Source organism: Microvirga sp. BSC39, from assembly GCF_000739015.1.
GTDB lineage: Bacteria > Pseudomonadota > Alphaproteobacteria > Rhizobiales > Beijerinckiaceae > Microvirga.
Genome location: NZ_JPUG01000078.1, coordinates 395,328 through 451,066 on the forward strand (window position 1 = coordinate 395,328; position 55,739 = coordinate 451,066).

The window sequence follows — 55,739 nt, forward strand, 5'->3', positions numbered from 1 at the left end:
CGTAGGCCACATGCACCTTCATGCCGGGACGCGCGCCGCTCGCCCGAATCGAGCGGGCCATCACGTCGGCCCATGTGTCGATGTCGCGCTTCGTGTAGCCGACCACGGTGGGCTTGCCGGTGGTGCCCGACGAGCCGTGCACGCGGGCGATCTGATTTTGAGGCACGGCGAACATGCCGAAGGGATAGTTGTCACGCAGGTCCGCCTTGGTGGTGAACGGAAACTTCGCGAGGTCACTCATATCCTTGAAGTCGTCCGGATGAACGCCGGCTGCGTCGAACTTCGCCCGGTAGTGCGGCACGTTCTCGTAGGCGTGGCGCAGGGACCAGGCGAGACGCTCGCGCTGCCATACGGTCAGCTCGTCACGGGATGCGAGTTCGAGGCGGTCGAGAGCTGCGGCCTCGGGTTTCAGTTCGGACAGCTTGCGCAGCGGGATCTGATTCAAGGAAGCCTCCCATTCATTTTGTTGTTGGTTCCGTCTCGTCTGCGCTCGATGCGAGCAGCGTGCCGGCGATGGTGCGAGAATGCCCGCGGAACTCGGCAACCACCTCGTCCTGGCCGTTGCGAACCGTCACGTCGTAGATGCCGGAGCGGCCGGAGCGATTGCGCTCCACTGCATGAGCCGTGAGCGTGTCGCCACGGCGGCCGGGCTGCAGGAACGTGACAGTGCATTGCTGCGCGACGGTGCGCTGGTTGTAGGTGTTGCAGGCGAACGCGAACGCCGAGTCGGCGAGGGTGAAGATAAAGCCGCCGTGGCAGATGCCGTGGCCGTTCGTCATGTCGGGGCGGACAGGCATGGACAGAACCGCCTCGCCCGGCGCGACCCGCTCCACGGTCATGCCGAGGCCCTGGCTCGCCTGATCCTCGGCCCACATGGCCTGCGCGCAGGCCTGTGCGATGTCGTGGGCGGCGATTGCGGAAGAGGGTGCATCCATCAGGCTTTTCCCGTGAACTTGGGCTGCCGCTTCTCGAAGAAGGCCATGACGCCTTCCATGTAGTCCGGCGTGCGGCCGGCCCGGCCCTGCAGGTCGCGCTCCAGGTCGAGCTGCCGGTCGAGATCGTTCGTCTGCGAAGCGTCAAGAGCCTGCTTGATCAGCCCGAGCCCGACGGTGGGCTGCGTCGCGAAGTGCACGGCCAGTCGGTGTGCCTCGTCCATGAGGCCCGCATCGTCGACGGCTTTCCAGATCATGCCCCAGGCCTCCGCCTGTTCGGCCGGCACCGGCTCGGCGAGCAGGGCGAGAGCGCGTGCACGCGCCGGGCCGACGAGGCGCGGCAGGAACCAGGTGCCGCCTGAATCGGGCACGAGGCCGAGTTTCGCGAAGGCCTGGATGAATTTGGCGGAGCGCGCCGCCAGAACGATGTCGCAGGCCAGCGCGATGTTGGCGCCGGCGCCGGCCGCCACGCCGTTGACGGCGCAGATGACGGGCATCTGCAATGCGCGCAGCTTGCGCACGAGCGGGTTGTAGAGTCGTTCCAGCGTCGAGGAGAGATCGGGCGACTGTCCGGGGCTGAAGATCCGGTCGGACAGATCCTGGCCTGCGCAGAAACCACGCCCGGCGCCCGTGAGGATCAGCGCCCGGCAACTGCCATCCGCTTCTGCATCAAGAAGCGCCGCCATCAGGGCCGCATGCATCGCCTCGTTGAAGGAGTTGAGACGATCGGGCCGGTTGAAGGTGATGACGCGATAGCCTTCGCGCCTGTCCGTGAGGATGAGATCAGTCTCCACCATGGCCCTCCCGAATTCTTCGCTGATGGCAAGCGGATGGTCTTGCGACTTGTTTACTATTGACCAACCGTTCGGTCAATTATATTGATGTCAAGGACAGGGTCAATGAGAGCATTCACAGCTCGCAGGGAGCCGCATGAGATGGGATTTGTCGAAGACCATCGGGGTACGTTCACTCAAGCCTCCCAGGCTGTGCGCCCACACGACCGCCACAGCATCGACGCCTGCTTCACCGATGCTGCTTTCCCATTCCAGTGCTTCCAAACCACAATGACCTGAAGGGCCGCTGCGGCCCGATCCAGCGTTCAAAAACAAAAAAACAAACGACAACCAACCAGGAGGAAACGGATGACATCGAAGACGACGCTCAAGTTCATGCTGGCTGCAGGCGCACTCAGTGTTGGCATGTCTCATGGTGCCCTTGCGCAGGACACCGTCAAGATCGGCTCGGTTCTCTCAGCCACTGGGCCGGCCTCGTTCCTCGGCGAGCCGGAGGACAAGACGCTCAGGATGTATGTCGACAAGATCAATGCGGCCGGCGGCGTCGCGGGCAAGAAGATCGAGCTGGTGATCTATGACGATGGCGGCGATGCCAACAAGGCGCGCACCTTCGCCACACGCCTCGTCGAGGATGACAAGGTGGTCGCCATGGTCGGCGGATCGACGACCGGCACCACCATGGCGATGATCCCGGTGTTCGAGGATGCCAAGATTCCCTTCATTTCGCTCGCGGGCGCCATCGAGGTGATCGACCCCGTGCGCAAGTTCGTCTTCAAGACGCCGCACACCGACAAGATGGCCTGCGAGAAGATCTTCGAGGACCTGAAGAAGCGCAATCTCACCAAGATCGGCCTGATCTCTGGGACCGACGGCTTCGGGGCGTCCATGCGTGCGCAGTGCGTGAAGGTCGCGCCCAACTACGGCATGGAGATCGTGGCCGACGAGAACTACGGCCCGCGCGACAGCGACATGACCGCCCAGCTCACCAAGATCAAGAACACGGCCGGCCTGCAGGCGGTCGTGAACCCGGGCTTCGGCCAGGGCCCTGCCATCGTGACCCGCAACTATGCACAGCTCGGCATGAGCAACGTCCCGTTCTACCAGAGCCACGGCGTTGCCTCGAAGAGCTTCATCGATCTCGCGGGGGCTGCGGCGGAGGGCGTCCGCCTGCCGGCTGCAGCGCTGCTCGTGGGCGACAAGCTGCCGGAGAGCGATCCGCAGAAAAAGGTCGTGACGGAATACAAGCAGGCCTACGAGAGCGCCACGAAGCAGCCGGTCTCCACCTTCGGCGGGCATGCCTATGACGGCCTCTTCATCCTGGTCGAGGCCATGAAGCGCGCCAACTCCACGGATTCTGCGAAAATCCGTGACGAGATCGAGAAGACCAAGGGCTTCGTCGGCACCGGCGGCATCGTGAACATGTCGGCCACGGACCATCTCGGCCTCGATCTCTCCGCGTTCCGCATGCTCGAGATCAAGGGCGGCGACTGGAACCTGGTGGCATCGGGCAGCTGATCCTCGCCGATATGGACCAACGGGAGGCGGATCACCGCCTCCCGTTCGCCGATCTGAAGTCGCGGGACATCATATGGCCGAGTTCCTCCAGTTTCTCATCTCCGGGCTGACGGTTGGCGCCGTCTATGCGCTCGTCGCGCTGGGCTTCACGCTGATCTACAACGCATCCGGCGTGGTGAACTTCGCCCAGGGCGAATTCGTCATGCTCGGCGGCATGGTGACCGTGTTCGCATCGGCCGCCGGCGTGCCGCTGCCCCTGGCTGCCGTTGTTGCGGTGGTGGCCGCTGTGGCGGTGGGGCTTCTTCTCCATCGCTTTGCCATCGAGCCCGCCCGCGGCGCATCGGCCGTGACCCTCATCATCATCACGATCGGCGCATCGATCCTGCTCCGCGGCCTTGCCGCAATCATCTTCGACAAGCAGTTTCACAAGCTTCCCGGCTTCACGGGCGAGGCGCCCATCGATGTTCTCGGCGCGGCCGTTCAGCCGCAGAGCTTCTGGGTTCTCGGCGGAACAGCCGTGGTCGTGGTGGCGCTTTACGTCTTCCTCGAGCACACGCTCCTCGGCAAGGCTGTTCTGGCCACAGCCGCGAACCGGCTGGCAGCGCGGCTGGTGGGCATCAACACGACCACGATCATGGCTCTGGCCTTCGGAGGCTCCGCCGCCATCGGAGCCATCGCGGGCATTCTCGTCACGCCGATCACCCTGACGAATTACGATGTCGGCACATTGCTGGCCCTGAAGGGTTTTGCCGCCGCCATGCTGGGGGGAATGGGCAATCCGCTGGGGGCTGTCGTGGGCGGACTTCTGCTGGGTCTGTTGGAAGCCTTCGGGGCAGGCTACCTGAGCTCCACCTACAAGGACGCCTTCGCGTTCCTGGTCATCCTCATCGTCCTGTTCGCAGCCCCGCAGGGTCTGTTCGGACGTCGAGCCGTTGAGAGGGTGTGAGGATGGGTGCTCTCCTGAACCAGCGCTTTATGACACTGGCCGTGCTGGCGGTCGTGATCGCCGTGCTCCCGCTCGTCTTTCCCTCAAGCTATTACTTCCGCGTCGCGTCGCTCGTGTGGGTGTCGGCGCTGGCGGCCATCGGCCTCAACATCCTCATGGGGCAGGCGGGGCAGGTCAGCCTCGGCCACGCGGCGTTCTTCGGAATCGGAGCCTATGCCGTCGCCATCGGGCCGACGCATCTTGGGATCCCGCCCTGGGCGGCGATTCTCGTTGGTGCCGTGCTCTCTGCGGTGCTGGCCTATCTGGTTGGACGCCCGATCCTGCGGCTGAAGGGCCATTACCTCGCGATTGCGACCCTCGGCCTCGGCGTGCTCATCGCGCTCGTGATTTCCACCGAAAGCGGCTGGACGGGCGGGCCGGACGGCATGCCGGTCGAGCGGCTGACCCTGTTCGGCTGGCGCGTCAGCGGGTCGAATACCTGGTATTGGGTGACCGGCGCCCTCCTGCTCATTGGAACCTGGATTGCCCTCAACCTCGATGAGACGCCGACAGGACGGGCGTTTCGCGCGCTGCACGACAGCGAGGTGGCGGCCCAGGTGGTGGGCGTCGATGTCGCCCGATTCAAGCTGCAGGCCTTCGTGATCGCGGCCGTCTATGCGTCGATTGCCGGCTCGGCGCTGGCCTTCATGAACGGTTTCATCAACCCGGATCAGGCGGGCTTCCTGCACTCGGTGGAACTCGTCACCATCGTGGTTCTCGGGGGCCTCGGGTCCATTGTCGGCAGCATCGTCGGGGCGGCCGTTCTGGTGACGCTGCCGCAGGCGCTGACGATCTTCCACGAATACGAGCATCTGCTTCTCGGCCTCATCATCATCGTGTCGATGATCTTCATGCGCAACGGCATCGTGCCGAGCCTCTCGGGCCTGTTCCTGAGGAGGGCACGGTCATGACGATCCTGACGGCGACGGATATCGGCATCTCCTTCGGCGGCGTGAAGGCCGTCGACGGGGTCGGCTTTTCGGTGAGCCCCGGCCAGATCCTCTCGATCATCGGTCCCAACGGAGCCGGCAAGACGACGCTCTTCAACATCGTGTCCGGCATCTATGCCGCAAGTCGTGGCACGATCCATTTGGCCGATGAGGACGTGACCGGTCTCTCACCCCACGATCTGGCTGCTCGCGGGCTCTCCCGCACGTTCCAGAACCTGCAGATCTTCCAGCGCATGACCGCTTGCGAGAACGTGATGGTCGGACGCCACCTCCGGGAGAAATGCAGCCTCCTGCCGGCGCTGTTCAGAACTCCGTCCGTGACGCGCCAGAACCGGGAGACGCGGGCCGCGGCACTCGATCTTCTCGCCTCCGTGGGCCTGAAGGACGCCGCGGACGTGCCGGCCGGGTCGCTTCCCTATGGCGCCTGCAAGCGTCTTGAGATCGCCCGCGCCCTCGCGGCCGAGCCGCGCGTGCTGCTCCTCGACGAGCCGGCTGCCGGCTGCAACGCAGTCGAGACCGAAGAGATCGATCACCTGATCCGGCAGGTTGCCGACAGGGGCGTCGCCGTCGTGCTCGTGGAGCACGACATGAAGCTCGTCATGAAGATCTCTGACAGGATCCTGGTTCTTGAGCGGGGCAGGCCGCTGGCCGAGGGAACGCCGCGAGAGGTGCGCGATGATCCAAAGGTCGTTGAGGCTTATCTGGGACAGCACGGCGCCCGGGAGGCTGCCCGTGCTTGAGGTCGAGAGCCTGCGCAGCGCCTATGGCCGGATCGAAGTTCTCAAAGGCGTCAGCCTCGAGGTTCGCACGGGCGAAGTCGTGGCGCTTGTCGGCGCAAACGGCGCCGGAAAGACCACGCTGCTGCGCGCGCTTTCAGGCGTGCAGCCGATCACCGGCGGTGAGATCCGCTTCAAGGGACAGCGCATCGACCGCCTGCACCCTCATCAGCGGGTGGAACTCGGCATCACTCAGTCGCCCGAAGGCCGACAGGTGTTCGGGCCTCTCACCGTCGAGGACAACCTGCGGCTCGGAGCCTACAGGCGGCGCGACAAGGAGATCGAGCAGGATCGCGACCGCGTCTTCGCGATGTTCCCGATCCTGGCCGAGAAGCGTCATCTCCTGGCCGGCGGCTTGTCTGGCGGTCAGCAGCAGATGCTGGCCATCGGCCGGGCCCTGATGGGGCGTCCTAAGCTTCTGCTGCTCGATGAACCATCCCTTGGCTTGTCGCCGCTCTTAGTCGACCAGATTCTCGATGCCATCGTGTCCCTCAGGAAGGACGGCATCACGGTGCTTCTCGTGGAGCAGAACGCCAGCGCGGCTTTAGCCATCGCCGATCGCGGCTATGTGCTCGAGACCGGCAAGGTTGCCTATAGCGGCACGGGCTCTTCGCTGCTCGCCGACCCCCAGGTGAAGGCGGCCTATCTCGGAATCGAGTAGTCCGCCTGGCAGGTCATTCCGATGCGTCCTTCGGTTCCATGCTCTGCTTTGCGAGAGCAATGGCTTCCTGGAGCACCGCATGCTCGCCGATGTGGTTGGCCAGGATCAGCACGAGGCGGCTGTTGAGCGCCGCACTGTCCTCGTCCGGCAACCCTCGATGCGCCTCGATCAGCGCACGATAGGTCTGATCCGGATCGGCCAGACGACTCTCGGTGACGAGCACGCTCATGCACGATCTCCCTCAAATCCTTTCAGGCGGCGCGAAGCGTTTTCGATCAGCGACGGAGGCGCATGACGCCAACGTGCTGCAAGATGCTGGTCGGGGCGCACGAGATAGGTGCTGCCGGGACTTGCATCGAAGCGCTGGGCGAAGAAGCCGTGCTCGTCGATGAGATCGTCACCGATGATGAGAACGCGGGAGCCCGTGGGGGGCTGAGCTCCATTCGGGATGTGCAGAATCGTCTCCTCACCGCCAATGGCTTCCAGCAGCCATATCGGCTGCCCGCTGCGGTCGCGCATCGGGGCGTCGGGAAGGGGGGCGCCGAGCCGGGCAGAGCCGGACCAGGGGTCCGCATCCGGCGTCGACAGGGGCGTGTCGTAAGTGGATGGCATCGACAGCCTGCCTGAGTTCACCATCCGCTTGGCAAAGGGAGCATGGCGCGCGAGCGACAGGGTCGCATCGCGGAACCGAAGCTCCTGCGCCGAGCGTGGTGCGATGAAGTCGGTCGAGCGGGTCGAGTGGCCGATATTCTCATCGGCCGCGGCGGAGCGTTCGATGTCGTAGGACTCGATCAGGCGCTCCGGCGCCTCGCCGTTGATGATGAAGGCGAGCTTCCACGCCAGATTGTCCGCATCCTGAATGCCGGAATTCGCGCCTCGCGCGCCGAAGGGCGAGACCTGGTGGGCTGCGTCCCCGACGAAGACCACGCGGCCATGCACGAAGCGCTCCAGGCGGCGGCACTGGAAGGTGTAGACCGAGACCCACTCAAGCGAGAAGTCGTCGTGGCCCAGCATCTGCCTGAGGCGCGGCATCACACGCTCGGGCGTCTGCTCGGCCTTCACGTCCGCATCCGGTCCTAACTGCAGGTCGATGCGCCAGACGTCGTCAGGCTGCTTGTGCAGGAGGGCGGAGTGGCCGTCATGGAAGGGCGGGTCGAACCAGAACCAGCGCTCGGAAGGAAAGCTGCCCTTCATCCTCACGTCTGCGATGAGAAAGCGGTCTTCGAACACTTCTCCCTTGAACTCCAGCCCAAGCATCGTGCGCAAGGCGGAGCGCGCGCCATCGGCCGCCACGACCCACTCGGCGTCGAGATCGTAGGGGCCCTCAGGCGTCTCGACCGTGAGCGTCGCGCCATCGTTGCGGCGCTTCAGGTCGACGACCTTGTTGCGCCAGCGGATCTCAAGATACGGGAGCGCAGCAGCACGCTCGACGAGGGCATGTTCCAGATAATATTGCTGCAGGTTGATGAAGGCCGGCATCTTGTGGCCGTCCTCGGGCAGAAGGTCGAAGGCATAGAGCAGATCGTTGTTCTGGAAGACCTTGCCGATCTTCCAGGTCACCCCTTTCTCAAGGCAGGGATGCGCCGCGCCGAGTCGGTCCAGGATTTCGAGGGTGCGCTTGGCATAGCAGATGCCGCGCGAGCCCTCGCCGATCCGGTCCGCATCGTCGAGAAGCACCACGGGAATGCCCCGCTGCGCGAGGTCGATGGCCGTGCAGAGCCCCACAGGACCGGCACCCACGACCACCACGGGGTGCTGGGCCGGGGAGGGGCGATCCTGATCAGGGCAGCGGCGGTAGCCGAACTGATAGAGGACCTTGCGGGTGTTCATGGCGCCTCTCTTCCCTCTGTCCCGTTCCCGGCGTCAGCTCTGAAGCGCCGCCCACATCTCGCGGTCTCGCTCGGCCGTCCAGATGACGGGATGATCGATGCCGGAGGCTTCGTCGAAGGCGCGGGAGACGTTGAAGGGAAGGCAGTGCTCATAGATGGCGAAGTCTCCGAACTTCGGGTCCATGACCTCGCGGGTGGCCGCAAAGGTTTCCTTCAGCGAGCGCCCGCGCGCCGCCGACAGTTCAGCCGCCCCGTAGAGGGTCGTGACGAAGTCGCGGGTCATGGCCGCTGCCTCGCGGACCTGCTGGCTGCCGCGCAGGGCATCGCCACGCCCGGGCGCAATGGCCTGCGGCTGGAAGTCCAGAATGGCATCGAGGGTCAGCGGCCATTCGCGCAGGTAGGCATCGCCGCAATAGCAGGCCGAGTGATACTCGACGAGATCGCCGGTGAACATTACTTCCGCATCCGGCACCCAGGCCACGATGTCGCCCGCCGTGTGGCCGGCGCCGAGATGGAACAGCTTCACCTCGCGCTTGCCCAGAAACACCGACATGCCGCTCTCGAAGGTGAGGGTGGGCCAGGTGAGGCCGTGTGGGATGCTGTTCTCGCCCCTGAACAGGCGCGGAAAGCGCCCGATCTCGGACGCCTTGTCCTGCTCGCCGCGCTCGACGATGAGATCGTAGGTAGCGTTCGAAGCAATGATGCCTTGCGCGTTGTAGGCCGAGGCGCCGAGAACGCGGACTGCATGGTAGTGCGAGAGCACCACGTACTTGATCGGCTTGTCGGTCACGGAGCGCACGCGGGCGATCACATCCTCGGCCATCATGGGAGTGGCCTGTGCGTCGATCACCATGCAGCCGTCATCGCCGACGATGATCCCGGAATTGGGATCTCCTTGAGCGGTATAGGCGTAAAGATCCGGTCCGATCTCCGTGAAGGACACCGTCTTGTCGGCCATATCTCCCGTCGAGGCGAAAGCCTTTTCACTCATGTGCTTCTCCCGCTGGCCGCGGTCCTTCTTCCGTCGCTGAGTGAGACGGTCAAACGACCAAAGGCGCTGTTTGCGAGCAGGTTAAACCCGATCCTGCGACCGTCAAGTTCACAAGCCTCAGGACGGGAGGGATCATCAGCGCAGATTGAAACGCAGCGGTACCGAGATGGTGAATTGCTGCTGGGGGAGAGCCGCTGGTGCGGGAGGAAGGGATGAGCCCGGACTCGCTGCCGCGCGCGCTGCCTGGTCGAGAGCCGGATGTCCGGCGCTTTGCACCAAGGTGGAACTGACGATGCGCCCGGATCGATCCATGGTGAAGCGCAGGGTCGCAACGCCGCCGACTCCCTGGCTACGGGCGACATCCGGGTAGCGCAGGCGATTCCGCAAGGCTGCGGCGAGACTTGCCACATACCGGTTGAGCACGGTCGGATCGGCCGAGGCCGCAGCGCCGCCCGTGTTCTCGCGCGAAGAGGAGGCCTGGCCCTGGTGCGCTTCGGACGGCGGCTGCGCGACAGTCCGCCGTGGAGGAGGTTTCCGCTCCACGGGCTTAAGTTGCTGCTTCTTCTCGGGTCTCGGTTGAGGCTTCGGCGAAGGTGGCTGCTCAACGGGCTTTGCGACAATCATCTCGGGTGGGGGAAGAGCCACGACAGACTCAGGCTCCATCGCCATCTCTGCATCGACCGCAGGCACTTCCGTCGTGTCTTGAGGTTCAAGGAGTTCAGCCGCTTCCTCAGGCTGCTCGGCCGTCACTTCTTCGGGCGGCAGAGTCGCGATGGATTCCGGCTCCAGCGGTACCGGTTCTGATTCCCCAGGGGGCGCTGCAACTGCGGACATCTCCGCAGGCGCGACGGACACTGCCTCCTCCATGGCGGGAGCGAGATCGATGGTGATCTCCTGCTCGCCAGGGGTGGTGTCCATCTTGCTGGATGGCCAGAGCGTCATCGCTCCCAGAACGGCTCCGTGCAGGGCAAGCGCCGTGAGGAAGGCAGTTCCGAGCCGGCTTTGCTCCTGCGTCGAACGGATGCTTCGTGCGGACATCGCGCTTGTTTCAGGTTCTACCGGGCCGGTGTCCCGCTCGGCGCCTGGGCGATGAGCGAGACCTTGCTGAAGCCCGCTGCACTCACTTGCCCCATGATCTCGACAATGCGTCCATAGGGAACAGCCCTGTCTCCGCGCACCAGCACAACCTGAGCTGGATCGGCGCTCGCAAGCGCCTTGAGCTTCGGCATCATCCCATCCGGCGTGAGCGGCTCCTTGTCGAGAAACGGCTGGCCCTGCGCGTCGATGCTGATCACGACCGGTTGCTTCGGCTGCGACACCTTCGCGGCTGCCGTTTTCGGCAGGTTCACCGGCACGCCGACCGTCATGAGAGGGGCTGCCACCATGAAGATGATGAGCAGCACGAGCATCACGTCGACAAGCGGCGTGACATTGATCTCGGACAGAGGGGCAATGCCGAACTCGTCATTCGGTTCGCTGGTGCGGAGCGGTCCCACGCCCATTATTCGGCGGCCTCTGCGCGCAGATGGGGCTTGCGGTCGCGTGCGAGCCGATCGCCGAGCGCTGTGATGCCCGCAGTGAAGGATTGCTGCAGGCGCCCGAGATCGGTGGTGAGCTTGTTGTAGGCGATCACGGCCGGAATGGCGGCGACGAGACCGATGGCTGTTGCAAACAGGGCCTCGGCGATGCCGGGAGCGACCACCGCAAGGCTGGTGTCCTGGCTTGCCGCGATGGCGGAGAACGCGTTCATGATGCCCCAGACAGTGCCGAACAGACCGATGAAGGGCGCCGCCGACCCGATGGTGGCCAGAAACGGCAATCCCACCTGAAGCTGACGCATGTCGGCGGACAGCGCAGCGCGCATGGCCCGCTCGATCCGCTCCCGCCGCTCCGCACGGCTCTCCGACGGGTCCTGATCGCGCCATGCGTCCTGGCCGGCGGCAACGATGCGCCCTGTGGTTCCGGCAGGTTGCGGGTGAAGCCTCTCGGTCGAACGGGCAACTGTTTCGAAGCTGCGCGCCTGATGGCGGGCGTTCCTGAAGCGCAGAAGCTTTTCGACCATGATCGTCCAGCATCCGAGCGACGCCAGGACGAGCAGGATCATGACCCCTTTGACGATCGGGTCGGCCTGCAGGAACAGGCCGAGGAATGAAAGATCGTGCAGCGTGGCGGGTACGATGTCGTTCATCACAGCAATCTCATTTCGTGAATGAAACGGTGTCGATCTTGGAGGAGGTCTCCACAGCGGACAGGCACTCCTCCCGTGAACTCGCAGCGCGCTCGCATGTCATGACGTCATTGAGGAGAACGCGCCCGAACCGGGAGCAGCTCAAGCCTGGAAAATCGAACAGCTTGATGAGGGTCTTGCGGCCGGGCACCGGACCGACTTCGACCGCCAGCCTCCTGGCCGCGACACCGTCCGTATCGAGGGCAAACAGATCGAGCTTCAGCGAGCGCCAGCTCTCGCCCTTCTGATTGTCGATCAGGAAATAGGTTCGGCAGTTCTCGCCCGCAGTCTCGATCTTGTTCAGCTCGATCCGCAGAGGCGATGCACGATCCTGAGCCAGAGCCGCTCCGCTGAAGGGGAGGAGCAGGGCGAGGCATGCCCATATGCCCGCTGTCGAATAGCCAGGGTCATTCCACGTGCTTGCCCTCATGAACCCTTCCTCCTCGTTCGTATGGACGAGCGCGCAGATGCGCAGCCTCACTGATGCGAGAGAAAACACCGGCGTCCCTGTGGCTCGCCGCTGTGGGCTCATGCCTGAGACCAGCGAAACGTCTCACGGGACAGTCAGATGAGATATCTGGAAGAAGTTATTCAAATCAAGGGCTTATGCAAAAATCAGAGGCGTTCTAAAACAACCGCTACCCTGTTGAGAACGGGAGCAATTTCGCTTCTTTAAAAACCGTTCAAAGTAAATTTTTTCCATTTTCGGTGGCGTCAGCTCTGCTGGAGACCTCTCATCCACGCTCCGACACGCATCATCCGTGTTTCACAAAAATACCATGTTGGACATGAACAAGGGATTGAACCGGCACATTGTATCAAGGAGTTGCAGCGTGGGTTTAAAAGGTCACGACAAGCCCTTTCCCGCTTGGTATCCATACGCTTTCGTCGGCGGGATCGCTGCTCTCGCAACGGCGCTTTATGTGCTGGGCTGATGCCGCTTCGCGGCAGTCCGAACGGTGCAAGACAGGCGCTTCGCCCGCATCCGTTGAACATCTCTGCTTTTGGTGATGAGTTTCGTGGGCTCGTTAGGCTCCTGACACTGCATCCCAAAGCGAAGCGAGGCAGTACATCCGTGCCCCGTTCACTTTTGGGAGAGTGTTGATCCTTCTGGTGGATCAGCCCGGCCATACTGGCCGGGATATGGTTAACACATCGTTAAAAGATGCTTCCCTAAGGGAAGAAACATCAATTAACGACCGGGATGCCGCACTCCCGATGCCTGCCAGGCAAGAAGTGGGGCATTCGCCTGCGGGAGCATTCTTCCCCGCTCACATCACAGCGCCCACCTGCCAGGGAACGAACTCAAGGTCGCCGTAGCCGAGTTCCTCGGACTTCGTGGGCACTCCGGAGGCGACCTTCAGCAGAATATCGAAGATCTCCTGGCCCTTCTCTTCCAGGGAGACGCCATCGAGGATGTCGCCGCAATTGATGTCCATGTCGTCGATCATGCGGCGGTAGATGTCGGAGTTGGTGGCGAGCTTGAGGGATGGCGCAGGCTTGCACCCGAAAGCGGATCCTCGCCCCGTGGTGAAGGCGATCAGGTTGGCCCCGCCGGCTACCTGGCCGGTTGCGGCGACAGGATCGTAGCCGGGCGTGTCCATGTAAACGAAGCCGTGATCCTTCACCTGCTCGGCATATTCGTACACGGCCTGAAGCGTGGAGCGTCCGCCTTTGGCGGTTGCTCCCAGGGACTTCTCGAGGATCGTCGTCAGGCCGCCTGCCTTGTTGCCCGGTGACGGGTTGTTGTTCATCTCGCCGCCGTTGCGTTCCGTGTAGGCCTCCCACCATCTGATCCGTGCGACGAGCTTTTCACCGACCTCCCGGGTTGCGGCGCGGCGGGTGAGCAGATGCTCCGCGCCGTAGATCTCCGGCGTCTCTGACAGGATGGATGTTCCGCCGTGCCGCACGAGCAGATCGGAGGCGACGCCCAGGGCCGGATTGGCCGTGAGGGCGGAATAGCCGTCCGAGCCGCCACATTGAAGAGCCAAGACCAGTTCCGAGGCAGGCCGTGTCTCCCGCTGCGCCTTCGCGACAACCGGGAGCATGGCCTTCACGGCATCGGCGATGGCCTGCACGGTCTTTCGCGTGCCGCCTGTCTCCTGGATCGTCAAGGTGCGGAACGTGTCCGTCTCCGAGAGACCGTATTCCTGTTTCATCCGTCCGATCTGGAACACCTCGCAACCCAGGCCGACCATGATCACGCCGGCGAAATTGGGATGGCTGGCATAGCCCCATTGCGTGCGGCGCAGGATCTCGAATCCCTCGCCATAGGCCGCATGGCCGCAGCCCGTGCCGTGAACGATGGCAACGATGCCGTCGATCCCGGGATAGTCGCGCAGGATGCCGGAGCGCTCCACCTCAGCGGCGGCGAAGCGGGCCACGGAGGCCGAGCAGTTCACGGATGTGAGAATGCCGATGTAGTTGCGGGTTCCGGTCTTGCCCGAGGCGCGCCGGTATCCCTGGAAGGTCGCCTGCAGTTCCGGCGGAAGCAGGTCGTCGTCTCTTGCATCGGCGCAGAAGGCATAATCCCGCTCGAAATCATGCAGTCCCACATTGTGCTCATGCACCCACTCGCCCGGTGCGATGTGGGTTTTGGCGAAGCCGATGATCTGGCCGAACTTTCGGATCGGCTCTCCTTCCCGGATCGGCTCCACGGCCATCTTGTGGCCGCGCAGGATACGCTCGCGGGCCGTCAGGCCGGCAGCGTCGGCACCCTGGTTCACGAGATCGATGGCGATGACTACGTTGTCATCGGGGGAAAGGCGAATGGTGCGTGGGGTGTTCATGGCAATCACTTTTCACAATCAAAGGTAGCCGAGTTCCTTCAGGAACTGCGGCAGCCAAAGGACGGTTTCAGGGACGAATGTGATGAGGAGAAGAACGATGACCAAGGGTACCAGCCACGGCGCGCAGGCCTTCATGCACTCCTCGAAGGAAATCTTTGCGACTCTCGTCAGCACGTAGAGAACCATGCCGACGGGCGGCGTCAGAAGTCCGATCATCAGGTTCAGAACCATGACGATGCCGAAGTGCACCGGATCGATTCCGAGCTTGATGGCCACCGGGAGCAGCACCGGCGTGAGGATCGTGATGGCCGCGATGGTTTCCATGAAGCAGCCGACGACCACCAGGAACACGTTGACGAGGATCAGGAAGGTGATCGGATCGGCCGCATAGGTGATGATCCACTCACCGAGGGCGTCGGTGGTGCGTGTGGTGGTCAGCACCCAGCCGAAGATCGACGCTCCTGCCACGATGAAGAGCACGACGGCGGTCGTCTCGATCGTGTCCATCGTCACGCGGATGAACTGGCGCAGGCTCAGGACAGAATAGCGGGGCCGCTGCCCACGGGCGCTCAGCATCAGGTTGAAGCTGCGATGGATCACGGTGGAGAGGAGCAGAGCATAGGCGCACGCGAAGACCGCCGCCTCCGTGGGCGTGAACAGGCCGAAGCTCATGCCGCCGATGATGATGGCCGGCGTCAGGAGCGGCAGGAAGGCATTCAGGAACGACCTGCCGAGACGCCCGAGCTCGAACCGCGCATCCCGCCCGATGCCGTAGTGGTGCGCATAGAGGGCCACCGTGGCCGACATGAAGAACGCCATGATCAGGCCGGGCAGGATGCCGGCCACGAAGAGCGCGTTGATCGAGGCATTGGCGACGACGCCATAGATCACGAGAGGCAGGGACGGCGGGATGATCGGCCCGATGGTCGATGAGGCGGCGGTGAGGCCCACGGCGAACTTCGTGTCGTAGCCGTGGTCGCGCATGGCCTTGATCTCGATGGTCCCGATGCCGCCCGCATCGGCCACAGCGGTTCCCGACATTCCGGCGAAGATGACGGAGCCCGCCACGTTCACGTGGCCCAGGCCGCCCCTCAGCCAGCCCACGGCGGCAACGGCGAAATCGTAGATCTGCTTGGTGATGCCGGCGGAGTTCATCAGGTTGCCGGCCATGATGAAGAACGGCACCGCCAGCAGCGGAAAGGAGTCGACGCCGTTCACCATGCGGTGGATCACGGTGATCACCGGGGTGGTGACTTCGCCTGTCAGGTTGCCGACGAAGAGGAACAGGAGCGAGGATCCGGCCAGCGCCACGGCAATCGGCACGCCGATGACGATCATGACGAGGAGCGCGACGAGCATCAGGGTGATGAGCATAGGGGTCTCCGCCGTCAGTCGATTGTCAGGACATGAGGAGCATCTGCCTCACGTCGGCGGAGGCGCCGCAGGAACCGCAGGGTCGCATGGATGGTCACCCCGATCAGGGCTGCGGAAACCGCCCAGTAGATGTAGCTCTTCGGAATGTCGATAGACACCATGTAGCCCGGAGCAAGCGCGCCGAGCTGATAGGCGTACCAGGCCATGGCGCCGCAGAAGAGAGCCACGAGCCCGTCCACGGCAACGAGGGTCCAGTGCCTGGCCGCGCGGGGAAGATAGAGCAGAAGGGCTTCGACAGCGATGTGCGTGCCCTTGCGCATGGCCGTCACCGATCCCACGAAGGTGATCAGGATCAGGAAATACCGGGCGATCTCCTCCGTCCATCCCAGCGAGTTGTTCAGCACATACCGCGTGAAGAACTGCAGGAAGACGATTCCGAACAGGATCCAGAAGATCGCGAAGACCAGCGCATCCGACCATCGCAGGTCGGAGAGGTCCACGTGCGCCTCCTCCTCCTGCCATTGCTCGAACAGCTCATCCATATCCCGGTGAACGTCCTCCGGCGGAGCGGCATTGCTCCTCGTTTCAGTCACGGCGGGAGCCTGGGTGTTCTGGATTGCGGGCATGCGGTCCGGCTTTTCTCAATGAGAAGCGTGAGGCTCTCTCCACGGGGAAGAGAGCCTCGGCTGTCGCGCTAGTTGGTGGTCGCCTTGATGGCCTGCAGACGGTCGTAGACCGCTTTGTCCCAGGTGGCGTCCGGCCCCATGTGCATCTTGACCACGGCTTCACGGAATGGCGCGCGATCCACCGCCACCACGTTCTTGCCCTGGCCCTTGAACCACTCGACCAGCTCCTTCTCCATCTTGGCGATGTCGTCGGTGCACTTGTCGGCCGCCTCCTGCAGGATCTCGGTCAGCGCCTTCTGCTCGTCCGCCGACATGCGCTTCATCGTTCCGCCGGACACGATGGTGAGAAGGGCATCCGTGATGTGCCCGGTCAGCACGATGTTCTTCTGAACCTCGTGGAACTTCTTGGCCTGGATGGTGACCAGCGGGTTCTCCTGCGCGTCGACCACGCCTTGCGAGAGCGCCAGATATACCTCGGCGAAGGCGATCGGCGTCGGGTTGGCCCCGACGGCTCTCGGGAACATGGTGTAGAGCGGCGCATCGGGCACGCGGATCTTCACGCCCTTCATGTCCTCGGGCTTGGCGATGTCCTTGTTCGCCGTCACGTGCCGCTCGCCGTAATAGGTGAGGCTCACGACCTGGTGGCCGGTCTTCTTCTCGTATCCCTGGCCGAGCTCCTTGAAGAGATCGGATTTCCGGAAGGCGTTCCAGTGGCCGAAGTCGCGGAACATGTACGGAGCGCCGCCGATGGCGACCGGCCCATGGGCACGTCCGGCGAAGAGCTGGCCGGTATAGATGATGTCGACCGTGCCGAGGGACAGGCCCTCGTTGATGTCGCTCTCCTTGCCGAGGGACGAGGCCGGGAAGACCTCGATCGTGTACTTGCCGTTGGTCCGCTTCTTGAGCTCCTCACCGGCCCAGAGGGCCCATTTGTGATAGGGCTCGGAGGTCTCGTAGACGTGGGCCCACTTGAGTTTGGTTTGGGCGCTTGCCGGCAGGGCGGGAAGCGTGACGGCTGCGGCGGCGATGAGGCCGAAGGCTAGGCGGCGAGTCAAAGATGGCATAGGCGTTCCTCCGAAATAGCCCGGCTCTCCGGCCGGCTCATGATGATCGACGAGCGATGCGCTCGCCGGAGGCACCCGACAAGCTTGTGGCTTTCGCCCATCGGTTGGGCTAACATGTTAGGCATATGGACGCGTTCGACAAGAGAAAATACTACCAATTCCTAACTCCCTTGGAGCGAGGGCCGCGGGGGAATACGACCGAGCAGGTCGAGCGCTCGCTTCGGTCGGCCATCGTCGGTCTCGATTTCGAGCCAGGCGAGTTCATCGACAAGGGAGCTGTTTGCGCTGCCCTCGGGGTCTCCCGGTTTCCCGTCTCGGAGGCCCTCGCGCGCCTCGCGACAGAGGGGCTCGTCGAGATCCTGCCCCAGCGTGGCAGCCGCGCTGCACGCATTCGCCTTTCGGAAATCAAGGAATCGATGCTGATCCGTCAGGCCCTTGAATGCATGGTGGCGGAAAAGGCAGCCGAGCACCTGTCGGCGGCCGATCTGGAAGCGTTGCGTGAAAACCTGCACGCCCAGCAGGAGGCCGTCGGGCGAGGGGATCGCCCCGGCTTCTATGCCCTGGACCTCACGTTCCATACGATTCTGGTCGAAGGACTGAACCTGCCCCGCGTGGCGGCCGTGATCGATGCGTCCCGGGCCAATATCGACCGGGTGCGCCGGCTGCTCTCGTCGCCTCGCCGCCATGCAGTGACCCTGGCCGAACATCGCGAGCTCTTCCACGCGCTCGAGACCCGCGACCCGCGAGCGGCCCAAAAGGCCATGGCGGCCCATCTCGAAGCCGTCATGGAGGAGCTGGGGCGCTTCTCGGCCGAACATGCGGATGTGTTCGTGCATACCTGACGGTCGACAGCCTGGGTAATGGGAGGCTCTTTCCCCAGGCCTTATTTCCACCTCGTTGCACCTATGGCCGGATGGTGTTTCTTTCCTAGTTCTCTCCGGAGGAGAACGACAAATCATGACGACTGACGCACCTCTGTCCCTTCACGTGCCGGAACCGGCCGTTCGTCCGGGGGGAGCCCCGGATTTCTCGAATGTCAAAATTCCCAAGGCAGGAGCCGTCCCTAGGCCGAACATCGATGTCGATCCGGAGACCGTCCGGGATCTCGCGTTCTCGATCATTCGCGTTCTGAACCGCAATGGCGAGGCTGTCGGCCCGTGGGCAGGCCTGCTCAGCGACGAGGAGTTGATCGAGGGCATGCGCCACATGATGACGCTGCGCACCTTCGACGCCAGGATGCTGATTGCCCAGCGCCAGGGCAAGACGTCCTTTTACATGCAGCACCTCGGCGAGGAGGCGATCAGCTGCGCCTTCCGCAAGGCGCTCTCCCGCGGCGACATGAATTTTCCGACCTATCGCCAGGCCGGCCTCCTGATCGCGGACGGCTATCCCATGGTCGACATGATGTGTCAGGTTTATTCCAACGCGCGCGATCCATTGAAGGGGCGCCAGCTGCCCGTCATGTACAGCTCCAAGGAGCATGGGTTCTTCACGATCTCCGGCAACCTCGCGACGCAGTACATCCAGGCCGTCGGCTGGGCGATGGCATCGGCGATCCGCAACGACAATAAGATCGCCGCAGCATGGATCGGCGACGGATCAACGGCCGAGTCCGATTTCCATGCCGCGCTCGTCTTCGCCTCCACCTACAAGGCGCCCGTCGTTCTCAACATCGTCAACAACCAGTGGGCGATCTCGACCTTCCAGGGCATTGCGCGCGGGGGCTCGGGCACCTTTGCGGCCAGAGGCCTGGGCTTCGGCATTCCATCGCTCAGAGTCGACGGCAACGATTATCTTGCCGTCTATGCCGTGGCGAAATGGGCCGTCGAGCGGGCCCGCCGCAATCTCGGGCCAACGCTTGTCGAATACGTCACCTACCGGGCCGGGGCACATTCCACGTCCGACGATCCGTCGGCCTATCGACCGAAGACCGAGTCCGACGCCTGGCCCCTCGGCGATCCGATCATCCGCCTGAAGAACCATCTGATCGTGCGGGGCGTCTGGTCCGAGGAGCGTCACAAGCAGGCCGAGGCCGAGATTCTCGATACTGTGATCGCCGCCCAGAAGGAGGCGGAGAGCTACGGCACGCTGCATGCGGGCGGAAAGCCCTCCGCGCGCGACATGTTCGACGGCGTCTATGCCGAGATGCCGCCTCATCTGCGGCGGCAGCGTCAGCAGGCGGGGGTCTGATCCATGGCACGCATGACGATGATCGAAGCCATCCGCGACGCGATGGACGTGATGATGGCGCGCGACGAGCGCGTCGTGGTGTTCGGCGAGGATGTGGGCTATTTCGGCGGCGTGTTCCGCTGCACGGCTGGCCTCCAGCAGAAATACGGAAAGACCCGCTGCTTCGATGCCCCGATCAACGAAGCCGGCATCGTGGGCGCGGCAATCGGCATGGCATCCTACGGGCTTCATCCCTGCATCGAGATCCAGTTCGCCGATTACATGTACCCGGCCTATGACCAGATCGTGTCCGAGGCGGCCCGCCTGCGGTATCGATCGAACGGCGAGTTCACCTGTCCGCTTGTCGTGCGCATGCCGACCGGCGGCGGAATCTTCGGCGGGCAGACCCACAGCCAGAGCCCGGAAGCCCTGTTCACCCATGTGTCGGGATTGAAAACCGTCGTGCCGTCGAATCCTCACGATGCCAAGGGCCTGCTGATCGCCGCCATCGAGGATCCCGATCCCGTGATCTTCCTGGAGCCGAAGCGGCTCTACAACGGACCGTTCGACGGTCACCACGACCGCCCGATCACGCCCTGGTCGAAACACGACCTCGGGGAGGTTCCGAACGGTCATTACACGCTGCCGCTGGGCAAGGCCTCCGTCGTGCGTGAGGGAGCCGCCGTCACCGTGCTGGCTTATGGCACGATGGTGTATGTCGCGCAGGCCGCTGCTGCGGAAACGGGCGTCGATGCGGAGATCATCGATCTGCGCACCCTGCTTCCCCTCGACATGGAGACCATCGTGGCATCCGTGAAGAAGACGGGCCGCTGCGTCGTCGTCCATGAGGCGACGCTCACCTCCGGCTTCGGGGCAGAGCTGGCATCCCTCGTGCAGGAGGCCTGCTTCTTCCAGCTCGAGGCGCCGATTGCCCGCGTGACGGGATGGGACACGCCTTACCCGCACGCGCAAGAATGGGACTACTTCCCGGGACCGGCCCGGGTCGGACGCGCGCTTCTTGAGACGGTGGAGGCCTGACATGAGTGAGCACCTGATCAAGATGCCCGATGTGGGCGAAGGGATTGCCGAGGCCGAACTCGTCGAGTGGCACGTCAAGGTCGGCGATCTCGTGCGCGAGGATGCCCTGCTCGCAGCCGTGATGACCGACAAGGCGACGGTGGAGATTCCTTCCCCCGTCGACGGCGAGGTTCTGTGGCTCGGTGCGGACATCGGCGATGTGGTGGCGATCGGATCGCCCCTCATCCGCCTGAAGACGGGAGACGAGGCAGGTGCTGCCTCCGGCGGCGATGAGGCCGACAAGGCGCCTGAACAGCCGGCACGGCCCAAGGATATCGAAGCTCAGGCCGATGGTGCGGTCAAAACCTCGGAGGCCGTCGTCGAGAAGCAGGCGCGGGAGGCTCCCCGGCCGCAGGCTGTCGCCGTTCCGCAGAGCCCGCCCGTGAGGGCGCACCGCCCATCCGTCCCGCGCGCCGAGGGTGACAAGCCGATCGCCTCTCCGGCCGTCCGGCTGCGGGCCCGCGAGGCCGGGATCGACCTGAGGCAGGTTGCGGGCACCGGCCCCGCCGGCCGGATCACCCATGAGGATCTGGACGCGTTCCTCACCCATGGCCCGCAAGCTGCAAGGGCACCGGGTCTGGCTCAGGACACATCGGTCCAGCACGTCAAGGTGATTGGACTACGCCGCAAGATTGCGGAGAAGATGTCGATCGCGAAATCGCGCATCCCGCACATCACCTATGTCGAAGAGGTGGATGTCACTGCCCTTGAGGACCTACGGACGACTCTCAACGCGAACAAGCGATCCGACAGGCCGAAGCTGACCCTGCTGCCCTTCCTGATGCGCGCGATGGTCAAGGCCATCGCCGAGCAGCCGCATCTGAACGCCATCTATGACGACGAGGCGGGAATCGTTCATCAGCACGGCGGCGTTCATATCGGCATCGCCGCGCAGACCGGTGCGGGCCTGATGGTGCCGGTCGTCCGGCATGCGGAAGCGCGGGACATCTGGAGCTGCGCCACGGAGCTGACCCGTCTGACCGAGGCTGCCAAGGCCGGCCTCGCCACCCGCGAGGAGCTGAGCGGCTCGACGATCACCATCACGTCGCTCGGCGCGATGGGCGGCATCGTCACGACCCCGGTGATCAATCATCCGGAGGTTGCCATCATCGGCGTCAACAAGATGGTGGTGCGACCCGTCTGGGACGGCTCCACGTTCATTCCCCGCAAGATGATGAACCTGTCCTCCAGTTTCGATCACCGGATCATCGACGGCTGGGACGCGGCGGTCTTCGTGCAGCGCATCAAGACGCTGCTGGAGACCCCTGCAATGATCTTCGTGGAGGCTTGACGTTATGAAGGATATCTCCTGCAAGCTCCTCGTCATCGGAGCCGGGCCGGGCGGCTATGTGTGCGCCATTCGCGCCGGACAGCTCGGCATCGACACGGTCATCGTGGAGGAAAGAAAGCCGGGCGGAACCTGTCTCAATGTGGGCTGCATCCCATCCAAGGCGCTCATCCATGCGGCTGAGGAATACGACCGGGTCGTTCATCTCGCATCGGGCGCGAACCCGCTCGGGATCAGAACGACGAAGCCCGAGCTCGATCTGTCGCAAACCATCGCCTGGAAAGACACCGTTGTCAGCCGGCTGAACAGCGGCGTGTCCGGCCTCCTCAAGAAGTCCAAGGTCAAGATGGTCCAGGGCCGGGCGCGGTTTCGCGACGGCAGGACGGTCGAGGTGGAAACGGAGACCGGCCGGCAGATCATCCGTGCCGAGAATGTGGTGATCGCCACCGGATCGGCGCCCGTCGAACTCTCCAGCCTTCCCTTCGGCGGACCCGTGATCTCCTCAACTGAGGCGCTCTCGCTCACGTCTGTGCCGGAGCAGCTGGTGGTGGTCGGCGGCGGCTATATCGGTCTCGAGCTTGGGACAGCCTTTGCCAAGATGGGCACGAAGGTGACCGTCGTCGAGGCGCAGGCACGCATCCTGCCGCAATACGATGCGGAGCTCACCCGGCCGGTCTCCAAGAGGCTGCAGGCTCTCGGCATCGAGGTCATGACGCGCGCAAAAGCCAAGGGCCTGGCGAAAGGCGGCAGCGCCCTGCTGGTGGAAAGCGAGAGCGGATCCGAGGTGACGCTTGCGGCCGACAGGATCCTCGTCACGGTGGGCCGGCGGCCGGTCACGCAGGGGTGGGGCAGGGAGGAGCTCGTTCTCGACATGGACGGCCCCTTCATCCGGATCGACGAGAAATGCCAGACCTCGATGCGGGGCATCTATGCCATCGGTGACGTCACGGGTGAGCCGATGCTGGCCCACCGTGCCATGGCGCAGGGCGAGATGGTGGCCGAGATCGTCGCGGGTCACAGGCGGCTCTGGGACAAGCGGGCCATCCCGGCGGTGTGCTTCACCGATCCTGAGATCGTGGCCGTCGGCATGACCCCAGACGAAGCGCAGAAGATCGGCAGCGAGGTGCGCATCGGCCAGTTTCCCTTCGCGGCCAACGGGCGCGCCATGACGAAGCTCGGCGAGGAGGGCTTCGTGCGCGTGGTGGCCCGCGCGGACAATCACCTGGTCCTCGGCATCCAGGCCGTTGGGCAGGGCGTGTCCGAGCTCTCCGCCGCCTTCGGCCTTGCGGTCGAGATGGGGGCACGTCTTGAGGACATCGCCGGCACGATCCACGCACACCCCACTCAGGGCGAAGCGTTCCAGGAGAGTGCGCTGAAGTCGCTCGGGCGTGAGCTCCATATCTGAGAGCGGCGGGCGGTTCCTGACCGCCCCTCTCATCTACCCTGGAGGTGCAATCCTGTAGGCCTCGATAGCGCCCTTGCCCTTGATGAGAACAGGTCCCAAGGGAGCGGCATCGACACGCGTCCGGATACGTTCCCAGGCGATGGCGCTCAGATTGATGCCGCTGTGTCTGCCGTGTCCGGCGAGCCGCGCGGCGACATTCACTGTGTCCCCCCAGATATCGAAGCTGAATTTCTGCCGCCCGACGACGCCGGCAACGACGGGCCCAATGTGGATGCCGACGCGAACATCCCAAGGCAGAGGCAGGTCACGGGCGGATGCGATGGTCGACATCGCACATTTGACGCTTGCCATCACCGGATCCGGATTGTGCAGGAGCAGGCCGGCCGTGGCGAGAAACCCGTCGCCGACGGTTTTGATCTTCTCGAGGCCGTGCTGCGAGGCGATGTCCTCGAAGGTCGAGGCGTAGACGTGAAGGTTCGCGACGATCTCCTCCGGCGCGAGGAGATCGCAATAGGCCGTGAACCCCACGATGTCGGCGAAGAACACCACCACGTCCTCATGCCGGCGCGGCGTCACGGCCTGGAACTGCTCGAGCTCGTCCACAGCCTGCGAGGGCAGGATGGCATGGAGGAGGGCCTCGGCCCGGCGCCGCTGGCGGTCGATCTCGGCCAGATAGTTGAGCTCTTGGTCATGCAGCCTCTTCTTGTCGAGGCACGCTCCCACGCGCGCTCGCAGCAGCGCCGGGTTGAAGGGCTTGGGCAGGTAGTCCTCGGCTCCGAGCTCGATGCAGCGCACCACGCTCTCGAACTCCGACAGGGCGGAGATCATCAGGACCGGAATGTCCCGCGTGGACGGATTCGTCTTGAGGTGCCTCAGGACCTCGTAGCCGTTGATCTCGGGCATCATGATGTCGAGAAGAACGAGGTCGAAGCGCTCCCGGGCAATGCGGTCGAGCGCCTCGCGCCCGTTCTCGGCCGTCGTCAGGTCGGTCCAGCCCTCCCGCTGCAGCCTGCGCGTCAGCGTGTACCGGTTGTCCTCGTTGTCATCCACCACGAGGATGCGCACCCCGGCATCGGTCATGGCAGGCCCCGCTTCCGGACGAGGGCATCGATCTTCCCGAGCAGCCTTTCGAAAACAACCGGCTTGGTATCGTAATCGTCGCAGCCGGCATCCAGCGCCTTGTCCCGGTCTCCCGGCATCGTGTGTGCGGACAGTGCGAGAATGGGGATATCCTTCGTGTCTGGCAAGTGCTTCAACTGGCGCGTTGCCGCCCAGCCATCGAGAGCGGGAAGGCCGAGATCCATCAGGATGAGATCCGGTCTCTCGCGGATGGCCATATCGATACCCTGCGCGCCATCCGAGGCAATGCTGACTTCGAAGCCGTGCCGCGTGAGACGCTGTGTCAGCATGTAGATATTGTCCTCATTGTCCTCGATGTAGAGAATTCTGGTCACATTCGCTCCTGGTGCTCCAGTCGGCCGAGCCGCAGACAATCCGCGATGACGTCCCGCAAAGTGGCGAGAACCTCATCCCGGTCGCCCAGCTTTTTGCGCAGGATTCTTCGAATGCCCCCACTCAGGCGCCGCTGGGCCTCCTCGTCCACGTCGGCAGCCGTCAGCACGATGAGAGGAATATGCCGCGCCTCCTCGTTGCGGTGGATCTCGTCGACGAATTCGAATCCGTCCATCTCCGGCATGATCAGGTCGAGGAGGATGATATCGGGCTTGACGAGCGGAAGTCGCTCCAGGGCAACCCGCCCGTTCTCGGCCTCGGCCACTTCCCATCCGCCCTCGCGCAAGATCCGGGCAAGCCAACCCCGCGTGTGTGCGTCATCCTCCACGATCAGAACCCGAGAATTCGCTTGATCCGTTCGGCAGGTAGCGAGCGCCTTCAGGAGGAACTCGCGATTGACCGGCTTCGTCAGATAGGCGGCGGCCCCAAGGGCATATGCCTGGTTCTCCTCGTCGACGATGGTGACCATGATGACTGGAACATCCTGAAGTTCCGGATCGCGCTTCAACTGCTGGAGGGTGCTCCAGCCGTCGAGGCCCGGCATCAGGACATCCAGGGTAATCACCGAAGGCTGCATCTCTCGGGCGATCTCGACGCCTTGCTGGCCGCTCTCCGCCGTCGCCACTTCGAAGCCCTCACGCATCAGGATCTGGCGCAGGATCTCCCGCGATGTGGCCTCGTCATCGATGATCAGGGCGCGTTTCCCTCGTCCGAGAGGTTGCGAGATCACCGCGGTGCTTCCTGTGCCGGGGCGTACTCTGGGAGGGCCTAACACCCCGCCCGCCGGCAGGGAAACCGTAAAGGTGCTGCCGACACCCACAACGCTTTGCACGGTGATGTCTCCGCCCATGACACGGCAAAGCCGCCGACTGATGGCAAGGCCGAGCCCGGTTCCTCCGAACTTGCGTGTCGTCGTGCTGTCCGCTTGGCTGAACTCCTGGAACAGCTTGTCGCGCTGCTCCCCTGTCATGCCGATGCCTGTGTCGTGAACCGCGATGGTGATCATGTCTCCCCCTCGGTTCATGGTTCGGGAGGCCTTTATCGTGACGGTTCCCTCTCTCGTGAACTTGCAGGCATTGCTCAGCAGATTGAGCAAAACCTGTCGCAGGCGCACAGGATCAGTCTGCATCCTGCCGATATCCGGCGCGATCTCGACCTTGAGTTGGTTGCTGTTCCTTCTCGAAAGCGCCTCAGCCGTCATGGCCGATTCCGTGATCAGGGCATGAAGATCGATCTCTTCCGGGTGGAGCTCCAGCTTGCCCGCCTCGATCTTGGCAAGGTCGAGGATCTCATTGATCAGCGCCAGGAGATGCGTGCCCGCATGGCGAATCCTGTCCAGCGGCTCCACCAGCGGCTCATCTCCTGTCTCCTCGGCCTCGTCCTTGAGCATCTCCGTGATGCCGATGATGGCGTTCAGCGGCGTCCTCAACTCATGACTCATGTTCGTGAGAAACTGACTCTTCGCCCGCGTCGCTGCCATGGCCTCGTCGCGGGCAAGCTCAAGCTGCGCAGCATGGTGCTTGATTTCAGTGATGTCGGTGTAGACCGCGACGGTCCCGCCTCCTGCGATCCTGCGCTCGCAGACCTGGATCCATCGATTGCCATCGCGGTGCTGGATCTCGGCTGCGACCGGGTTTCTGTGCCGCGCCAGCCTCTCGGCGACCCAGGTATCGACCCGTCCCTTCGCTTCCAGGATAAGGCCTCGCTCCGCCGCGCGTCGGATCACCGTCTCAAAAGGCGTTCCGGGCTCCATGGGAACGTCGGATCCAGGATAAAGAAGCTCCTCGTAGCGGCTGTTGCACAGGATGAGGCGATCCTCGGCATCGTAGAGAGCAAAGCCCTCGTTGATGCTCTCGATGGCATCGATCAGCCGCTGCCGGGCGTCGGCGACCTCGCGCAGGTTCTTCTCTTCGACTTCGATTGCCGTGTCGCGGAAGACAGCGAGAGCCTGTGCCATCTGGCCGATCTCATCTCTTCCGTCCCTTGGCAAAGGTGCGCGAAGATTGCCTCCGGCGATTGCCAGCATGCTGTTGCTCAGGTTCTGCAACCGCGCAATGAGATTGCGATCCACATAGAGCCAGACGATGAGCAGCGAACTCAGAAGGCTGAGGGACACGACGCTCAACAGAATGTTCCTGCCGATGCGCTGAGCCGTCAAAGCCTCGTCGCTTGCGGCGCGAATGTCGCCGCGAGCCGTGGCCACAAGGCCATCGACTGCTTTCGTCAGTTCTGCGGAAAGACCGGCATTCTCTGCAAGAAGCCGTTCGGCATCCTCGACAAGGATGAGCTCGGTCCTGCGCGCGGACAGGATGCTATCCTGCCCGTCAGTCAAACGGGCGAAGTCTGAGATACGCTGATCGAAACGGGACCGCAGGCGGGGATCCGCCAGCTCGGAAGCAATCTGGCGCAAGGCCGACAGAGAGCGATTGAGAGGGAAATTCATGACCGGGATGTCGGCGGGCTTCTCGGCGAGGGAGGCCTTGAGCAAGCCGTCGCTGATCGAGGCGAACTCGAGTTGTGCCTTCTGCATCAGAAGATTTTCGGCAATCTCCTGTACAATCACCGAAGGAGGTTGCGGAAAGCCGGCGGTCGTCTGCTCGCCACGGTCGATGCGACGGGAGGCCGCGAACTTGGCATCCAAGACCACAAGGGCAGGGGCGACCAGGCGCTGCGCCGCGACCGTTGCATTCGACAGATGCTGGACCAGCGCATCCTTCTGCGCCGCTACGGCAAGGCGTCCTGCCACAAGACCAGCAAGCGCTGTCAGGTTGCGTCGCAATCCCGCGACAGCGGGCTCCATGGCGGCGACCGTGGCGGAGTCGACCTCGCTCCGGATCTGGGCGAGCAGAGCTTCGAGAAGCTCGACTTCCGCCGTAATGGCGGCAGATATCTCCCGGTACTGTGCCTGCGAGCGGGCTGTAAGAAGCGTTGGCGCTGCAGCAACGGTGCGTTCGGCTTGCCGCGAAAGATCGAGGGCCGCCAGAGCGGAGGGCACGCGCTGCTCCGTGATCTGCTCGATCACATGGGCCATTTGGCGGAAAGCATAGGTTCCGGTGGCCGCAGCCAGCACCGCAAAGGCGCTTATGCCGAGAAAAGCAAGAAGCAAGCGCCAGCGGACACTCAGGTGGAAGGGCATGCTGACAGGGGCAGAGCCCCTTCCTCATTCCAGGGGCACATAGTGACCGCTCCGCCAGATGAACCATTCGAAGCCGGGTTGCCGCACGTCGCCCTTGGCATCGAAGCTGATCCGCCCGAGAATGGTTTCGAACTCGTTCGAACGAAGGGCGCTTATCACGGCTTGGGACTCGATAGAGCCCGCCTTCGCGACTGCCTGAGCCCAGGCCTGAACGGCGCCGTAGCTATAGAGGGTGTAGCCTTCGGGCTCGAAACCCTTTTGCCGAAAGCGCTCGACGAGGGAGGCCGCACCGGGAGTTCGGCGCGGGTCGCGGAACGAGGTGAAGACCGTCCCTTCGCCGGCCTCACCTGTCACCTGGATGAAGGCCTCGCTCGCGATGCTGTCGCCGGACACCAGTTGAAGATTGTACCCCTGCTCGCGTGCATTGCGGATCAGGATGGCTGCTTCCCGGTAATATCCGGCGAAATAGGCAACGTGAATTCCGGCAGCCTGCAACTTCGCAACGAGGGACGAGAAGTCGCTCAGGCCGGGATCAAGTTCGTCATAGAGCGTCTCGACGCCGCCATTGTTGCGGAGGTGACGTTGAGTTTCCTCGGTCAGCCCTTTGCCATAGATCGAGCCATCGCTCAGAATGGCGATCCTGATGTCCTGCCCTTGCGCTGCGAGATAGGCTCCCGCTATCGCGCCCTGCTGGTCGTCCCTCCCGCAAATGCGAAAGACGTTGGAGCGGCCCTCTTCCGTCAGTCGTGGGCTGGTTGAGGCCGGCGTCATCTGGATAATCCCGGCTCTTTCATAGATGCCGGCTGCCGGGATGGAAGCGCCCGAACATTGGTGCCCGACGACGAAGGATACCTTTTCGGCTACAAGCTTGTGAGCCGCCGCAGTCGCCTGGCCGCTGTCGCAGGCGTCGTCGACGGAGATGAGCCTCAGCTTCTGGCCGAGCACGCCGCCGGCGGCGTTGATGTCTCCGATGGCCAGCTCCACGCCCTGTTGCTGCTGCTCGCCCTGGTACGCATTGGGACCGGTAAGGGCTCCTGCCATGCCGATCAGGATCTCAGCACCAGCCGAACTGGCCTTCACCATCGCAAAGGCGATGGCCGCAGCGAGACTCAACAGTTTTCGTTCCATGGCGAGCCTCCCGCCACTGAGCTGCATCAACGTCTTCGGAGCGCCTGCCCGCCGCAGAACATCGATCTCGCTATAACGGACCAGATTTGCCTTGGCTGAACGTTCGCAGCAGATCAGGCCCTGCTGCAAGACAAAACAAGTCTTCCGCTGCGAGTGATCGCTGGCGCTCCAGCCTGCATCTTAATCGATACGGTAGCTGGGGTCGATTCATGAATAATCGCGATGCTGCCCTCAGGGGGGCTATAAGGGAATACGCCACAAGAGGTGCAGCAGGGTCCATCAGAGCCGACCATCTGTTGACATTGTTACAGTCGACGTTGATGGATGGAGGAAAGTCACCCATGAAGTTACATCTCTGCCGAGACCAGCAAAAGCCAACATCATGAGTCGGATCCTGAACCTGAACCATCTCGCGAGCTTAGAGCCTGCCATAGCTCGGCCGAATTACCGTCGTGCAGAGCTCCGGGCCGGAATCCTCCACATCGGCATCGGAAACTTCCACCGCGCCCATCAGGCGGTGTATTTGGATGACCTGTTCAATGCAGGCAAGGATCGTGACTGGGCGCTGATCGGCGCAGGCATCCGCTCAAGTGATAAGGCGATGCGACAAGCGCTCGAGTCTCAGGATTGGCTCACCACCGTGGTGGAACTCGAGCCCGGAGCCAATCATGCTCGGGTCACTGGTGCGATGGTCGATTTCGTCCCCATTGGAGAGGATGGTCGCGCGATCATCCAAGCCCTCGACGATCCGGCATTGCGCATCGTCTCGCTCACCATCACGGAGGGAGGATACTGCATCGATCCGGGCACAGGAGCTTTCAATCCCGAGCACCCGGATATCGTGCATGATGCTGCCCACCTGCAGACGCCTAAGAGCGTCTTCGGAGTGATCTTGGAAGCCCTGAAGCGCCGCCGGGATGAAGGTCTCGCGCCCTTCACGATCATGTCGTGCGACAACATTCCTCACAACGGGAATGTCGCGAGGGAGGCCGTTGCTGGCCTTGCGGACCTGATCGACCCGTCTCTCGCAGCTTATGTGCGCGAGCAGGTGGCCTTTCCCAGCAGCATGGTCGACCGGATCACGCCGGCAACCACGGACAGGGAGCGCACCGCACTGGTCGAGCGCTTCGGCGTGCAGGACAACTGGCCCGTTTTCTGCGAGCCGTTTCGTCAGTGGGTGCTGGAGGATCACTTCCCCTCCGGTCGTCCGGCACTGGAGGAAGTCGGCGTTACCTTCACGCCCCATGTAGCGGCCTTCGAATTGATGAAGCTGCGCCTTCTCAATGGCGGACATGCGGCCATCGCCTATCCGGCCGCTCTTCTGGGCATTCACTTCGTCCATGAGGCCATGGAGGATCCGCTGGTGCGCGGCTTCCTCGACAAGCTTGAGACGGAGGAGATCATTCCCTGCGTGCCGCCTGTCCCTGGGGTCGATCTCCAGGACTACTACCGGCTGATCGCCCGCCGCTTCAGCAATCCCGATGTCGGGGACACGATTCCGCGTCTTGCTCAGGACGGCTCCAACCGGCAGCCTAAGTTCATCCTGCCCTCGACCCGTGACCGGCTGAAGGCCGGCGGCGATGTCGCCGGGCTGGCCCTCGTGTCGGCCCTGTGGTGCCGCTACTGCGCGGGCCATGACGATCAGGGCCGGCCCTTTGCCCTCGACGACACGAATGCTGGCCGCCTGCAACCGGCCGCCTTGGCTGCACGGGAGGACGCCTCCTCGTTCCTGAACCTGACGGACATTTTCGGCGACCTCTCCAGGAACCCGGTCTTCCGCTCCCGGTTCGAGGTGGCGCTGAGCAGGCTCTGGCGCGAGGGCACCCGCGCAACCCTGCAGGCCTATCTCGGCGGGGGGCTCTGATACATCGGGAGCAACCTGCTTCCAATGGATCAGGAAACTCCTACCAGACGTCTTTCAGTCCGCGCGCCTCAAGGCATGCTGGGGCGCACGTTGACCCGCGATTGTGCGACAGGTGTTTCGTCGGCCTGAGGTGCGCACAGGTTTGCGGCCTGCAAAAGTCCGCTTCCATAGGTCTTGTCGCGGCCCGGCTTGCCTAAATCCATTGCGTTGCTTTCGAGAGCAGCCTCAAGGTCGGCCGGGTTCAAGGTTGTGTTGGACGCGTGCAGGACTGCGGCAGCGGCGGAGATGAATGGCACGGCATAGGATGTACCGCTTTTTGTCGTTCCGCCTCCGCCCGGCGCGGCAACCCACAGGTCCACTCCGGGCGCAGCAAGGTCGATGTAGTCGCCCTGGGTCGCGCGGCGATAGACATCGCGCTTGTTGTCGACGGCCGTGACGGCGATCACTCCCGGATAGGCGGCCGGATAGGACGGCTCCGCGCCCGCCCCGTTGTTCCCTGCGGCCGCGATGATGGTCATGCCCTTCGCTTGCGCGGATGCAATGGCTCTCCTGAGCACCTCGTTGGGTGGGCCGGACAGGCTCATGTTGACGACGCGTACGTTTCTCTCCGCCAAGGCCTCCAGAGCCATGACGAGTGCCGTCACATCCGTTCGATCCGCCGTTCCCCCATCGCGATAGAAGGCATCCACCGCCAGAATGCGTGCTTCGGGCAGAAGGCCTGGAGCGCCGCTTCCGCTTCGTCCAACGAGAAGAGCCGCCACAGCCGTGCCGTGGTCGCGCTGAGAGGGATTGCCGCGAAGTTGTAGTCCGGAAACGATCTCGATCGACTGGCCCTGCAGTGCCTCATGTTCGCGGTCGATGCCCGTATCGATGAGGCCGATTGTTGGCACCGGACCACATTGTTTGGTGGCCGGCAGGTTCCAGCCTACGAGGGAAACGGCCTCGCAGCCAGCGCCGGTGCAGCCTTCAGCCCCATCCGTATAGTAGAAATGATCGAAATCGGCGGTAGCCCCTGCATCGGCGACGCGCACGACACGCTGAGCCTGAGCAAGCGACATGCCCCTTGGCGGAATAAGCCGCACCACGCTCGCGAGGGTGCCCTTGGTCTGCCTCTCGGCCTGAAAGCCCTGCGTCCTCAGGCGGTTCAGGCTCTCCGATGTAAGGCCGACAGCCACGATCGAGCGCGATGCCTGTCTGGGCTTGGGAAGGGTTTGATCTGCTGCCGAGTTCGCCGTCTGGGCTCTGGCCTGGGGCGGTATGGTGCCAGGAGGGCTGGGGGGCTTCGCGGCGGCTGACGCGGCCTTGCTGGGAGCGGGCGCTGTCTTGCCTGTCCGGGTCGCCTTCTGCGATGAGGCCGGCTTGGATTTCGCGGATCGAGCAGGTGTGCTTTTCGGGGTGCTCTTTGGGGCCAGAACCCTCTCGATGGCTCTGACAGGAGCCGTTGCGACGGGGCGAAGGCTGTTCGTGATCGCTCCTAAGACGCCCGGCAGCCCTCCAGGGGTTGCGGGACGTGATGCGCGGCTGTTCTCCGATGCATTTCCTTGGGCGGATGAGTTGCCTCTGCCTGAGGCTCCGCCGGCGTTCGAGGATTCGCTTTGGCCTGAGGATCTGCCTTGACTGGCGCCCTCATTGCCGCCACCCCTGCCGTTGCCGTTGCCGTTGCCGTTGCCGTTGCCGTTGCCGTTGCCGTTGCCGTTGCCGTTGCCTCCCGAAGAGTTTCCGGCCCCCCCGGCATTGCCGTTTGCATTGCCGTTGTTGCCTGGACCTCCCTGGCCGCCTGCATTGCCGCCGCCACGATCGCCAGCATTGCCGCTGTTTCCGCGATCCCCGGAATTGCCGCTATTGCCTCGGTCTCCTGCATTCCCGCTGTTGCCGGAGTTCCCTGGAGACCCGCCGTCTCCCCGTCCGGCTCCATTCCCGCCCCCGTTCCCCCCATTGCCATTGCCGCCGCCGTTCCCATTGCCGCCATCGTTGCCGGGCTTGGCCATGACTGGAACGTCGGTGAGAGCCAATCCGATACCTTCTCCAAGGCCAAATTGGATCTTGGTTGGACAGGCAATGGCAACACAGGATGCCAGCACCAGCAGGGAGCGTCGTTTCGATGTCATCATCCCGGCTCGCCAATGCGCCGCAACAGGGCCCTTGTTCCCTCAGTGGCTCTTTAGGTCCACTGAACATGAGATAACGGTCAAGACGCCAGCTTGTTTCAGAAGCGCTCAAAGTTCATGAGGCTTCTGGAGTGTCCAGTAAGTTGCGGCTGTTCAGGATCGATTCGGCGCTTTCATAAGCTTAGAGATGTCGCGGGCGCCACTATGATAATGATGAGAGTCGTTTGCCGCGAGCGCATTGTTCGTGATTGTCGATGAATATTAGAGAGCGGTCCTGTTCATCCTGCGTTCATCAATCTTAATAGGCAATCAGCTCCGTGATATGAGATGATTGCTTGGAAACTACTTGGAGTATAGCGCGTTGTCGGTTGCCGGGTGGTAATCCCGAAGCAATATTCAGGAGTCAGATCATGTCGAAGAAGATCCTTCTCACCAGCGTCGTTCTCGCTGCTCTCGCCCCTGCCGCGGCCTTTGCGCAGTCCGGCGGTGCCGCTGCAGGTGCTGCCTCGGGTGCGGTCGGCGGCGCGATCGTCGGCGGCCCTGTCGGCGCGGCCGTGGGTGGCGTTACCGGTGCCATCGTGGGCGGCATTGCCGACCAGCAGCAGCCGGAGTTCCGTCAGTACGTGACGACTCAGAGCGTGCCGTCCTATACCTACAAGGAAGAGGTGCGTGTCGGCGCGACCCTGCCGGAGTCCGGTGTGACGCTCCATGAGGTTCCGGCCCAGTACAAAGTGAAGGGCTATCGCTATACCGTCGTGAACAACACCCCGGTTCTTGTCGAGCCGGGCACCCGCAAGATCGTGCAGGTCATCCGCTAAGTATCATCGGCTCTGGTGTTGAGTTTAGGGCGGCCTTCGGGCCGCCCTTTCATTTTGATTTGCCAAGGAGGCGTCCTGCTCATCACCTCGATCAAAGCCGCCTCCTCTTGAGGTTGGAATAAAACGACTAGCTTTCCCGTTATGGTTCTATCAGGTCACGCGGAGCAGGAATGGCAACAGCCATAGGACAGGAACTCGTGGCGCTTCTACCGAGGCTCCGACGCTTTGCGCTGGTGCTCTGCCGCTCGCAGCCCCTTGCGGACGATCTTGTTCAAGGGGCCTGTGAACGCGCCCTTGCCAAGGCGGACAGCTGGACGCCGGGCACCCGGTTCGATGCATGGATGTTCCGAATCCTCCGCAATCATTGGATTGATCATCTGAGAAGAATGAGAGCCGAAGGCATGATGGAAGACGTGGAGACGCAGACGCAGTTGGTTGGTGATCCTGGCGAGGAGCCTATCATGAGCAGGCTGGCCTTGGCCGAAGTTCAGCGGGCCATCGATGGCCTGCCGCAGGAGCAGCGGGAGGTGCTTGCTTTGGTGTGCGGAGAGGATCTCACCTACCGGGAAGCTGCGGAGGTGCTGAACGTCCCCGTCGGGACGATCATGAGCCGTCTGGCCCGGGCCAGGAAGCGACTGGTCGAAGTAACGGCGGCTGCCTGAGGGCACATAAGATGAGAGTGGAGTAGAAAGATGTCGGAGCTGCACCTCACCGATGAAATCCTGATGGCTTTTGCGGACGGAGAACTCGACGAGCCCGTTGCAGCTGCCGTCGCCAGAGTCATGGCGCAGGATCCTGCGGTGGCAAGGAAAATCGTGGAGTTTCAGCAGAGCCGCCGTCTGACACGTTCAGTCTTTGCCAGCAATCTCGTTCCCGATGTGCCAAACGAGCTCCGCGCGGTCATCTCTGCGCAGATCGAGGCCTATGAGATGGCAAGCGCAGCTGGCAAGAGGCCAGAGCGGACAGAGACAAAACGCATGTGGCCGAGCGGGCTGTCCCCCATGAAGTTGGCCATGGCGGCCTCTCTAGCGGGTGTCGCGGTGGCCTCGGGCTATTTCATGGGGAGGCAATCACAGCCGGACGCAGGTCGCCTCGCGCACCTGGAAGATCCCCTTGTTCTCAAGGAGCTCAGCCGTCTCGAGTCCGGCCGTGAGGTGGAACTTCCGGTTGGGCGGCTAAGGGTGGTTTCGACATACAAGCTTCCGAACGAGGCTCTGTGCCGCGAGTTCAGGCTTCAGTCTGCCTCCATGGCAGCCGGGGCGGTCGCCTGCCGAACCGATGAATGGAAGGTAACCTTCGCTTTGGCAGAACCTGCTAGAGGCGCTGAGTATGTGCCAAGCTCAGGCGGTGACCTCGTGGATGCCTATCTCGGCAATCTTGGTGCCGGGAGCCCGCTGGAAGGTGAAGCGGAAGCCAAAGCACTGACTGAGCCCGGACGCTAACCCACAGCCTACCTCGGAAGAGGTATGCCCTTTTTTGTAGCGGACCGGAATAAGCGTCAAGGCTGATCCGTTCTCTGTCCTAGCACGCTAGTGATAGAGGTAATCATGCGAGCCGCGTATCATCTGGCTATCGCCGTGTTCTTCGTTGGCACCGTCGCGACGCCCACTATGGGACCGAGCGCAACCCATCAGGCTGGACCGCTCGTGTCGGCGAACCAGCAGCATGCTTCGTTCGATACAACGGGTAACAATGCTGCCGAAGCCCCCATCAGAGAAGCTTCACAGCAGGATACGATTTTGGCCTCTCACTTCAGCCGGGGCGCCCTGATTGGGGAGACCCTGCCGGAGGAGATCGACCTCCACCCGATCCCGCGCCATGAAACCTATCGCTACGCGGTCATGAACGACCATCGGGTCATCGTGGACGCGGCTTCGCGCAGGATTGTCTACGTCGTTCGTTAGAGGCCGGCTCCTGATTGAGAGGAGCATACCTCTGCTCATGAGAACAGCGAGTTATTTCATGTCATTGCACAGCCTGGTAGAAGATCGCCGAATCCTTCACCTCGAGGAAAAACCTAGAACAACGGTGTTCCCAATCTGCAGCAATCCACTGCTGCGGATTGGTCTTGAAACCGTTCTTTCCGGCGGAGGATTCAACGTCTGGCACGATGCCATAGAGGATGTGTCAAGCTTACCGGAGGTCCAGGATGAGAGGCATGCCCTCTTCCTCATCGATGGTGAGAGCCACAGCGATGCAGCCGTCGGCACGATTCATCGAATAAGGACGCGCTTTCCCGATGCAAGGATCGTGATTCTGGCGGAGATGTTCGAAGCCGACGCGATTTCGGCGGCCTGGAAGGCCGGAGCTCACGGCTTCTGCCTCACTAACAGTCAACGTGAAATTCTTGTCGGATCTCTCGAACTTGTCATGCTTGGCGAAACGGTTCTGCCTTCGGCCGTCGTGCTGTCAATGACTAGGCCTCATGTGGATCATGCCGCGCCTTCTCCAGCAGAGAGCGCTGGAAGATGCGAAACCTATCGATTGTCAGGCCGAAAGCTCTCGGTGCGAGAGGCGCAGATCCTGGAGTACTTGAGGGAGGGTGCGCCAAACAAAGTCATTGCTCGCCAGCTCAACCTGTCTGAGTCGACCGTGAAAGTTCACGTCAAAGCAATCTTGAAGAAAGTTGGAGCCTGCAACCGAACCCAGGCTGCGCTTTGGGCGACACGCCATGTCTCAACGGATGCAGAGGTCTAGGCGCATATCTTCAACGCGGACGACTTTTCATACAGGAGGAGGGGATCTGAAGGTCTCCTCATCCAATTTACTCGGCTCGTGGCGGCATCTTAGGCTCGGCGAAACTTTCGTGTCTTTTGGCGATAGCCGCGGCCAATGATCCATCGAGCCCCAGTTCATCAATCATGCGGCTCGCTTCGCGCATCTCGGCGGCGCGCCGAATGCCGTGCTGCTTCACCCGAGACGACATCACTTCGGCGATATTCTCCCAATCCATGCCGGGATAGGATGCTTTCAAGCTCGCCAGAACGGCCGGCATGACGCCTGCCTTTTCGGAGGCCAACGTGAAATCAACCATGAGGGCTTCCATGCCTTTGATGACGATGCTGCGGCACAGCTTCGTGGCAGAGGCTGTTCCGATCTCAGGGCTGACAGGCGTGATCTTCATACCGAGCTCGTTGAGACGGGCTGAAATCGGCGCGGCCATCCCACCGCCGCTCAGAATGGGAACCTCGATCCCGACGCCGCCCACGGGAGCCATGACGGCGAACTCGATGAAGGCTGCGCCCCTCTGCTGAACCTGATCGGCCACATTTCGCTTCGTGGCGGGCGAGACGGAATTCAGATCGATATAGATCTGCTCGGAGTTAAGATGAGGCGCAGCCTGTCGGGCTGCCGTGACGGCAGAATCTGCCGTGACAGCCGAGATGACGATCTCCGCCGATGCACAGGCCTCGGCTGTGCTGCCTGCCGCATGAACCTTATCGACTGACGCGCGCCGCTTCAGCTCGGGGCCACGGCTTGGTTCATCGAAAAGGATATCATAGACGGTCACGCGAACACCCGGCTTGGGCGCAAGCTGACGCGAGAAGAGTTGCCCGACTTCCCCATAGCCGATGAAGGCGATCTCAAGGCTCATGTGTCTCCACCATCTCTCAGCAGAAGAAGGGCAGGGCCCTTACTCCTCATCCTTGTATTTGACATAAACGAGGCCCGCCTTCTCCAGCGGCTCGCGCATCTTGTAGAGGTCGAGGCCGAGAACGCCGGAGGCGAGCTGCTCGCGCTTTGAGCCTTCGTTGGCGATGCGGGCTTCACCGGCCAGTGCCACAGCTTCCGCTTCCCGCCGCGGCACCACCAGAACGCCGTCATCATCGGCGACAACCACATCGCCGGGCTTCACCAGAGCGCCTGCGCAAACCACGGGAACGTTGACGGAGCCGAGGGTCGCCTTCACCGTTCCCTTGGCCGAGATGGCCCGGGACCAGACGGGAAAACCAATCTCTGTCAGGGTTTTCACATCGCGCACCCCCGCATCGATGACGAGTCCGACCACGCCGCGCGCCTTGAGGGATGTCGCCAGCAGATCGCCGAACATTCCGTCGGTGTTGTCGGTGGTGACGCCGACGACCAGGATGTCGCCCGGCTTGCACTGCTCGACGGCCACATGGATCATCCAGTTATCGCCGGGCTGCGCCAGCACCGTCACGGCGCTGCCGGCCACCTGGGCCCCCGGCCAGACCGGCCGCATGTAGGGCTTCATCAGCCCTGAGCGGCCCATGGCCTCGTGGGCCGTCGCCACGCCGAGCTCCGCAAGCCGGTCGACAATCTTCTGGTCGATGCGTGGCGTGTTGGTGACGACGACAGGCTTCATGCGAGTTCCTCGACGATCTGGGGGAAGATCCGCTGATAGGCTTCGCCGTAGGTCATGGCGCGCCCGGAGTTGCGCCCGCCCTGCATGCCGCGGTTCAGGGCCACACGGGTGTAGTATTCCCACAGGTGCTTCTGGGCCGCCAGGATCTCGAAGGCCTTGCGCTTGGTCTCCCAGACGTCATCGATGTTGAGGATCACGTTGGGCTTGTAGTTGCACTGCTCGGGCTGGTGCGGCTCGAACAGGAAGACCGGCGGCGCATTGTAGGCGAGGTCCGGGTTGGGCTTGTGCCCGGCCGCCTGGGCGATGATGCGGGCCTCCTGTGCAAAGCGCGTCGCTTCCGGATGATCCACGTTATAGGGATCTTCCAGGGAGTGGGTCAGCACGAAGGAGGGCTTGAGCTCCCGGTAGATATCGACCAGACGGTCGAGCATCTCCGGCGTGGTGTGGAGCGGGTAATCGCCCGCATCGAAGAACTCGATCCCGGCGCCGAGCATTTCGGCAGCGCGCTCGGCTTCCTCGCGCCGCTGCGCTTTGACCTCGGTGAGCGAGATGTCACCCTTCTTCCAGGCCCATTGGCTTTCGCCGCGCTCACCGAACGAGAGGCAGACGATCTTCATGCGATAGCCTTTCTTCGCATGAAGGGCGATGGCGCCGCCTGCCCGCCATACGAAGTCGCCAGGATGCGCGGTGACGACAAGTCCGGTCTTTCCAGTCATCATAGAGGCCTCAAAAGGAAGTGTTGCTATAAGCTAAGCAGCGTCGCGGCCGGCTTCGAGGAATAGCGCCAGTGACTCGTGTGCGAAAACATGACCCTCGAAGAGAAGGCGCGCAGTGCGCAGGAGGCCGGCTTTCTCGACGACAGGGTTCTCTTCAGTCCCCCCAACCTCGATCACCACGCTGAACTCGCCCGTCGGATGCTCGACCGAGAGGGTTTTCTCACGTCCTGGCGGAATTTGGGCGACCCGTGACGCGGGGGAGCCCGGCAGCACACAAGCCGTCGCAACCGTCACGGCGGCAAAGACACCGATGGATGCGTGGCATTCGTGCGGAATGAAGCTGCGGGTGCAGACATGCCCTCCGGCCACGGGAGGCGCAACCAACGCCATCTTCGGCACGACCTTCGACGAGACGTCGCCAAGACCCATGAGCTTGCCGGCCTCTAGGCGGATTTCCTCCAGGCGCGCCTTCAACTCCGTGTCCTTGTCGAGAACGTCGCGCGGCTCATATCCCGTACGCCCGACGGCGGAGGCCTCGATCACGACCACAGGCATGCCGTTGTCGATCAAGGTCACGTCCACGCCGGCGACGCGATCCACCACGTTGCCCGTGGGCAGCAGCGAGCCGCAGACGGAGCCCGCCGCATCGAGGAATTCGACTGCAATCGGTGCGGCGGTGCCCGGCACGCCGTCGATGCGCGCATCGCCGCCGTAGATCACATGGCCATTCTGCGTCTGCACCTTCAGCTCAGCGATCGTTCCCGTGTTGACCGTATGCACCCGCACCTGTGTCACGGGATCGACAGCCTTCACGAGGCCACGTTCGATGGCGAAGGGGGCGACGCCCGCGAGGATGTTGCCGCAATTGGGCGTAACATCCACCTTTGCCTTGTCGATGCCGACCTGGCCGAACAGGAAATCGATGTCGCAGCCGGGATGTTTCGACTTCGACACGATGGCGATCTTGCTCGTCAGCGGATGAGCGCCGCCGATGCCGTCGATCTGGCGCGGATCCGGCGAACCCATGACCGACAGGAGCAGCGCATCGCGGCGCGCCGGCTCGGACGGAAGATCGTCAGCCAGGAAATAGGCGCCTTTGGAGGTGCCGCCCCGAAGGATCATGCAAGGAATGCGAGGCTGAATGGTCCTTCTCCCCTGATGCGACGAATGTGGTCCGGGGAGGGTGCATCAGGGGGCTTTATGCAGCAAATGGTTTGTTTATGGCTTTTGATGAATTTTTTTCACGCCCGGTGCAGGCTTCTTGGCTGCGCGCTTCTGTGGGGTGCGCTCTTCACCGGCGAAGACCTCGACGATGATCTTGCGGAGTTCGTCGGCCAGCGGAGACAGTGGCGTTCCTCTCCGTGAGACGATGCCGAGCTGACGGGTGATGCTGGGGTTACGCAGGGGAATAAGCCTGAGGCCGCGCTCGTCGACGGAATCGAAGGCCCGGCTGGGAATCACGGTCAACGCGACGCCTGCCTTGACCAAAGCGACAGCCGTCTGGATGTGCTGGACCTCGAAACGCCACGTCAGGCCTTCCCGGCGGCTTCCCAGGGCATCGTCGATGATCATGCGGTTGCCTGTCTGCGGGCTGATCCTGATGAGCGGCTCCTCCGTCAGATCCGACCAGCTCACGGCTGGCTGGGAGGCCAGGGGGTGATCCTCCGGGCAGACCAGGGTGAAGGGGTCCTTGATCAGCATCTCGATATCGAAATCCCAGCGATGGGCTGCCACCAGAGTGATCCCGAAGGCGATTGTGCCCTCCTGAACCAGATTGCTGATCTCTGTGGCTGAATTGTCGTAGATCCGGAGCACCACGTCCGGGTGCCGTTCCTGAAAGCGGCGCAGGGCGAATGGCAGTCGGCCGGACGCGATGGTGGGCAAACAGCCGATGGACAACGTCTCCTGACGGCTGCGCCCCTCGTCACGGAGCGCATCCAGGGAGACCGACAGGCTCTCAATAGTGCCCTTCACCTTGGGCAGCAGGTTGAGCCCGGCCTGGGTGAGTGACACCTCCCGGGTGGTCCGGGACAGGAGTTTCACTCCCAGATCCTCTTCCAGCTTGCGGATCCTGTGACTGAGCGCCGTCTGCGACAGGTTGAGATGCGCTGCTGCCAGCTGGAAGCTGCCGCGTTCCGCGATGGCCACGAAGGCATGGAGCCCGAGGAAGTCGATACGCATGGAGGCTCCAAAGACAGGGCTGCGGCTATATATGAAGTATATTCATCAATCGGTAAAAACAAACCATTTGCTTCATTGCCGCCCTGTCGCGTCTCTTGAGATGCACAGATCCACGTGATGAGGGCCGATCCGACGAATGACGTCAGTGCCGACGATCCCGCCGCCGCATCCTGACCCACGGGTCCCCTCGTTCAAGCTTCCGCCCGGAAGCTGCGACACGCATTGTCATATCTTCGGGCCTGACCGCCTTTACCCCTATGTGCCGGAGCGGCCCTATACGCCACCGGATGCGCCGCTGGAAATGTTCCGCGCCCTGCACGATCGTCTCGGCGTCGAACGGGCGGTGATCGTCAATGCCACGCCCCATGGGCGCGACAACCGGGTTGTCGCCGACGCGATCGCGCAGAGCGGCGGGCGGTACAAAGGCATCGCCAATGTGGATGAGACGTTCGACGACCGGCAACTGAGGGAGCTTGCCGAGGCCGGGATCGAGGGATGCCGGTTCACCTTCCTGCCCCGGCTGGGCAAGCTGCCGGACATGAGCGCGTTCGACCGCATCGTCGAGCGCATCGCGGGTCTCGGCTGGCATGTGGATCTCTACCTGCCGGCGACCCTCATCCCCGAATTCCGGCCTCGGCTGATGAACCTCCCGGTGTCCTACGTGCTCGACCACATGGGCGTCATCGATGCGAGCCAGGGCCTTGAGCAGCCCGGGTTCGTCGCCCTGCTCGATCTCCTGCGCGATGACGAGAAGTGCTGGGTGAAGGTCTCCTGTCCGGAACGCATTTCGCGTGCGGGCCCGCCCTTCCACGACGTAGCACCCTTCGGGCGCGCGTTGGTCGAGGCTGCGCCGGACCGGGTTCTCTGGGGCACCGACTGGCCGCACCCGAACGTGCCGGTGATGCCGGACGATGGCGACCTTGTGGATCTCGTGCCGCTGTATGCGCCGGATCCCGCCACGCGGCAGAAGCTTCTTGTCGATAACCCGACGCGTCTGTTCCGGTTCGGGCCGTGACACAAAGAAATCAAGAACAGGGAGGAAACACGAGGATGTTCGGGATGACCACCAGACGATCCATGCTGCTGGGACTGACGATGGCCGCGGGGCTGACCTTGTCCGGACCCGTCTCGGCGCAGGCGGATTATCCGACGCGCCCGGTCAAGATCATCGTGCCCTTCGGCGCCGGCGGCGTGGCCGACGTCACCATCCGGATCGTTGCCGAAAAGCTCAGCGAGAAGATGGGGCAGCGCTTCATCGTCGAGAACATGCCGGGAGCCGGTGGCATCACGGCAGCGCGCGCGGCTCTGTCGAGTGCGCCCGATGGCCAGACCCTGACGATGCTCACGAACGGAACGGCCGTGAGCGTGCCGCTCTTCGCCAATCTGCCCTTCGATCCTTTGAACGATTTCGTCCCGATCTCGACCCTGGGCACTTTCGACTTTCTGTTCGTGGTGAACGCGAACTCGGAGCACAAGAGCTTCAAGGATCTCATCCAGGCCGCCAAGAACAAGCCCGGTGAGTTGAACGTCGCGACCATTGCGGTCGGCAGCACACAGCATCTCACTTCGGTCCTGTTCAAGGGCGAAGCGGGTGTCGACTTCCGACATGTCCCTTTCCGCAACACGCCGGATGCGCTCGTGTCGCTCATCAGGAATGACACCCACCTTCTGATCGACTCCCAGGCTGCGCTGAAATCGGCCCTGGAGGGCCAGCAGGTGCGGGCGCTGGCTACATCGGGCCCCCGTCGCTCGGCCGCGATGCCTGATGTGCCGACCGTTCAGGAGGCGGGGATCTCGGGCTTCGACGTCACCTCCTGGAATGCCCTCTTCGCGCCGAAGGGAACACCGGAGCCGATCGTCCAGAAGCTAAACGCTACCCTGAAGGAGATCCTCTCGACGCAGGAGATCAAGGCGCGCCTGCTGGAACTCGGCATCGAGGCACGCGGCGAGACGCCGGCGGAACTGACGGGGCGCCTCCGGTCCGATATCGAGAAATGGCGGGCCGTGATCGAGAAGGCCGGCATTCCGAAACAGTGAGGACAAGACGGTGATCACGCTTCGGTCAAACGCTGTCTGTGGAGCGTAACAATGACGGCACCTAACGAGCGCCCGACAATCCTTCTCCTGCCGGGTCTCCTGTGCGATGCGAGCGTCTGGACGGCGCAGGTGGAAGCCCTGCGCCCTCATGCCCATGTGCTCGTCGCTGATTTTTCTCAGCACGATTCCCTTGAGGCCATGGGCCGCTCTGCGCTGGCGATGGTGGAGGGGCCGATCATCGCGGTCGGCCATTCCATGGGCGCCCGGGTTGCCATGGAGATGGTGCATCTTGCGCCCAAGCGCATCGTGAAGCTTGCTCTGATCGACACGGGCATCGACACCCGTCGAGAAGGAGAGGAAGCCAAGCGGCAGGTGCTGGTGGACCTGGCTTATGCTGAGGGCATGGGCGCTCTTGCCGACCGATGGCTCCCGCCCATGGTCCATCCGGACAGGATCGACGATCAGACTCTGCTGGCTCCGATGAAAGCGATGGTGATGCGGGCGACGCCCGAGCAGCATCGGCGGCAGATCCAGGCGCTCCTCAATCGTCCGAACCTGGTGCCCCGTCTGGCGGATGTCACTTGCCCGACCTTAGTCATGGTCGGTCGCCAGGATCGGTGGAGCCCGCTCGCGCAGCACGAGGAGATGGCCGCCAGAATTCCGAACGCGGAGCTCGTGGTGATCGAGGACAGCGGCCACATGACCCTGCTCGAGCAGCCCGAGCAGGTGTCGAACGCCCTGCTGCGCTGGCTGGGCTTTGAGAACGGGCTTGCAGGCGCGAATGGCGCCGCAGCGATAGGGAGCTAGCATCATGGAAGAGAAGCCAGGACAGGATCGCATTCCCGACACGCCGCTCTTCGACCGCAAGCGTTCGCTGGGAGGCTATCGCATCAACAAGATGGCCATGGGCTTGAGCAGGCCTGAGAACCGCGAGGCCTTCAAGCAGGACGAGAGCGCCTATCTCGACCGCTTCGGTCTGACGCCGGAGGAGAAGGAGGCCGTCATGACACGCAATTGGCGCGAGATGGTGCGGCTCGGCGGAAATCTCTTCTTCATCCTCAAGATCTCCGCCGTGGACCCGGTCCGCATCACCGAGATCGGCGCTCACCAGGCGGGCATGGAGCACGACGATTTTCTGCGCAACCGGTTAGGGAAGAAAGTGTAATGGCAAAGCTCATTGGAGGATTGGGAACGTCCCATGTTCCCTCGATCGGCGCAGCGATCGACAAGGGCCTGCGCGAGACGCCGGATTGGAAGCCGTTCTTCGACGGCTACATTCCGGGTCAGGATTGGGTGAAGGAGCACAAGCCCGACGTGGCGGTGGTGATCTTCAACGATCACGGCAATTCCTTCTTCCTCGACAAGGTGCCGACCTTCGCGGTCGGTTGTGCCGAAGAATACCGCCCGGTCGACGAAGGCTGGGGCCCACGCGCCATCCCACCCTTCAAGGGGGCGGTCGATTTCTCCTGGCACTTCATCGACACCCTGATCGACAACCGGTTCGACCCGATGATCTGTCAGGAGATAGAGGTCGATCATGGCATTCAGGTTCCCATGGAGCTGTTCTGGGGCCGTCCCGCCGAGTGGCCGGTGCGGGTGGTGCCGATCTTCGTGAACGTGATCCAGTACCCCATTCCGCTTCCGAGCCGCTGCTACGAGATGGGCCGCGTTCTGCGGCAGGCCATTGAGAGCTACCCGACGGACGAGCGCTTCGTCGTCCTCGGCACAGGCGGCCTGTCCCATCAGCTCCAAGGAGCCCGTGCAGGTTTCGTGAATCCGGAGGCGGATCGCGCTTTCCTCAATGACATCGCTGGCGATCCCGACAAGCTCGCGAACATGTCCCGGGAGCAATATGTGGAGATGTTCGGCAGCGAGGGCGCGGAGCTGATGATGTGGCTTGTCATGCGCGGCGCCATGGATCGCGACGTGGTGGTCCGGCACAAGCACTACTTCGTCCCGGCTTCCATGACGGGCGCCGGCATGATCGTCATGGAGAACATGGCCACAGCTTCTCCGGCTGTAGCGGCATAGCCTCATGTACTGGCTCATGATCTGCCACCACAAGCCCGGCATGACAGAACTGCGCGAGCAGCACAGGGACGCACATCGCCAGCACGTCGCCACGGGTGGCGGCGGGCTCGCCAGGGTGCTGATCGGCAGTGCGTTGACAGAGGACGATGCCGAGACGCCCCTGGGCAATTTCGGGATTCTGGAGGCCCCCACGCGGGAAGCTGCCCAGGCCTTCGCGGAGAACGACCCGTTCGCCCGCGCGGGTCTTGTCGAGTCCATCGAGATTACGGCCCTGGCCTCACGTTTCCAGGCTCATCGGATCGACCCGATGACGCCTTGAGGTCCTGAGGGCGGAGAGCCTCATATATGAATTTCTCTAAGCAATGGCTCCGAAAAACGAATTTGTTTCAGGAGCCGTTTGCTGGCGTCTTATTCGAGATACTGCTTGGCATGAACTGAGCGGAGCCTTGGGAGGGAGAAGAGCATGCGACGTCGGACATTCTTGAGAGCTGCAGGGGCTGTCGCCATGACGCTGGCCCTGAGCAGTGCAGCCCTGGCACAGGAGGCCGTGAAGGTCGGTCTCATCCTGCCGATGACGGGGCCGTTCGCCTCGACGGGCAGGCAGATCGAGGCGGCGGTCAAGCTGTACATGCAGCAGAACGGCGACACAGTGGCGGGCAAGAAGATCCAGCTGATCGTGAAGGACGACACGGGCGTTGCGGACGTGACCAAGCGTCTGGCCCAGGAGCTGATCGTCAACGACAAGATCAGCGTCATGGCAGGCTTCGGCCTCACACCGCTGGCGCTCGCGCCCGCACCGCTGGCAACTCAGGGCAAGGTTCCTGCCGTCGTGATGGCGGCAGCGACCTCGACAATCACCGAAGCATCTCCTTTCGTGGTGCGCACCAGCTTCACCGCGGCGCAGGCGACTGTGCCTCTTGCCGATTGGGCCGCCAAGAACGGCATCAAGAAGGTGACGACGCTGGTCTCCGACTATGGTCCTGGGATCGACGTGGAGAAGGCATTCACGGAGGTTTTCACCAAGGCGGGCGGTCAGGTTGAGAACCTTCGGGTGCCGCTGGCGAACCCGGACTTCTCGCCCTTCCTGCAGAAGGTAGCCGATTCCAAGCCCGACGCGCTTCTTGCCTTCGTGCCTTCCGGCGTAGGTGCGCAGTTCATGAAGCAGTTCGTGGAGCGGGGCCTCGACAAGAGCGGCATTCGCCTTCTCGCGGAAGGAAGCGTGACGGACGACGATCTGCTCAACAGTCTCGGAGACGTGGCGCTGGGCACCATCACGAGCCATCATTATTCAGCCTCCCATGACAGTCCTGAGAACAAGGCTTTTGTTGAGGCATTCAAGAAGGCCAACAACGGGATGCGTCCGAACTTCATGGCGGTGGGCGGCTATGACGGCATGCACCTGATCTACGAGGGCCTGAAGAAGACGGGCGGCCAGGGCGGACAGGCGCTGATCGACGCCATGAAGGGCATGAACTGGACCAGCCCGCGCGGCCCGGTTTCCATCGACCCGCAGACACGCGACATCATCCAGAACATCTATGTGCGGAAAGTGGAGCGCAAGGACGGGGAGCTCTACAACGTGGAGTTTGCCACGATCCCGAACGTCAAGGACCCGGTCAAGGCCGCCAAGGCCAACTGATCACATCACCACCGGAGAAGCGCCGCTGAAGAGCGGCGCTTCTATTATGTATACATGATGCTCCATAGAAGGTAGTTTGCTGCTGTGCAGCAACGGAAAATCGCCACAATAGCCCTTCGTATAGTTGTCTGAAGGTCAGACCTGTATACATTCTGCATCCGTGGAGGAAGACGATGACAGAAGCGCGCCCGTTCCCGCTGAACGCCTGGTATGCCGCAGCCTGGAGCCATGAAATCAAGCATGAGCTGGCGGCGCGGACGATCTGCAACAAGGACATGGTGCTCTATCGCCGTTCCGACGGTGAAGTGGCTGTCCTCGAGGATGCGTGCTGGCACCGGCTGCTGCCGCTCTCCATGGGCCACCTCAAGGGCGATGAGGTCGTCTGCGGCTATCATGGGCTCGTCTTCAACGCAGCGGGACGCTGCACCTACATGCCCGCGCAGAAGACCATCAATCCGTCAGCCTGCGTGCGTGCCTATCCTGTAGTCGAGCGCCATCGCCTCGTCTGGGTCTGGCCCGGTGATCCCGCGCTTGCGGATCCGAACAAGATTCCCGACTTCCACTGGAACGACGGCACCGACTGGGTCGGCGAAGGTGGCACCTTCTATAACTTGAAATGCGACTACCGTCTCGTGATCGACAACCTGATGGACCTGACCCACGAGACCTACGTCCACGCAGGCAGCATCGGCGACGAGGCGATCACCAGTGCCCCCTTCGACGTCACGCATACGGATCGCACGGCAACGGTTACCCGCTGGATGATCAACATCGAGCCGCCGCCGTTCTGGGCCAAGCAGCTCGACAGGCCGGGCGAGCATGTGGATCGATGGCAGATCATCTACTTCCAGGCGCCTTCGACAGTGGTTGGCGACGTGGGTGTGGCAGTCACCGGAACCGGTGCGCCGCAGGGCGATCGCTCACAGGGCGTGAACGGCGCGTTCCTGGCAGCCATCACGCCGGAGACGGACAAGAGCTGCCATTACTTCTGGAACTTCGTGCGAACCTTCCGGACGGATGACGAGCAGCTCACGAAGGATATCAACAAGGCTCACGTCAACGAGGGCAAGGGCGTCTACGACCAGGACCACGTGGTGCTCGAAGCCCAGCAGATAGCCATCGACAAGAACCCGCGCCTGCCTTTCTACAACCTCAACATCGATGCCGGAGCGCTTTGGGCCCGCAAGCTGATCGACACGATGCTTGAAGCAGAGGGTGGGCACCCGGTTCATATTCCAAGCGAGGCGGCCGAGTAGGTTCGCCATGAGCAAACAGGTCGAATGGCGCAAGGCGATCCTGCGCTCGGTGCGGGACCTCACCCCGGACATCCGGCTCTTCGAGATCGTGCCGGAGGGTGAGTTCGTGGCGCCGACGCCGGGAAGCCATATCAATGTGGGGGTGCAGATCGGGGAGCGGGCTGATGTGCGCTCCTATTCGGTCGTTGGTCCTTGTGCAGACGGGCTTTACCGGATTGCCGTGAAGCGCTTGCCTGACAGCCGCGGCGGATCGCTCTACATGTGGAGCCTCGCGCCAGGCGCTCAGCTCAGCATCTCGACGCCTGGCAACCACTTCGACCTGAGCTTGGGACGGCCGGAATATCTCCTGCTCGCAGGCGGCATCGGCATCACGCCAATCTACACTATGGCGCTCGCGTTAGCTCATGCCGGTGCAAATTTCCGCGTGCTCTATGCGTGCCGGGGCCGGCAGGACATGGCTCTTGCCGATGATATGCGGGCGCAGGTCGGAGATCGGCTGCAGATGTTCCTCGACGAGGAGGGCGCCCGTGTGGACCTGGACGCGGAGATTGCTCGGCTCGTACCCGGCGGCGAGTTCTATGTCTGCGGTCCCATCGGGATGCTGGAGGCGGCCAAGCGCGCCTGGCAGAGGAGCGGCCGGCCCGTGGACCAGCTGCGCTTCGAGACCTTCGGCAACAGCGGCCGCTTCGCCACCGAAGCCTTCAAGGTGAAGATTCCGCGCCTCGGCATGGAACTCGAGGTTCCGCCAAACAAGACCATGCTGGAAGCCCTGGAGGCCGCCGGTGTTTCGATGATCTCCGACTGCCGCCGCGGCGAGTGCGGCCTCTGCGCCCTGTATATCATCGAGACAACCGGGACGGTCGATCACCGGGACGTGTTCTTCAGCGACGAGGAGAAAACCGAGAACAGGAAGCTCTGCACCTGCGTGTCCAGGGTCGCCGGCGGGGATATCACCATCGACACGGCTGACAGGGCGGCATGAACGGCCTAGCTTGAGCGCGGAAAAGGATTGAGGGGACCATGATCAAGGCCGCGGAAACTGGCAATGACCGCTCGGTGACGCAGACCGTGAGGGCGCAGCTCGCCCTGCGCGACCTCGTCCTGCGGGGCGAGCTCAATCCCGGCGAGCGGGTTTCCGAGCTGCAGATGGTCGAACGCCTCGGCGTTTCCCGCACACCGGTTCGCATGGCGCTGGTGCGGCTGGAAGAGGAGGGGTTGCTGGAAGCGATCCCGTCCGGCGGCTTCTCGGTCAAGACCTTTTCCGAGAAGGAAGTCTTCGAGGCGATCGAAATCCGCGGAACGCTCGAGGGGCTCGCGGCCCGTCTCGCAGCGGAGCGCGGCGCCAGTCGAACGGATCTTCGCAACGCGGCTGACTGCCTCGATGCGATCGATGAGGTCATGCGTCGCAATCCGGCTGACATCGATCTCCTGCGCTATGTCGAGCTGAATGCCCGCTTCCACAATATTCTAATCGGCATGGCCGACAGTCAGGCGCTCGCCCGGCAACTCGAACGGGTCAATGCCTTGCCCTTCGCCTCGCCCAGCGCCCTGGTGCCGGTTCAATCGCGCTCCCCTGAGATGAACTACATCCTCAGCGTGGCTCAGGATCAGCATCACTGCGTCCTCATGGCTATCGAGCGGCGTGAGGGAGCCCGCGCCGAAGCGATCATGCGCGAGCATGCCCGCATCGCCCATCGGAATCTGGAGCGTGCACTGACAAACCAGAGGGACATGGAGCTCGTGCCGGGTTCGGTGCTCATCAAGAGGCGCATCCGCGCCTGAACTGCAAAGGCGAAAACGCCAAACATATAGAGGGAGAAGAGCATGCGACGTCGGACATTCTTGAGAGCTGCAGGGGCTGTCGCCATGACGCTGGCCCTGAGCAGTGCAGCCCTGGCACAGGAGGCCGTGAAGGTCGGTCTCATCCTGCCGATGACGGGGCCGTTCGCCTCGACGGGCAGGCAGATCGAGGCGGCGGTCAAGCTGTACATGCAGCAGAACGGCGACACAGTGGCGGGCAAGAAGATCCAGCTGATCGTGAAGGACGACACGGGCGTTGCGGACGTGACCAAGCGTCTGGCCCAGGAGCTGATCGTCAACGACAAGATCAGCGTCATGGCAGGCTTCGGCCTCACACCGCTGGCGCTCGCGCCCGCACCGCTGGCAACCCAGGCGAAGGTGCCGCAGGTGGTCATGGCCGCTGCCACGGCCACCATCACCGAGGCTTCGCCCTTCATCGTGCGCACGAGCTTCACGCTGCCGCAGGCCACCGTGCCGATGGCGGACTGGGCTTCGCAAAACGGCATCAAGAAGGTCGTGACGCTGGTGTCGGATTACGGTCCGGGTATCGATGCCGAGAAGGCGTTCACCGGAGCATTCACCGCCAAGAGCGGCCAGGTTGAGAACCTTCGGGTGCCGCTGGCGAACCCGGACTTCTCGCCGTTCCTGCAGAAGGTGGCCGACGCCAAACCCGACGCACTCTTCGTGTTCGTGCCGTCCGGTATCGGTGCCCAGTTCATGAAGCAGTTTATGGAGCGGGGCCTCGACAAGAGCGGCGTCAAGCTGATTGGCCCCGGTGACGTGACCGACGACGACATCCTGAACGGAATGGGCGATGTCGCTCTTGGCGCTATCACCACGCAGCACTACTCGACGGCCCATGACAGCCCTGAGAACAAGGCTTTTGTTGAGGCGTTCAAGAAGGCCAACAACGGGATGCGTCCGAACTTCATGGCGGTGGGCGGCTATGACGGCATGCACCTGATCTACGAGGGCTTGAAGAAGACGGGCGGCCAGGGCGGACAGGCGCTGATCGACGCCATGAAGGGCATGAGCTGGACCAGCCCGCGCGGACCGATCTCCATCGACCCGCAGACCCGCGACATCATCCAGAACATCTATGTGCGGAAAGTGGAGCGTAAGGACGGGGAACTCTACAACGTGGAGTTCGCCACGATCCCGAACGTCAAAGACCCGGTCAAAGCCGCCAAGGCCAACTAACCACATCACCAGCAGAGAAGCGCCGCTGAAGAGCGGCGCTTCTCATGAGTTTTCCGGAGAACGCGGTGCTCACCATTCTCTTCGATGGCATTGCCTACGGCATGCTGCTGTTCGTGCTGGCCTGCGGCTTGGCCGTCACCCTCGGCCTGATGAACTTCGTCAATCTTGCCCATGGTGCCTTCGCCATGGCGGGGGGATACGTCACGGCCGTGCTGATGAACCGGAGCGGCGTGCCCTTCCTGGCAACCTTGCCGCTCGCCTTCATCGTCCCGGCTATCATTGGCCTGGTGCTGGAGAGAACGCTCTATAAGCGGCTCTACACCCGCAGCCACCTCGATCAGGTGCTGTTCTCCATCGGCCTCGTCTTCATGGCTGTTGCCGCCATCGACTACAGCTTCGGGTCGCAGCAGCAGCTGATCCAGTTGCCGGGCTGGCTCCAGGGCCGCATCGACATTCTGGGCGTTCAGGTCGGCCTCTACCGCAGCTTCATCATCGTCATCTGCGGTGCGCTCGTGGTCGCACTGCAGCTGATCCTGACCAAGACCCGGTTCGGCAGCCGTCTGAGGGCTGCGGTGGACGACCCCCGGGTTGCGCGCGGGCTCGGGATCAATGTGAGCCTGATCTTCGCCACGACTTTCGCCTTCGGTTCCGGTCTTGCGGGCTTAGGCGGAGCGCTCGGTGCTGAAATCCTCGGCCTCGATCCGACGTTCCCGCTCAAGTTCATGATCTACTTCCTGATCGTCGTTACGGTCGGCGGCACCACCAGCATCACCGGGCCGTTTCTGGCCTCGCTCCTCCTCGGCATCGCCGATGTGGCGGGCAAATACTACGTGCCGAGCGTCGGCGCCTTCGTCATCTACACGCTGATGATCGTCGTTCTCGTTCTGCGCCCGCAGGGGCTCTTCGAACGTGCGCGCTGATCCAACAGGACCTGAACCCATGTCGACGAATATCGCCGATTACGTCAGAACCACCCTGGTCCGGAGAGGGCGATGGGGCATCGGCGAGATTGCCTTTTGGCTCATCGCCGCCGCGACCCTGTACTTCCTGCCCGAGCGGCATCTGATCCTGAACGAAATCGTGATCATCGGGCTTTTCGCGCTCTCCCTCGATCTCATCCTCGGCTATGCCGGCATTGTGTCGCTCGGCCACGCAGCCTTCTTCGGGCTGGGGGCGTACACGGCCGGTATTCTGGCGAGGGACGGATTGACCGATCCGCTCCTGGGACTGGCGGCCGCTGCCATCGCCGCAGCGATCCTGGGGTTCGTGACAAGCTTCCTTGTACTGCGCGGGTCCGATCTCACCAAGCTGATGGTGACGCTGGGCGTGGCGCTCGTTCTCGGCGAGATCGCCAACCAGGCCTCTTGGCTCACGGGTGGTGCGGACGGCCTTCAGGGAATTGCCATGGGGCCGATCCTTGGCCTGTTCGAGTTCGATATCTTCGGCACGACGGCCTATGCCTATAGTCTTACGGTTACCTTCCTGCTCTTCATCATCGCGCGCAGGATCGTCGTCTCGCCTTACGGGCTCTCGCTGCGCTCGATCCGCGACAATCCCCTGAAGGCGCGTGCCGTTGGCATCCCGGTCAACCGTCGCCTTGTGGCGGTCTATACGCTCGCGGCAGCCTATGCCGGTGTGGCCGGTGCCCTGCTGGCGCAGACCACGCAGTTCGTGTCCCTCGACGTCCTCGCCTTCCATCGCTCCGCGGACGTGATGCTGGTGCTCGTGATCGGCGGCGTCGGATATCTGTATGGCGGTCTCATCGGAGCCATCGTGTTCAAGGTGCTGCAGGATGTGATCTCGGCCTGGACGCCGCAATATTGGCAGTTCTGGATCGGGCTGATCCTGGTCATCATCGTGCTCGCTGGCCGCGAGCGCCTGACGGAGCGGGTGAGAACGTTCTGGAAGGGCATGGCCGGTCGCACGGCCAAGACGCTGCCGAAAACATCCGCCCGGGAGGTATGACATGACGATTGCTCTCGAAACGAAAGGCCTCGTCAAACGCTTCGGCGGCCTCCAGGCCACGGACAACGTATCATTCAAGCTGGAGCAGGGCGCGCGCCACGCGCTGATCGGCCCCAACGGCGCCGGCAAGACGACCTTCATCAACCTGCTCACCGGCGTCATCAAACCGACGGCCGGACAGATCTTCCTGGAGGGCCAGGAGATCACGGGTTTACGCCCCGAGTTGCGGGTGCAGCGCGGCCTCGCGCGCACCTTCCAGATCAATCAGCTCTTCCCGGCCATGACCCCGCTCGAGACCATCGGTCTTGCAGTGTCCGAGCGCACGGGCGGGGGGCGCGACTGGTGGCGCGTGACAGGGAGCAAGCGGGAGATCATCGACGAGATCGTCGAGATCGCGCAGCGCTTCCGCCTGATCGACGTGCTCGACGAGCGAACCTCCAATCTGGCCTACGGCAAGCAGCGCCTCTTGGAGATCGCCGTCGCTTTCGCCTGCAGGCCCCGCGTGCTCCTTCTCGATGAGCCGGCCGCCGGCGTGCCGGAAGCAGAGAGGCACGAGCTGCTCGCGACCGTGGCGGCGCTCCCGCGGGACGTTTCCGTTCTGCTGATCGAGCACGACATGGATCTGGTTTTCAGCTTTGCCGACCGCATCTCGGTTCTGGTCAACGGTGCGCTGTTCACGGAGGGTACGGTCGAACAGGTCTCGACCGATCCGAGGGTCCGGGCCGTCTATCTCGGGGAGAGCGTCGATGAGTGATCTTCTCACCTTGCAGCTGGTCTCCGCCGGTTACGGCGACGCTGTCGTCATCTCGAATATCGACCTGCGCCTCAAGTCCGGTGAGTCCCTCGCAGTGCTCGGCCGCAACGGCACAGGCAAGACGACGCTCCTCAACACCATCATTGGGGTCACCCGTCATCGCGGCGGCTCGATCGTGCTCGATGGTCAAAACCTGACGACGGCGCGCCCCGACAGACGCGCGCATGCAGGGATCGGCTGGGTCCCCCAGGAGCGCAACATCTTCAAGTCGCTCACCGTGGAGGAGAACCTTACGGCAGTATCCCGCCCGGGACCTTGGAACGTGAACCGCGTGTACGACATGTTCCCGCGCCTCAAGGAACGCCGTGCCAACATGGGCAACCAGCTCTCCGGCGGCGAGCAGCAGATGCTCGCGGTCGCCCGCGCGCTCGTTCTCAATCCCAAGCTCCTGCTGCTGGACGAGCCGACGGAGGGGCTCGCGCCCATCATCATCGAGGAACTGCTCGCGGCCCTGACGCGGATTATCCGCGGGGAGGGCATGTCGGCCATCATCGTCGAGCAGCATGCGCAGAAGATTCTCGGCGTGACCGACAGCGCCCTCATCCTCGACCGCGGCACCATCGTTCATGCAAGCTCAAGCCGAGCTCTCATTGACGACCCGGCGGCTCTCGAACAGCACCTCGGCGTGACGGCAAAGAAGAAGCCGCTGCGCGCCGCGTCTCATTGAACACAAAACCGGAGTATCGACCCATGCAACGCACCAAGCCACCTTTCCGCGCCGATATGGTCGGCAGCCTTCTGCGCACGGCAGCCCTCAAGGAAGCCCGTCACAAGCACCATGATGGCGAGATCTCGCACGAAGCGCTGAAAGAGATCGAGGATCGTGAGATCCGCACCCTCATCAAGCGCCAGGAGGAGATCGGCTTGCAGGCCGTCACCGACGGCGAGTTCCGTCGTGCCTACTGGCATTTCGACTTCCTGGAGCATCTCGATGGCGTTACCTCGGTGGAGGCCGATTCCGGCATGAACTTCAAGGGCGGTGTCGGCATTGCGAAGGCCCTGCGCGTGACCGGCAAGGTGGGCTTCTCGGGCCAGCACCCGATGGTCGACCATTTCCGCTTCGTGAAGGACAATACGGACCGCGTCGCCAAGATGACGATCCCCGGCCCGAGCATGCTGCACTATCGCGGTGGCCGAAAGATGATGAACATGGGCGTCTACCCGAACATGGACGACTTCTATGCCGACGTCGGAAGCGCCTACAACAAGGCGGTGCACGCCTTTTATGATGCAGGCTGCCGCTATCTTCAGCTCGATGACATCTCCTTTGCCTATCTCTGCGATCCGGACCAGCGCGAGATGCTGCGCCAGCGCGGCGACGATCCGGAGAAGCAGCCTGAGATCTATGCCGGCATGGTGCGCGAGGCGCTCAAGGACAAGCCGGAAGACCTGACGATCACGATGCACCTGTGTCGCGGCAACTTCCGCTCCACCTTCATCGCATCCGGCGGATACGAGCCGGTGGCGGACGTGCTGTTCAATCGCATGCCGGTCGACGGCTACTTCATGGAATGGGACACGGACCGCGCCGGAGGCTTCGAGCCTCTGCGCTTCCTGCCCAAGGGCAAATCCGTCATTCTGGGTCTCGTGACCTCCAAGACCGGTATTCTCGAGAACAAGGACGACATCAAGCGCCGCATCGATGAGGCGACCAAGCATGTCGATCTCGACCAGCTCTGCCTCTCTCCGCAATGCGGCTTTGCCTCCACCGAGGAAGGCAACACCCTGGCCGAGGAGGAGCAGTGGGCGAAGCTG

Annotated in this window: 57 protein-coding genes (2 of these 57 cut by a window edge); 33 read left to right on the forward strand and 24 right to left on the reverse strand. The window is 63.0% G+C overall.

Features of this window, described 5'->3' with window-relative positions:
- The 3 genes in view from paaK to paaG are tightly spaced (at most 13 nt apart) and all read right to left on the reverse strand, a layout consistent with a single transcriptional unit that may run on beyond the window.
- Positions 1-445, reverse strand: the beginning of a protein-coding gene (paaK, locus tag MA07_RS25940; protein ID WP_036358962.1) for a phenylacetate--CoA ligase PaaK. It extends 890 nt beyond the left edge of the window; 445 of the gene's 1,335 nt are visible here — the first part of the coding sequence; its start codon is at positions 443-445; the stop codon falls past the left edge of the window.
- 13 nt (positions 446-458) lie between these two features.
- Positions 459-935: a hydroxyphenylacetyl-CoA thioesterase PaaI gene (paaI, locus tag MA07_RS25945; RefSeq protein WP_036358965.1), complete on the reverse strand. Its 477-nt coding sequence runs from the start codon at positions 933-935 to the stop codon at positions 459-461.
- Positions 935-1,726, reverse strand: coding sequence for a 2-(1,2-epoxy-1,2-dihydrophenyl)acetyl-CoA isomerase PaaG (paaG, locus tag MA07_RS25950; protein WP_036359281.1), 792 nt, complete (start codon positions 1,724-1,726; stop codon positions 935-937). The genes paaI and paaG overlap by 1 nt, the downstream gene beginning before the upstream one ends.
- A gap of 348 nt (positions 1,727-2,074) precedes the next feature.
- Here paaG and MA07_RS25955 point away from each other — a divergent pair, with 348 nt between their 5' ends.
- The 5 genes from MA07_RS25955 (at position 2,075) to MA07_RS25975 (ending at position 6,613) form a co-directional block, all read left to right on the forward strand.
- On the forward strand, positions 2,075-3,241 hold the full coding sequence (locus MA07_RS25955) for an ABC transporter substrate-binding protein (RefSeq protein ID WP_036358968.1): 1,167 nt from the start codon (positions 2,075-2,077) through the stop codon (positions 3,239-3,241).
- Positions 3,242-3,314: 73 nt separating this feature from the next.
- Entirely contained in the window at positions 3,315-4,187 is an 873-nt protein-coding gene (locus tag MA07_RS25960; RefSeq protein WP_036358971.1) for a branched-chain amino acid ABC transporter permease, read from the forward strand.
- 2 nt (positions 4,188-4,189) lie between these two features.
- Entirely contained in the window at positions 4,190-5,137 is a 948-nt protein-coding gene (locus MA07_RS25965) for a branched-chain amino acid ABC transporter permease (protein ID WP_036358974.1), read from the forward strand.
- Positions 5,134-5,916: an ABC transporter ATP-binding protein gene (locus MA07_RS25970; RefSeq protein WP_036358977.1), complete on the forward strand. Its 783-nt coding sequence runs from the start codon at positions 5,134-5,136 to the stop codon at positions 5,914-5,916. Before MA07_RS25965 ends, MA07_RS25970 begins: the two co-directional genes overlap by 4 nt.
- Positions 5,909-6,613 carry an ABC transporter ATP-binding protein gene (locus MA07_RS25975; protein WP_036358980.1) on the forward strand — a complete coding sequence of 235 codons (705 nt, stop codon included), beginning with the start codon at positions 5,909-5,911 and terminating at the stop codon, positions 6,611-6,613. The genes MA07_RS25970 and MA07_RS25975 overlap by 8 nt, the downstream gene beginning before the upstream one ends.
- A 13-nt stretch (positions 6,614-6,626) precedes the next feature.
- Here MA07_RS25975 and MA07_RS25980 read toward each other — a convergent pair whose 3' ends face one another.
- From MA07_RS25980 to MA07_RS26030, 11 genes are all read right to left on the reverse strand, one after another.
- Positions 6,627-6,842 (reverse strand): DUF2783 domain-containing protein, encoded by a 216-nt coding sequence (locus MA07_RS25980; protein WP_036358983.1) that lies wholly within the window; start codon positions 6,840-6,842, stop codon positions 6,627-6,629.
- Positions 6,839-8,443, reverse strand: a complete 1,605-nt coding sequence (locus MA07_RS25985) for an FAD-dependent oxidoreductase (RefSeq protein ID WP_036358986.1) — start codon at positions 8,441-8,443, stop codon at positions 6,839-6,841. Before MA07_RS25985 ends, MA07_RS25980 begins: the two co-directional genes overlap by 4 nt.
- Before the next feature lie 33 nt (positions 8,444-8,476).
- Complete coding sequence (locus MA07_RS25990; protein WP_036358989.1) at positions 8,477-9,433, reverse strand: MBL fold metallo-hydrolase; 957 nt, start codon at positions 9,431-9,433, stop codon at positions 8,477-8,479.
- Between the two features lie 135 nt (positions 9,434-9,568).
- Positions 9,569-10,471 carry a TonB family protein gene (locus tag MA07_RS25995; protein ID WP_036358991.1) on the reverse strand — a complete coding sequence of 301 codons (903 nt, stop codon included), beginning with the start codon at positions 10,469-10,471 and terminating at the stop codon, positions 9,569-9,571.
- Between the two features lie 17 nt (positions 10,472-10,488).
- Positions 10,489-10,935, reverse strand: a complete 447-nt coding sequence (tolR, locus tag MA07_RS26000; RefSeq protein ID WP_036358995.1) for a protein TolR — start codon at positions 10,933-10,935, stop codon at positions 10,489-10,491.
- Positions 10,935-11,621 (reverse strand): MotA/TolQ/ExbB proton channel family protein, encoded by a 687-nt coding sequence (locus MA07_RS26005; RefSeq protein WP_036358998.1) that lies wholly within the window; start codon positions 11,619-11,621, stop codon positions 10,935-10,937. The genes tolR and MA07_RS26005 overlap by 1 nt, the downstream gene beginning before the upstream one ends.
- 10 nt (positions 11,622-11,631) lie before the next feature.
- Entirely contained in the window at positions 11,632-12,090 is a 459-nt protein-coding gene (locus MA07_RS26010; protein ID WP_036359000.1) for a hypothetical protein, read from the reverse strand.
- A gap of 841 nt (positions 12,091-12,931) precedes the next feature.
- Positions 12,932-14,449: an altronate dehydratase family protein gene (locus MA07_RS26015; RefSeq protein ID WP_036359002.1), complete on the reverse strand. Its 1,518-nt coding sequence runs from the start codon at positions 14,447-14,449 to the stop codon at positions 12,932-12,934.
- Positions 14,450-14,467: 18 nt separating this feature from the next.
- On the reverse strand, positions 14,468-15,817 hold the full coding sequence (locus MA07_RS26020) for a TRAP transporter large permease (RefSeq protein WP_200879436.1): 1,350 nt from the start codon (positions 15,815-15,817) through the stop codon (positions 14,468-14,470).
- Positions 15,818-15,837: 20 nt separating this feature from the next.
- The gene (locus MA07_RS26025) at positions 15,838-16,449 is read right to left on the reverse strand and encodes a TRAP transporter small permease (RefSeq protein ID WP_052003540.1); all 612 of its coding nucleotides are present in this window, start codon (positions 16,447-16,449) and stop codon (positions 15,838-15,840) included.
- A gap of 68 nt (positions 16,450-16,517) precedes the next feature.
- Positions 16,518-17,504 carry a sialic acid TRAP transporter substrate-binding protein SiaP gene (locus MA07_RS26030; protein WP_200879437.1) on the reverse strand — a complete coding sequence of 329 codons (987 nt, stop codon included), beginning with the start codon at positions 17,502-17,504 and terminating at the stop codon, positions 16,518-16,520.
- Between the two features lie 134 nt (positions 17,505-17,638).
- Here MA07_RS26030 and MA07_RS26035 point away from each other — a divergent pair, with 134 nt between their 5' ends.
- From MA07_RS26035 to lpdA, 5 genes are all read left to right on the forward strand, one after another.
- Positions 17,639-18,355 carry a GntR family transcriptional regulator gene (locus tag MA07_RS26035; RefSeq protein ID WP_036359011.1) on the forward strand — a complete coding sequence of 239 codons (717 nt, stop codon included), beginning with the start codon at positions 17,639-17,641 and terminating at the stop codon, positions 18,353-18,355.
- Between the two features lie 115 nt (positions 18,356-18,470).
- Positions 18,471-19,703 carry a 3-methyl-2-oxobutanoate dehydrogenase (2-methylpropanoyl-transferring) subunit alpha gene (locus tag MA07_RS26040; RefSeq protein ID WP_036359014.1) on the forward strand — a complete coding sequence of 411 codons (1,233 nt, stop codon included), beginning with the start codon at positions 18,471-18,473 and terminating at the stop codon, positions 19,701-19,703.
- 3 nt (positions 19,704-19,706) lie between these two features.
- Complete coding sequence (locus MA07_RS26045) at positions 19,707-20,720, forward strand: alpha-ketoacid dehydrogenase subunit beta (RefSeq protein WP_036359017.1); 1,014 nt, start codon at positions 19,707-19,709, stop codon at positions 20,718-20,720.
- A 1-nt stretch (position 20,721) separates the two neighbouring features.
- The gene (locus MA07_RS26050; protein WP_036359020.1) at positions 20,722-22,050 is read left to right on the forward strand and encodes a dihydrolipoamide acetyltransferase family protein; all 1,329 of its coding nucleotides are present in this window, start codon (positions 20,722-20,724) and stop codon (positions 22,048-22,050) included.
- Positions 22,051-22,054: 4 nt separating this feature from the next.
- The gene (gene lpdA / locus MA07_RS26055) at positions 22,055-23,452 is read left to right on the forward strand and encodes a dihydrolipoyl dehydrogenase (RefSeq protein WP_036359022.1); all 1,398 of its coding nucleotides are present in this window, start codon (positions 22,055-22,057) and stop codon (positions 23,450-23,452) included.
- A gap of 33 nt (positions 23,453-23,485) precedes the next feature.
- On the opposite strand, the gene MA07_RS26060 is transcribed toward lpdA, so the two are convergent.
- Genes MA07_RS26060 through MA07_RS26075 form a run of 4 tightly spaced genes read right to left on the reverse strand, consistent with a single transcriptional unit; the run spans position 23,486 to position 29,228 of the window.
- On the reverse strand, positions 23,486-24,532 hold the full coding sequence (locus MA07_RS26060) for an adenylate/guanylate cyclase domain-containing protein (protein WP_036359024.1): 1,047 nt from the start codon (positions 24,530-24,532) through the stop codon (positions 23,486-23,488).
- Positions 24,529-24,906 carry a response regulator gene (locus tag MA07_RS26065; protein WP_036359025.1) on the reverse strand — a complete coding sequence of 126 codons (378 nt, stop codon included), beginning with the start codon at positions 24,904-24,906 and terminating at the stop codon, positions 24,529-24,531. The genes MA07_RS26060 and MA07_RS26065 overlap by 4 nt, the downstream gene beginning before the upstream one ends.
- Positions 24,903-28,070 (reverse strand): response regulator, encoded by a 3,168-nt coding sequence (locus tag MA07_RS28210; protein WP_160195499.1) that lies wholly within the window; start codon positions 28,068-28,070, stop codon positions 24,903-24,905. The genes MA07_RS26065 and MA07_RS28210 overlap by 4 nt, the downstream gene beginning before the upstream one ends.
- Before the next feature lie 54 nt (positions 28,071-28,124).
- On the reverse strand, positions 28,125-29,228 hold the full coding sequence (locus tag MA07_RS26075; protein WP_036359290.1) for a branched-chain amino acid ABC transporter substrate-binding protein: 1,104 nt from the start codon (positions 29,226-29,228) through the stop codon (positions 28,125-28,127).
- Positions 29,229-29,610: 382 nt separating this feature from the next.
- Here MA07_RS26075 and MA07_RS26080 point away from each other — a divergent pair, with 382 nt between their 5' ends.
- Complete coding sequence (locus MA07_RS26080) at positions 29,611-31,092, forward strand: mannitol dehydrogenase family protein (RefSeq protein WP_036359026.1); 1,482 nt, start codon at positions 29,611-29,613, stop codon at positions 31,090-31,092.
- Between the two features lie 68 nt (positions 31,093-31,160).
- Here MA07_RS26080 and MA07_RS29260 read toward each other — a convergent pair whose 3' ends face one another.
- On the reverse strand, positions 31,161-32,267 hold the full coding sequence (locus MA07_RS29260; RefSeq protein ID WP_081929170.1) for a S8 family serine peptidase: 1,107 nt from the start codon (positions 32,265-32,267) through the stop codon (positions 31,161-31,163).
- A gap of 438 nt (positions 32,268-32,705) precedes the next feature.
- On the opposite strand from MA07_RS29260, the gene MA07_RS29825 reads away from it, so the two are divergent.
- The 6 genes from MA07_RS29825 to MA07_RS28225 all read left to right on the forward strand — a co-directional run bounded on the left by MA07_RS29825 (position 32,706) and on the right by MA07_RS28225 (position 36,715).
- Positions 32,706-33,257 carry a hypothetical protein gene (locus tag MA07_RS29825; protein ID WP_152569027.1) on the forward strand — a complete coding sequence of 184 codons (552 nt, stop codon included), beginning with the start codon at positions 32,706-32,708 and terminating at the stop codon, positions 33,255-33,257.
- A 353-nt stretch (positions 33,258-33,610) separates the two neighbouring features.
- On the forward strand, positions 33,611-34,018 hold the full coding sequence (locus tag MA07_RS26090; protein WP_036359027.1) for a DUF1236 domain-containing protein: 408 nt from the start codon (positions 33,611-33,613) through the stop codon (positions 34,016-34,018).
- A gap of 170 nt (positions 34,019-34,188) precedes the next feature.
- Entirely contained in the window at positions 34,189-34,680 is a 492-nt protein-coding gene (locus tag MA07_RS26095; RefSeq protein WP_036359030.1) for an RNA polymerase sigma factor, read from the forward strand.
- A 30-nt stretch (positions 34,681-34,710) separates the two neighbouring features.
- Positions 34,711-35,460, forward strand: coding sequence for a hypothetical protein (locus tag MA07_RS26100; RefSeq protein ID WP_036359033.1), 750 nt, complete (start codon positions 34,711-34,713; stop codon positions 35,458-35,460).
- Between the two features lie 105 nt (positions 35,461-35,565).
- Positions 35,566-35,922 (forward strand): DUF1236 domain-containing protein, encoded by a 357-nt coding sequence (locus MA07_RS28220; protein ID WP_052003544.1) that lies wholly within the window; start codon positions 35,566-35,568, stop codon positions 35,920-35,922.
- A gap of 58 nt (positions 35,923-35,980) precedes the next feature.
- Complete coding sequence (locus MA07_RS28225; protein WP_160195500.1) at positions 35,981-36,715, forward strand: response regulator transcription factor; 735 nt, start codon at positions 35,981-35,983, stop codon at positions 36,713-36,715.
- A gap of 67 nt (positions 36,716-36,782) precedes the next feature.
- Here MA07_RS28225 and MA07_RS26115 read toward each other — a convergent pair whose 3' ends face one another.
- The 5 genes from MA07_RS26115 to MA07_RS26135 all read right to left on the reverse strand — a co-directional run bounded on the left by MA07_RS26115 (position 36,783) and on the right by MA07_RS26135 (position 41,242).
- Positions 36,783-37,613 carry a DUF1932 domain-containing protein gene (locus MA07_RS26115; RefSeq protein WP_052003546.1) on the reverse strand — a complete coding sequence of 277 codons (831 nt, stop codon included), beginning with the start codon at positions 37,611-37,613 and terminating at the stop codon, positions 36,783-36,785.
- Positions 37,614-37,652: 39 nt separating this feature from the next.
- Positions 37,653-38,345, reverse strand: a complete 693-nt coding sequence (locus tag MA07_RS26120; RefSeq protein WP_036359036.1) for a 4-carboxy-4-hydroxy-2-oxoadipate aldolase/oxaloacetate decarboxylase — start codon at positions 38,343-38,345, stop codon at positions 37,653-37,655.
- Entirely contained in the window at positions 38,342-39,061 is a 720-nt protein-coding gene (locus MA07_RS26125; protein WP_036359305.1) for a PIG-L deacetylase family protein, read from the reverse strand. Before MA07_RS26125 ends, MA07_RS26120 begins: the two co-directional genes overlap by 4 nt.
- A gap of 33 nt (positions 39,062-39,094) precedes the next feature.
- Positions 39,095-40,204, reverse strand: a complete 1,110-nt coding sequence (locus tag MA07_RS26130; protein WP_280114259.1) for a 4-oxalomesaconate tautomerase — start codon at positions 40,202-40,204, stop codon at positions 39,095-39,097.
- Positions 40,205-40,279: 75 nt separating this feature from the next.
- Complete coding sequence (locus MA07_RS26135; RefSeq protein ID WP_052003548.1) at positions 40,280-41,242, reverse strand: LysR family transcriptional regulator; 963 nt, start codon at positions 41,240-41,242, stop codon at positions 40,280-40,282.
- A gap of 136 nt (positions 41,243-41,378) precedes the next feature.
- Between MA07_RS26135 and MA07_RS26140 the strand changes: the two genes are divergently transcribed.
- The 16 genes from MA07_RS26140 to MA07_RS26215 all read left to right on the forward strand — a co-directional run.
- On the forward strand, positions 41,379-42,257 hold the full coding sequence (locus tag MA07_RS26140; RefSeq protein ID WP_052003549.1) for an amidohydrolase family protein: 879 nt from the start codon (positions 41,379-41,381) through the stop codon (positions 42,255-42,257).
- 44 nt (positions 42,258-42,301) lie between these two features.
- Positions 42,302-43,279 carry a tripartite tricarboxylate transporter substrate binding protein gene (locus MA07_RS26145; protein ID WP_036359316.1) on the forward strand — a complete coding sequence of 326 codons (978 nt, stop codon included), beginning with the start codon at positions 42,302-42,304 and terminating at the stop codon, positions 43,277-43,279.
- A 51-nt stretch (positions 43,280-43,330) separates the two neighbouring features.
- The gene (locus tag MA07_RS26150; protein ID WP_052003550.1) at positions 43,331-44,086 is read left to right on the forward strand and encodes an alpha/beta hydrolase; all 756 of its coding nucleotides are present in this window, start codon (positions 43,331-43,333) and stop codon (positions 44,084-44,086) included.
- A 4-nt stretch (positions 44,087-44,090) separates the two neighbouring features.
- Positions 44,091-44,444, forward strand: coding sequence for an extradiol ring-cleavage dioxygenase (locus MA07_RS26155; protein ID WP_036359039.1), 354 nt, complete (start codon positions 44,091-44,093; stop codon positions 44,442-44,444).
- On the forward strand, positions 44,444-45,310 hold the full coding sequence (locus MA07_RS26160; RefSeq protein ID WP_036359043.1) for a class III extradiol dioxygenase family protein: 867 nt from the start codon (positions 44,444-44,446) through the stop codon (positions 45,308-45,310). Before MA07_RS26155 ends, MA07_RS26160 begins: the two co-directional genes overlap by 1 nt.
- Before the next feature lie 4 nt (positions 45,311-45,314).
- Positions 45,315-45,629, forward strand: coding sequence for a YciI family protein (locus MA07_RS26165; RefSeq protein WP_036359046.1), 315 nt, complete (start codon positions 45,315-45,317; stop codon positions 45,627-45,629).
- 144 nt (positions 45,630-45,773) lie between these two features.
- The gene (locus tag MA07_RS26170; RefSeq protein WP_036359048.1) at positions 45,774-46,949 is read left to right on the forward strand and encodes an ABC transporter substrate-binding protein; all 1,176 of its coding nucleotides are present in this window, start codon (positions 45,774-45,776) and stop codon (positions 46,947-46,949) included.
- A gap of 173 nt (positions 46,950-47,122) precedes the next feature.
- Positions 47,123-48,205, forward strand: coding sequence for an aromatic ring-hydroxylating dioxygenase subunit alpha (locus tag MA07_RS26175; RefSeq protein WP_036359051.1), 1,083 nt, complete (start codon positions 47,123-47,125; stop codon positions 48,203-48,205).
- Between the two features lie 7 nt (positions 48,206-48,212).
- Positions 48,213-49,187 (forward strand): PDR/VanB family oxidoreductase, encoded by a 975-nt coding sequence (locus MA07_RS26180; protein ID WP_036359054.1) that lies wholly within the window; start codon positions 48,213-48,215, stop codon positions 49,185-49,187.
- 38 nt (positions 49,188-49,225) lie between these two features.
- On the forward strand, positions 49,226-49,987 hold the full coding sequence (locus tag MA07_RS26185; protein ID WP_036359057.1) for a GntR family transcriptional regulator: 762 nt from the start codon (positions 49,226-49,228) through the stop codon (positions 49,985-49,987).
- Between the two features lie 84 nt (positions 49,988-50,071).
- Positions 50,072-51,205 carry an ABC transporter substrate-binding protein gene (locus MA07_RS26190; protein WP_244445355.1) on the forward strand — a complete coding sequence of 378 codons (1,134 nt, stop codon included), beginning with the start codon at positions 50,072-50,074 and terminating at the stop codon, positions 51,203-51,205.
- A gap of 44 nt (positions 51,206-51,249) precedes the next feature.
- Positions 51,250-52,125, forward strand: coding sequence for a branched-chain amino acid ABC transporter permease (locus MA07_RS26195; RefSeq protein WP_036359063.1), 876 nt, complete (start codon positions 51,250-51,252; stop codon positions 52,123-52,125).
- Between the two features lie 19 nt (positions 52,126-52,144).
- Complete coding sequence (locus MA07_RS26200) at positions 52,145-53,170, forward strand: branched-chain amino acid ABC transporter permease (RefSeq protein WP_052003551.1); 1,026 nt, start codon at positions 52,145-52,147, stop codon at positions 53,168-53,170.
- Between the two features lies 1 nt (position 53,171).
- Complete coding sequence (locus MA07_RS26205) at positions 53,172-53,924, forward strand: ABC transporter ATP-binding protein (protein WP_036359065.1); 753 nt, start codon at positions 53,172-53,174, stop codon at positions 53,922-53,924.
- The gene (locus MA07_RS26210) at positions 53,917-54,651 is read left to right on the forward strand and encodes an ABC transporter ATP-binding protein (RefSeq protein WP_036359067.1); all 735 of its coding nucleotides are present in this window, start codon (positions 53,917-53,919) and stop codon (positions 54,649-54,651) included. The genes MA07_RS26205 and MA07_RS26210 overlap by 8 nt, the downstream gene beginning before the upstream one ends.
- Before the next feature lie 23 nt (positions 54,652-54,674).
- A protein-coding gene (locus MA07_RS26215) for a 5-methyltetrahydropteroyltriglutamate--homocysteine S-methyltransferase (protein ID WP_036359069.1) crosses the window boundary here: on the forward strand, positions 54,675-55,739 show its 5' portion. It continues 69 nt past the right edge of the window; the window shows 1,065 of its 1,134 coding nt (coding positions 1-1,065); the start codon lies at positions 54,675-54,677; its stop codon lies beyond the right edge, outside the window.

Bases quoted from the DNA above. Each gene is read 5' to 3' on its own strand.
- paaI (WP_036358965.1), bottom strand. From the start codon at position 935: ATGGATGCACCCTCTTCCGCAATCGCCGCCCACGACATCGCACAGGCC.
- MA07_RS25955 (WP_036358968.1), top strand. From the start codon at position 2,075: ATGACATCGAAGACGACGCTCAAGTTCATGCTGGCTGCAGGCGCACTC.
- MA07_RS25960 (WP_036358971.1), top strand. From the start codon at position 3,315: ATGGCCGAGTTCCTCCAGTTTCTCATCTCCGGGCTGACGGTTGGCGCC.
- MA07_RS25965 (WP_036358974.1), top strand. From the start codon at position 4,190: ATGGGTGCTCTCCTGAACCAGCGCTTTATGACACTGGCCGTGCTGGCG.
- MA07_RS25970 (WP_036358977.1), top strand. From the start codon at position 5,134: ATGACGATCCTGACGGCGACGGATATCGGCATCTCCTTCGGCGGCGTG.
- MA07_RS25980 (WP_036358983.1), bottom strand. From the start codon at position 6,842: ATGAGCGTGCTCGTCACCGAGAGTCGTCTGGCCGATCCGGATCAGACC.
- MA07_RS25985 (WP_036358986.1), bottom strand. From the start codon at position 8,443: ATGAACACCCGCAAGGTCCTCTATCAGTTCGGCTACCGCCGCTGCCCT.
- MA07_RS25990 (WP_036358989.1), bottom strand. From the start codon at position 9,433: ATGAGTGAAAAGGCTTTCGCCTCGACGGGAGATATGGCCGACAAGACG.
- MA07_RS25995 (WP_036358991.1), bottom strand. From the start codon at position 10,471: ATGTCCGCACGAAGCATCCGTTCGACGCAGGAGCAAAGCCGGCTCGGA.
- tolR (WP_036358995.1), bottom strand. From the start codon at position 10,935: ATGGGCGTGGGACCGCTCCGCACCAGCGAACCGAATGACGAGTTCGGC.
- MA07_RS26005 (WP_036358998.1), bottom strand. From the start codon at position 11,621: ATGAACGACATCGTACCCGCCACGCTGCACGATCTTTCATTCCTCGGC.
- MA07_RS26010 (WP_036359000.1), bottom strand. From the start codon at position 12,090: ATGAGGGCAAGCACGTGGAATGACCCTGGCTATTCGACAGCGGGCATA.
- MA07_RS26015 (WP_036359002.1), bottom strand. From the start codon at position 14,449: ATGAACACCCCACGCACCATTCGCCTTTCCCCCGATGACAACGTAGTC.
- MA07_RS26025 (WP_052003540.1), bottom strand. From the start codon at position 16,449: ATGCCCGCAATCCAGAACACCCAGGCTCCCGCCGTGACTGAAACGAGG.
- MA07_RS26035 (WP_036359011.1), top strand. From the start codon at position 17,639: ATGGACGCGTTCGACAAGAGAAAATACTACCAATTCCTAACTCCCTTG.
- MA07_RS26040 (WP_036359014.1), top strand. From the start codon at position 18,471: ATGACGACTGACGCACCTCTGTCCCTTCACGTGCCGGAACCGGCCGTT.
- MA07_RS26045 (WP_036359017.1), top strand. From the start codon at position 19,707: ATGGCACGCATGACGATGATCGAAGCCATCCGCGACGCGATGGACGTG.
- MA07_RS26050 (WP_036359020.1), top strand. From the start codon at position 20,722: ATGAGTGAGCACCTGATCAAGATGCCCGATGTGGGCGAAGGGATTGCC.
- lpdA (WP_036359022.1), top strand. From the start codon at position 22,055: ATGAAGGATATCTCCTGCAAGCTCCTCGTCATCGGAGCCGGGCCGGGC.
- MA07_RS26060 (WP_036359024.1), bottom strand. From the start codon at position 24,532: ATGACCGATGCCGGGGTGCGCATCCTCGTGGTGGATGACAACGAGGAC.
- MA07_RS26075 (WP_036359290.1), bottom strand. From the start codon at position 29,228: ATGGAACGAAAACTGTTGAGTCTCGCTGCGGCCATCGCCTTTGCGATG.
- MA07_RS26080 (WP_036359026.1), top strand. From the start codon at position 29,611: ATGAGTCGGATCCTGAACCTGAACCATCTCGCGAGCTTAGAGCCTGCC.
- MA07_RS26090 (WP_036359027.1), top strand. From the start codon at position 33,611: ATGTCGAAGAAGATCCTTCTCACCAGCGTCGTTCTCGCTGCTCTCGCC.
- MA07_RS26095 (WP_036359030.1), top strand. From the start codon at position 34,189: ATGGCAACAGCCATAGGACAGGAACTCGTGGCGCTTCTACCGAGGCTC.
- MA07_RS26100 (WP_036359033.1), top strand. From the start codon at position 34,711: ATGTCGGAGCTGCACCTCACCGATGAAATCCTGATGGCTTTTGCGGAC.
- MA07_RS28220 (WP_052003544.1), top strand. From the start codon at position 35,566: ATGCGAGCCGCGTATCATCTGGCTATCGCCGTGTTCTTCGTTGGCACC.
- MA07_RS28225 (WP_160195500.1), top strand. From the start codon at position 35,981: ATGTCATTGCACAGCCTGGTAGAAGATCGCCGAATCCTTCACCTCGAG.
- MA07_RS26115 (WP_052003546.1), bottom strand. From the start codon at position 37,613: ATGAGCCTTGAGATCGCCTTCATCGGCTATGGGGAAGTCGGGCAACTC.
- MA07_RS26120 (WP_036359036.1), bottom strand. From the start codon at position 38,345: ATGAAGCCTGTCGTCGTCACCAACACGCCACGCATCGACCAGAAGATT.
- MA07_RS26125 (WP_036359305.1), bottom strand. From the start codon at position 39,061: ATGACTGGAAAGACCGGACTTGTCGTCACCGCGCATCCTGGCGACTTC.
- MA07_RS26135 (WP_052003548.1), bottom strand. From the start codon at position 41,242: ATGCGTATCGACTTCCTCGGGCTCCATGCCTTCGTGGCCATCGCGGAA.
- MA07_RS26140 (WP_052003549.1), top strand. From the start codon at position 41,379: ATGACGTCAGTGCCGACGATCCCGCCGCCGCATCCTGACCCACGGGTC.
- MA07_RS26145 (WP_036359316.1), top strand. From the start codon at position 42,302: ATGACCACCAGACGATCCATGCTGCTGGGACTGACGATGGCCGCGGGG.
- MA07_RS26150 (WP_052003550.1), top strand. From the start codon at position 43,331: ATGACGGCACCTAACGAGCGCCCGACAATCCTTCTCCTGCCGGGTCTC.
- MA07_RS26155 (WP_036359039.1), top strand. From the start codon at position 44,091: ATGGAAGAGAAGCCAGGACAGGATCGCATTCCCGACACGCCGCTCTTC.
- MA07_RS26160 (WP_036359043.1), top strand. From the start codon at position 44,444: ATGGCAAAGCTCATTGGAGGATTGGGAACGTCCCATGTTCCCTCGATC.
- MA07_RS26165 (WP_036359046.1), top strand. From the start codon at position 45,315: ATGTACTGGCTCATGATCTGCCACCACAAGCCCGGCATGACAGAACTG.
- MA07_RS26170 (WP_036359048.1), top strand. From the start codon at position 45,774: ATGCGACGTCGGACATTCTTGAGAGCTGCAGGGGCTGTCGCCATGACG.
- MA07_RS26175 (WP_036359051.1), top strand. From the start codon at position 47,123: ATGACAGAAGCGCGCCCGTTCCCGCTGAACGCCTGGTATGCCGCAGCC.
- MA07_RS26180 (WP_036359054.1), top strand. From the start codon at position 48,213: ATGAGCAAACAGGTCGAATGGCGCAAGGCGATCCTGCGCTCGGTGCGG.
- MA07_RS26185 (WP_036359057.1), top strand. From the start codon at position 49,226: ATGATCAAGGCCGCGGAAACTGGCAATGACCGCTCGGTGACGCAGACC.
- MA07_RS26190 (WP_244445355.1), top strand. From the start codon at position 50,072: ATGACGCTGGCCCTGAGCAGTGCAGCCCTGGCACAGGAGGCCGTGAAG.
- MA07_RS26195 (WP_036359063.1), top strand. From the start codon at position 51,250: ATGAGTTTTCCGGAGAACGCGGTGCTCACCATTCTCTTCGATGGCATT.
- MA07_RS26200 (WP_052003551.1), top strand. From the start codon at position 52,145: ATGTCGACGAATATCGCCGATTACGTCAGAACCACCCTGGTCCGGAGA.
- MA07_RS26205 (WP_036359065.1), top strand. From the start codon at position 53,172: ATGACGATTGCTCTCGAAACGAAAGGCCTCGTCAAACGCTTCGGCGGC.
- MA07_RS26210 (WP_036359067.1), top strand. From the start codon at position 53,917: ATGAGTGATCTTCTCACCTTGCAGCTGGTCTCCGCCGGTTACGGCGAC.